Source organism: Micromonospora sp. NPDC047740, assembly GCF_043204735.1.
Taxonomy (GTDB): Bacteria; Actinomycetota; Actinomycetes; order Mycobacteriales; family Micromonosporaceae; genus Micromonospora.
The window spans coordinates 1-45,567 of record NZ_JBIDCT010000034.1 but is presented as its reverse complement, the minus strand read 5'-3'; the positions used below and the strand labels follow the sequence as shown (position 1 = coordinate 45,567).

49 protein-coding genes are annotated in these 45,567 nt (G+C 73.5%); 16 read left to right on the top strand and 33 right to left on the bottom strand.

The genetic code is table 11. The features are described from left to right. Nucleotides 1-137 precede the first annotated feature (137 nt). A complete protein-coding gene (gene dnaE, locus ACGF4F_RS35955; RefSeq protein WP_357446056.1) occupies nucleotides 138-3,671 on the bottom strand; it encodes a DNA polymerase III subunit alpha in 3,534 nt (1,177 codons plus the stop codon). A gap of 184 nt (nucleotides 3,672-3,855) precedes the next feature. On the opposite strand from dnaE, the gene ACGF4F_RS35950 reads away from it, so the two are divergent. Then, complete coding sequence (locus ACGF4F_RS35950) at nucleotides 3,856-4,197, top strand: PadR family transcriptional regulator (RefSeq protein ID WP_073839467.1); 342 nt, start codon at nucleotides 3,856-3,858, stop codon at nucleotides 4,195-4,197. Further along, nucleotides 4,194-5,138 carry a permease prefix domain 1-containing protein gene (locus ACGF4F_RS35945; RefSeq protein WP_393084771.1) on the top strand — a complete coding sequence of 315 codons (945 nt, stop codon included), beginning with the start codon at nucleotides 4,194-4,196 and terminating at the stop codon, nucleotides 5,136-5,138. Before ACGF4F_RS35950 ends, ACGF4F_RS35945 begins: the two co-directional genes overlap by 4 nt. A gap of 52 nt (nucleotides 5,139-5,190) precedes the next feature. Here ACGF4F_RS35945 and ACGF4F_RS35940 read toward each other — a convergent pair whose 3' ends face one another. Next, complete coding sequence (locus ACGF4F_RS35940) at nucleotides 5,191-5,760, bottom strand: GNAT family protein (protein ID WP_357446062.1); 570 nt, start codon at nucleotides 5,758-5,760, stop codon at nucleotides 5,191-5,193. 63 nt (nucleotides 5,761-5,823) lie between these two features. Here ACGF4F_RS35940 and ACGF4F_RS35935 point away from each other — a divergent pair, with 63 nt between their 5' ends. Continuing rightward, nucleotides 5,824-6,822 (top strand): hypothetical protein, encoded by a 999-nt coding sequence (locus tag ACGF4F_RS35935; RefSeq protein WP_357446065.1) that lies wholly within the window; start codon nucleotides 5,824-5,826, stop codon nucleotides 6,820-6,822. Between the two features lie 80 nt (nucleotides 6,823-6,902). Here the strand turns inward: ACGF4F_RS35935 and ACGF4F_RS35930 are convergent, their stop codons facing one another. From ACGF4F_RS35930 to pgsA, 9 genes are all read right to left on the bottom strand, one after another. Beyond that, complete coding sequence (locus tag ACGF4F_RS35930; protein ID WP_357446068.1) at nucleotides 6,903-7,298, bottom strand: PIN domain-containing protein; 396 nt, start codon at nucleotides 7,296-7,298, stop codon at nucleotides 6,903-6,905. Then, the gene (locus ACGF4F_RS35925; protein WP_073839675.1) at nucleotides 7,295-7,507 is read right to left on the bottom strand and encodes a type II toxin-antitoxin system VapB family antitoxin; all 213 of its coding nucleotides are present in this window, start codon (nucleotides 7,505-7,507) and stop codon (nucleotides 7,295-7,297) included. Before ACGF4F_RS35925 ends, ACGF4F_RS35930 begins: the two co-directional genes overlap by 4 nt. Nucleotides 7,508-7,629: 122 nt before the next feature. Further along, entirely contained in the window at nucleotides 7,630-8,379 is a 750-nt protein-coding gene (locus ACGF4F_RS35920) for a YebC/PmpR family DNA-binding transcriptional regulator (RefSeq protein ID WP_073839471.1), read from the bottom strand. A gap of 286 nt (nucleotides 8,380-8,665) precedes the next feature. Next, a complete protein-coding gene (gene pdxT, locus ACGF4F_RS35915) occupies nucleotides 8,666-9,274 on the bottom strand; it encodes a pyridoxal 5'-phosphate synthase glutaminase subunit PdxT (RefSeq protein ID WP_357446072.1) in 609 nt (202 codons plus the stop codon). Between the two features lie 86 nt (nucleotides 9,275-9,360). Continuing rightward, entirely contained in the window at nucleotides 9,361-10,278 is a 918-nt protein-coding gene (gene pdxS, locus ACGF4F_RS35910; RefSeq protein ID WP_357446075.1) for a pyridoxal 5'-phosphate synthase lyase subunit PdxS, read from the bottom strand. A 150-nt stretch (nucleotides 10,279-10,428) separates the two neighbouring features. Continuing rightward, nucleotides 10,429-10,923 carry a hypothetical protein gene (locus ACGF4F_RS35905; RefSeq protein WP_393084765.1) on the bottom strand — a complete coding sequence of 165 codons (495 nt, stop codon included), beginning with the start codon at nucleotides 10,921-10,923 and terminating at the stop codon, nucleotides 10,429-10,431. Between the two features lie 91 nt (nucleotides 10,924-11,014). Continuing rightward, on the bottom strand, nucleotides 11,015-12,175 hold the full coding sequence (locus ACGF4F_RS35900; protein ID WP_357446081.1) for a glycosyltransferase family 4 protein: 1,161 nt from the start codon (nucleotides 12,173-12,175) through the stop codon (nucleotides 11,015-11,017). 14 nt (nucleotides 12,176-12,189) lie between these two features. Beyond that, a complete protein-coding gene (locus ACGF4F_RS35895; RefSeq protein ID WP_357446084.1) occupies nucleotides 12,190-13,131 on the bottom strand; it encodes a phosphatidylinositol mannoside acyltransferase in 942 nt (313 codons plus the stop codon). Beyond that, nucleotides 13,128-13,748, bottom strand: a complete 621-nt coding sequence (gene pgsA / locus ACGF4F_RS35890; protein ID WP_073839476.1) for a phosphatidylinositol phosphate synthase — start codon at nucleotides 13,746-13,748, stop codon at nucleotides 13,128-13,130. Before pgsA ends, ACGF4F_RS35895 begins: the two co-directional genes overlap by 4 nt. A gap of 252 nt (nucleotides 13,749-14,000) precedes the next feature. Here pgsA and ACGF4F_RS35885 point away from each other — a divergent pair, with 252 nt between their 5' ends. Beyond that, on the top strand, nucleotides 14,001-16,163 hold the full coding sequence (locus tag ACGF4F_RS35885) for an elongation factor G-like protein EF-G2 (RefSeq protein ID WP_357446088.1): 2,163 nt from the start codon (nucleotides 14,001-14,003) through the stop codon (nucleotides 16,161-16,163). 190 nt (nucleotides 16,164-16,353) lie between these two features. On the opposite strand, the gene ACGF4F_RS35880 is transcribed toward ACGF4F_RS35885, so the two are convergent. Continuing rightward, entirely contained in the window at nucleotides 16,354-16,986 is a 633-nt protein-coding gene (locus ACGF4F_RS35880; protein ID WP_357446091.1) for a hypothetical protein, read from the bottom strand. Between the two features lie 82 nt (nucleotides 16,987-17,068). Here ACGF4F_RS35880 and ACGF4F_RS35875 point away from each other — a divergent pair, with 82 nt between their 5' ends. Continuing rightward, nucleotides 17,069-17,599 carry a hypothetical protein gene (locus tag ACGF4F_RS35875; protein WP_393084760.1) on the top strand — a complete coding sequence of 177 codons (531 nt, stop codon included), beginning with the start codon at nucleotides 17,069-17,071 and terminating at the stop codon, nucleotides 17,597-17,599. Between the two features lie 75 nt (nucleotides 17,600-17,674). On the opposite strand, the gene ACGF4F_RS35870 is transcribed toward ACGF4F_RS35875, so the two are convergent. The 3 genes from ACGF4F_RS35870 to ACGF4F_RS35860 form a co-directional block, all read right to left on the bottom strand. After that, a complete protein-coding gene (locus ACGF4F_RS35870) occupies nucleotides 17,675-18,232 on the bottom strand; it encodes an HIT domain-containing protein (protein WP_073839480.1) in 558 nt (185 codons plus the stop codon). A 146-nt stretch (nucleotides 18,233-18,378) separates the two neighbouring features. Further along, nucleotides 18,379-20,385 carry a threonine--tRNA ligase gene (thrS, locus tag ACGF4F_RS35865; RefSeq protein WP_357446098.1) on the bottom strand — a complete coding sequence of 669 codons (2,007 nt, stop codon included), beginning with the start codon at nucleotides 20,383-20,385 and terminating at the stop codon, nucleotides 18,379-18,381. Between the two features lie 228 nt (nucleotides 20,386-20,613). After that, a complete protein-coding gene (locus ACGF4F_RS35860; RefSeq protein ID WP_357446101.1) occupies nucleotides 20,614-21,543 on the bottom strand; it encodes an ADP-ribosylglycohydrolase family protein in 930 nt (309 codons plus the stop codon). A gap of 73 nt (nucleotides 21,544-21,616) precedes the next feature. On the opposite strand from ACGF4F_RS35860, the gene ACGF4F_RS35855 reads away from it, so the two are divergent. Then, nucleotides 21,617-22,306 (top strand): response regulator transcription factor, encoded by a 690-nt coding sequence (locus ACGF4F_RS35855; RefSeq protein ID WP_064448739.1) that lies wholly within the window; start codon nucleotides 21,617-21,619, stop codon nucleotides 22,304-22,306. Between the two features lie 29 nt (nucleotides 22,307-22,335). Then, a complete protein-coding gene (locus ACGF4F_RS35850) occupies nucleotides 22,336-23,724 on the top strand; it encodes a HAMP domain-containing sensor histidine kinase (protein WP_357446104.1) in 1,389 nt (462 codons plus the stop codon). Between the two features lie 246 nt (nucleotides 23,725-23,970). Here ACGF4F_RS35850 and ACGF4F_RS35845 read toward each other — a convergent pair whose 3' ends face one another. Both ACGF4F_RS35845 and ACGF4F_RS35840 read right to left on the bottom strand, forming a co-directional pair. After that, complete coding sequence (locus tag ACGF4F_RS35845) at nucleotides 23,971-24,996, bottom strand: adenosine deaminase (RefSeq protein ID WP_357446107.1); 1,026 nt, start codon at nucleotides 24,994-24,996, stop codon at nucleotides 23,971-23,973. Continuing rightward, nucleotides 24,993-25,823, bottom strand: coding sequence for a trans-aconitate 2-methyltransferase (locus ACGF4F_RS35840; protein WP_357446111.1), 831 nt, complete (start codon nucleotides 25,821-25,823; stop codon nucleotides 24,993-24,995). The genes ACGF4F_RS35845 and ACGF4F_RS35840 overlap by 4 nt, the downstream gene beginning before the upstream one ends. A gap of 84 nt (nucleotides 25,824-25,907) precedes the next feature. Here ACGF4F_RS35840 and ACGF4F_RS35835 point away from each other — a divergent pair, with 84 nt between their 5' ends. Further along, the gene (locus ACGF4F_RS35835) at nucleotides 25,908-26,891 is read left to right on the top strand and encodes an aldo/keto reductase (protein WP_357446113.1); all 984 of its coding nucleotides are present in this window, start codon (nucleotides 25,908-25,910) and stop codon (nucleotides 26,889-26,891) included. Nucleotides 26,892-26,982: 91 nt separating this feature from the next. After that, on the top strand, nucleotides 26,983-27,180 hold the full coding sequence (locus tag ACGF4F_RS35830) for a hypothetical protein (RefSeq protein WP_357446116.1): 198 nt from the start codon (nucleotides 26,983-26,985) through the stop codon (nucleotides 27,178-27,180). A gap of 92 nt (nucleotides 27,181-27,272) precedes the next feature. On the opposite strand, the gene ACGF4F_RS35825 is transcribed toward ACGF4F_RS35830, so the two are convergent. The 7 genes from ACGF4F_RS35825 to ACGF4F_RS35795 form a co-directional block, all read right to left on the bottom strand. Next, complete coding sequence (locus ACGF4F_RS35825) at nucleotides 27,273-27,476, bottom strand: cold-shock protein (RefSeq protein WP_011905669.1); 204 nt, start codon at nucleotides 27,474-27,476, stop codon at nucleotides 27,273-27,275. 290 nt (nucleotides 27,477-27,766) lie between these two features. Then, nucleotides 27,767-28,039, bottom strand: a complete 273-nt coding sequence (locus ACGF4F_RS35820; protein WP_073839488.1) for a DUF4235 domain-containing protein — start codon at nucleotides 28,037-28,039, stop codon at nucleotides 27,767-27,769. Next, nucleotides 28,036-28,398, bottom strand: coding sequence for a DUF3618 domain-containing protein (locus ACGF4F_RS35815; RefSeq protein ID WP_357446121.1), 363 nt, complete (start codon nucleotides 28,396-28,398; stop codon nucleotides 28,036-28,038). The genes ACGF4F_RS35820 and ACGF4F_RS35815 overlap by 4 nt, the downstream gene beginning before the upstream one ends. Beyond that, complete coding sequence (locus ACGF4F_RS35810; protein ID WP_357446124.1) at nucleotides 28,395-28,829, bottom strand: phage holin family protein; 435 nt, start codon at nucleotides 28,827-28,829, stop codon at nucleotides 28,395-28,397. The genes ACGF4F_RS35815 and ACGF4F_RS35810 overlap by 4 nt, the downstream gene beginning before the upstream one ends. Before the next feature lie 286 nt (nucleotides 28,830-29,115). Beyond that, nucleotides 29,116-30,309 carry a mechanosensitive ion channel domain-containing protein gene (locus tag ACGF4F_RS35805; protein WP_357446127.1) on the bottom strand — a complete coding sequence of 398 codons (1,194 nt, stop codon included), beginning with the start codon at nucleotides 30,307-30,309 and terminating at the stop codon, nucleotides 29,116-29,118. Nucleotides 30,310-30,383: 74 nt separating this feature from the next. Further along, nucleotides 30,384-31,205 (bottom strand): DUF1206 domain-containing protein, encoded by an 822-nt coding sequence (locus ACGF4F_RS35800; protein WP_357446130.1) that lies wholly within the window; start codon nucleotides 31,203-31,205, stop codon nucleotides 30,384-30,386. 62 nt (nucleotides 31,206-31,267) lie between these two features. Next, nucleotides 31,268-31,633, bottom strand: coding sequence for a hypothetical protein (locus ACGF4F_RS35795; protein WP_357446133.1), 366 nt, complete (start codon nucleotides 31,631-31,633; stop codon nucleotides 31,268-31,270). Nucleotides 31,634-31,708: 75 nt separating this feature from the next. Between ACGF4F_RS35795 and ACGF4F_RS35790 the strand changes: the two genes are divergently transcribed. Beyond that, nucleotides 31,709-32,935: a cysteine desulfurase-like protein gene (locus ACGF4F_RS35790; RefSeq protein ID WP_357446136.1), complete on the top strand. Its 1,227-nt coding sequence runs from the start codon at nucleotides 31,709-31,711 to the stop codon at nucleotides 32,933-32,935. Next, nucleotides 32,932-33,219 carry a GNAT family N-acetyltransferase gene (locus ACGF4F_RS35785; RefSeq protein WP_357446139.1) on the top strand — a complete coding sequence of 96 codons (288 nt, stop codon included), beginning with the start codon at nucleotides 32,932-32,934 and terminating at the stop codon, nucleotides 33,217-33,219. The genes ACGF4F_RS35790 and ACGF4F_RS35785 overlap by 4 nt, the downstream gene beginning before the upstream one ends. Nucleotides 33,220-33,254: 35 nt before the next feature. On the opposite strand, the gene ACGF4F_RS35780 is transcribed toward ACGF4F_RS35785, so the two are convergent. After that, the gene (locus tag ACGF4F_RS35780; protein ID WP_393084748.1) at nucleotides 33,255-34,763 is read right to left on the bottom strand and encodes a glycoside hydrolase family 3 protein; all 1,509 of its coding nucleotides are present in this window, start codon (nucleotides 34,761-34,763) and stop codon (nucleotides 33,255-33,257) included. 131 nt (nucleotides 34,764-34,894) lie between these two features. Between ACGF4F_RS35780 and ACGF4F_RS35775 the strand changes: the two genes are divergently transcribed. Further along, nucleotides 34,895-35,017 carry a hypothetical protein gene (locus ACGF4F_RS35775; protein ID WP_255471749.1) on the top strand — a complete coding sequence of 41 codons (123 nt, stop codon included), beginning with the start codon at nucleotides 34,895-34,897 and terminating at the stop codon, nucleotides 35,015-35,017. A gap of 91 nt (nucleotides 35,018-35,108) precedes the next feature. Further along, the gene (locus ACGF4F_RS35770) at nucleotides 35,109-36,059 is read left to right on the top strand and encodes a TIGR03557 family F420-dependent LLM class oxidoreductase (protein ID WP_357446146.1); all 951 of its coding nucleotides are present in this window, start codon (nucleotides 35,109-35,111) and stop codon (nucleotides 36,057-36,059) included. A 16-nt stretch (nucleotides 36,060-36,075) separates the two neighbouring features. On the opposite strand, the gene ACGF4F_RS35765 is transcribed toward ACGF4F_RS35770, so the two are convergent. After that, the gene (locus ACGF4F_RS35765) at nucleotides 36,076-36,900 is read right to left on the bottom strand and encodes a PH domain-containing protein (protein WP_357446149.1); all 825 of its coding nucleotides are present in this window, start codon (nucleotides 36,898-36,900) and stop codon (nucleotides 36,076-36,078) included. 114 nt (nucleotides 36,901-37,014) lie between these two features. Between ACGF4F_RS35765 and ACGF4F_RS35760 the strand changes: the two genes are divergently transcribed. The 3 genes from ACGF4F_RS35760 (at nucleotide 37,015) to ACGF4F_RS35750 (ending at nucleotide 38,998) form a co-directional block, all read left to right on the top strand. Next, complete coding sequence (locus ACGF4F_RS35760) at nucleotides 37,015-37,206, top strand: hypothetical protein (RefSeq protein WP_357446152.1); 192 nt, start codon at nucleotides 37,015-37,017, stop codon at nucleotides 37,204-37,206. Between the two features lie 75 nt (nucleotides 37,207-37,281). Continuing rightward, nucleotides 37,282-37,785 carry a hypothetical protein gene (locus tag ACGF4F_RS35755; RefSeq protein ID WP_357446155.1) on the top strand — a complete coding sequence of 168 codons (504 nt, stop codon included), beginning with the start codon at nucleotides 37,282-37,284 and terminating at the stop codon, nucleotides 37,783-37,785. Between the two features lie 169 nt (nucleotides 37,786-37,954). After that, on the top strand, nucleotides 37,955-38,998 hold the full coding sequence (locus ACGF4F_RS35750; protein ID WP_393084743.1) for a helix-turn-helix domain-containing protein: 1,044 nt from the start codon (nucleotides 37,955-37,957) through the stop codon (nucleotides 38,996-38,998). Between the two features lie 207 nt (nucleotides 38,999-39,205). Here ACGF4F_RS35750 and ACGF4F_RS35745 read toward each other — a convergent pair whose 3' ends face one another. The 7 genes from ACGF4F_RS35745 to ACGF4F_RS35715 all read right to left on the bottom strand — a co-directional run. Then, complete coding sequence (locus ACGF4F_RS35745) at nucleotides 39,206-40,192, bottom strand: DNA topoisomerase IB (protein ID WP_357446161.1); 987 nt, start codon at nucleotides 40,190-40,192, stop codon at nucleotides 39,206-39,208. Then, a complete protein-coding gene (locus ACGF4F_RS35740) occupies nucleotides 40,176-41,147 on the bottom strand; it encodes a glycosyltransferase family 9 protein (RefSeq protein ID WP_357446164.1) in 972 nt (323 codons plus the stop codon). Before ACGF4F_RS35740 ends, ACGF4F_RS35745 begins: the two co-directional genes overlap by 17 nt. Then, nucleotides 41,144-41,845 carry an SDR family oxidoreductase gene (locus ACGF4F_RS35735; protein ID WP_357446167.1) on the bottom strand — a complete coding sequence of 234 codons (702 nt, stop codon included), beginning with the start codon at nucleotides 41,843-41,845 and terminating at the stop codon, nucleotides 41,144-41,146. Before ACGF4F_RS35735 ends, ACGF4F_RS35740 begins: the two co-directional genes overlap by 4 nt. Continuing rightward, nucleotides 41,842-43,305 carry a PfkB family carbohydrate kinase gene (locus tag ACGF4F_RS35730; RefSeq protein WP_393084739.1) on the bottom strand — a complete coding sequence of 488 codons (1,464 nt, stop codon included), beginning with the start codon at nucleotides 43,303-43,305 and terminating at the stop codon, nucleotides 41,842-41,844. The genes ACGF4F_RS35735 and ACGF4F_RS35730 overlap by 4 nt, the downstream gene beginning before the upstream one ends. 11 nt (nucleotides 43,306-43,316) lie before the next feature. Then, complete coding sequence (locus ACGF4F_RS35725; protein WP_393084736.1) at nucleotides 43,317-44,003, bottom strand: SIS domain-containing protein; 687 nt, start codon at nucleotides 44,001-44,003, stop codon at nucleotides 43,317-43,319. Then, entirely contained in the window at nucleotides 44,003-45,220 is a 1,218-nt protein-coding gene (locus ACGF4F_RS35720) for a glycosyltransferase (protein ID WP_357446176.1), read from the bottom strand. The genes ACGF4F_RS35725 and ACGF4F_RS35720 overlap by 1 nt, the downstream gene beginning before the upstream one ends. Then, nucleotides 45,205-45,567, bottom strand: a 363-nt coding sequence (locus ACGF4F_RS35715) for a glycosyltransferase (RefSeq protein ID WP_393084733.1), incomplete at its 5' end; no start/stop codon positions are given. The genes ACGF4F_RS35720 and ACGF4F_RS35715, both read right to left, overlap by 16 nt.

Here is a 45,567-nt window from a genome sequence, read left to right as displayed (position 1 = left end):
CCGCCTCCCGAGTAGGCGCCCGGTCGGTGCAGGCCAGCAGCCCGGCCGACAGAACCAGGACCGGGACGGCAGCCAACAACTGTCGACGGGACACTCCACGACGATAACGGACAAAAGCTATCGAGCTGCCGGGAACGTCAGCTGACGTTGGCCGGGCCGAGGACGCTCTTCAGGTCGCCCATCAACGCGGTGGTGGCCGCCACCCGGAACGGCCCGAGGCGCAGCGTGGTGATCTTGCCGCCGTTGAGCAGCTTGACGTGCACCTCGGTGTCACCGGGGTGCAGCACCAGCGTCTCCTTGAGCTTCTCCACCAGCGGCGGCGTGCAGCGGTGCACCGGGATGGTCAGCGTGACCGGCTTGTTCGCCGGGTTGCTGCTGATGTCGGGCATGGACATGTCCATCGCCATGATCCGGGGCGTGTCGTCCCGGCGGTCCACCCGCCCCTTGACCACCACGATCGCGTCCTCGGCGATGTACTGGCCGATCACCTCGTAGGTGTTGGGGAAGAACAGCGTCTCGACGCCACCGGCCAGGTCCTCCAGCGTGGCGGAGGCCCAGGCCCGGCCCTGCTTGGTGACCCGGCGCTGCACGCCGGAGAGGATCCCGGCCAGGGTCACCACCGCCCCGTCGGGCACGGTCCCCTCCTCGGAGAGCGCGGCGATGGTGCAGTCGGCCGCCGCGCCGAGCACGTGCTCCAGGCCGAACAGCGGGTGGTCGGAGACGTAGAGGCCGAGCATCTCGCGTTCGAAGGCGAGCTTGTCCCGCTTGTCCCACTCCCCCTCGCCGATGGTCGGCATCACCGTGGTGCTGCTGCCGGCGTCCGCGTCGCCGAAGCCGGCGCCGAAGAGGTCGTACTGGCCGACCGCCTCCTTGCGCTTGACGTCGGCGTACGCGTCGATGGCGTCGGCGTGCACGGCGAGCAGGCCCTTGCGGGGGTGGCCGAGCGAGTCGAACGCCCCGGCCTTGATCAGCGATTCGATGGTCTTCTTGTTGCAGACCACCGCGTCCACCTTCGACAGGAAGTCGTAGAAGTCGGCGTAGGCGTCCTTCTCCTCGCGGCACCGCATGATCGAGGTGACCACGTTCGCGCCGACATTGCGGATGGCGGCCAGGCCGAAGCGGATGTCCTTGCCGACCGGGGTGAACGGCCCGGCCGAGGTGTTCACGTCGGGCGGCAGCACCTGGATGCCCATCCGCCGGCACTCGGACAGGTAGAGCGCCATCTTGTCCTTGTCGTCGCCGACGGAGGTGAGCAGCGCCGCCATGTACTCGGCCGGGTAGTGCGCCTTGAGGTAGGCCGTCCAGTACGACACCAGGCCGTACGCGGCCGAGTGGGCCTTGTTGAAGGCATAGCCGGCGAACGGGACGAGCACGTCCCACACCGCCTGGATCGCCTCGTCGGAGTAGCCGCGCTCGCGGCAGCCGTCCCGGAACGGGATGAACTCCTTGTCGAGGATCTCCTTCTTCTTCTTACCCATCGCCCGGCGCAGCAGGTCGGCCTGGCCGAGGCTGTAGCCGGCGAGGATCTGCGCGGCGCGCTGTACCTGCTCCTGATAGACGATCAGGCCGTAGGTGGGGGCGAGGATCTCCCGCAGCGGCTCCGCCAGCTCCGGGTGGATCGGCGTGATCTCCTGGAGGTTGTTCTTGCGCAGCGCGTAGTTGGTGTGCGAGTCCACGCCCATCGGACCGGGCCGGTAGAGCGCGAGGACGGCGGAGATGTCCTCGAAGTTGTCCGGCTTCATCAGGCGCAGCAGCGAACGCATCGGCCCGCCGTCGAGCTGGAACACGCCCAGGGTGTCACCGCGGGCGAGCAGCTCGTAGGCGGCCTTGTCGTCCAGCGGCAGGGCCAGCAGGTCCAGCTCCTTGCCGTGGTTGAGCTGGATGTTCTTGACCGCATCGTCGATGATCGTGAGGTTGCGCAGGCCGAGGAAGTCCATCTTCAACAGCCCGAGCGACTCGCACGTCGGGTAGTCGAACTGGGTGATGATGGCCCCGTCGGCGTCCCGCCGCATCAGCGGGATGTGCTCGATGATCGGCTCGGCGGACATGATGACGCCGGCGGCGTGCACGCCGGTCTGCCGGATCAGCCCCTCGATGCCCTTCGCGGTCTCGATGACCTTCTTGACGTCCGGGTCGGACTCGTAGAGGCCGCGGATCTCGCCCGCCTCGGCGTAGCGCGGGTGCTTCGGGTCGAAGATGCCCGACAGCGGGATGTCCTTGCCCATCACCGCCGGGGGCATCGCCTTGGTGATCCGGTCGCCCACCGCGTACGGGTAGCCGAGCACCCGGGCCGAGTCCTTGATCGCGGCCTTCGCCTTGATCGTGCCGAAGGTGGCGATCTGCGCGACCTTGTCCTCACCCCACTTGTCGGTGACGTAGCGGATCACCTCACCGCGCCGACGCTCGTCGAAGTCGATGTCGACATCGGGCATCGAGACGCGCTCGGGGTTGAGGAACCGCTCGAAGATCAGGCCGTGCGGGATCGGGTCCAGGTCGGTGATGCCCAGGGCGTACGCGACCAGCGAGCCGGCGGCCGAGCCACGGCCCGGACCGACGGCGATGCCCTGGCTCTTGGCCCACTGGATGAAGTCGGCGACCACGAGGAAGTACGACGGGAAGCCCATCTGCACGATGACGCCCAGTTCGTACTCGGCCTGGGCGACGTGCCCCTCCGGGATGCCGTTCGGGAAGCGGCGCTCCAGCCCCCTGAACGTCTCCTTGCGGAACCAGGACTCCTCGGTCTCCCCCTCGGGGATCGGGAACCGCGGCATCAGGTTGTGGAACTCGAACATCCCGGCCGGGTCGACCTTCTCGGCGACCAGCAGGGTGTTGCGGCAGCCCTGCTGCCACAGCTCGGACGAGTCGACCGCGCGCATCTGGTCGGCGGACTTGACGAAGTAGCCGCCGCCCTCGAAGCGGAACCGGTTGGGGTCGGCGATGTTGCTGCCGGTCTGTACGCAGAGCAGCACGTCGTGCGCCTCGGCCTGCGCCTCGTGGGTGTAGTGCGAGTCGTTGGTGACCACCGGCGGGATGTCGAGCTTGTGGGCGATCTCGACGAGGCCGTCGCGGACCCGGCGCTCGATCTCGAGGCCGTGGTCCATGATCTCCAGGAAGTAGTTCTCCTTGCCGAAGATGTCCTGGTATGCGGCGGCGACCTTGAGCGCCTCGTCGAACTGACCGAGCCGCAGCCGGGTCTGCACCGCGCCGGACGGGCAGCCGGTGGTCGCCATGATGCCCTCGGCATGCTCGGCGATCAACTCCATGTCCATCCGGGGCCACTTGACGTAGTGGCCCTCCATCGAGGCGCGGGAGTTGAGCGTGAAGAGGTTGTGCAGCCCAGTCTTGTTCGCCGCCCACATGGTCATGTGGGTGATCGCGCCGTTACCCGAGACGTCGTCGCTCTTCTGTTCCGGCCGGCCCCACTTGACCCGCTGCTTGTGAAAGCGCGACTCCGGCGCCACGTACGCCTCGACGCCGAGGATGGGCTTGACGCCGGCCGCCGTCGCCTGCTTGTAGAAGTCGTTCGCGCCGTGCATGTTGCCGTGGTCGGTGATCGCCACCGCCGGCATGCCCAGCCGGGCCGCCTCGGCGAAGAGGTCCTTGAGCCGGGCCGCCCCGTCGAGCATCGAGTACTCAGTGTGCACGTGCAGATGCGCGAACGAATCGCCCATGCGTGGCGCCCCCCGGGGTGTGGATCAAGGCTGCGTCGGAGTCGACCGACTCACCCTACCCAGGTCGCCTGACCGGCTCCACCGTCCGCGCCGAGGGTGTTCCGGGTCTCTCATCCGATGCCCGTGTGCCGCACGATGCTGTACGGGGTTGGAATAGTGTGCGGCACACAGTATCGTGTGCCGCATGGTGAGCGACGAGGTCCTCCGGACCCATCTCCAGGAGCTGCGGCGCGGCACGGTCGTGGTGGCGAGCCTGGTCGCCCTGCGCCGGCCCGACTACGGCTACGCGCTGCTGCAACGGCTGGGCGAGCACGGCTTCCCGGTCGACGCCAACACGCTTTATCCCCTGCTCCGGCGACTGGAGGAGCAGGGGCTGCTGACCAGCGAGTGGAACACCGAGGAGAGCCGGCCGCGCAAGTTCTACCGCACCAGCGCCGACGGCGAGGTCGTGCTGGACCGCCTGCTGGACGACCTGACCGCCGTGCAGACCTCCGTCGCCGGCCTGATCGAAGGAGTGGACCGATGAGTTCCCTGACCGACCGGTACGTCACCGCCACCCTGCGTACGGTGCCGGCACCCCGTCGCGCGGAGATCGCCTCCGAGTTGCGGGCGTCCATCGCGGACATGATCGACGGCCGGACCGACGCCGGGCAGGACGCCGACACCGCCGAGCGGGAGGTGCTCACCGAGCTCGGCAACCCCGACCAGCTCGCGGCCCGCTACGCCGACCGGCGGCTGCAGCTCATCGGCCCGCGCTACTACCTGGTCTGGTGGCGGCTGCTGCGGACGCTGCTCACCTACATTCCCGCCATCGCGGGCGTCGCGACCGGCGTGGTGAGGGCGACGGTCGACGGCGAGCCCGGCGCGGCGATCGGCGCCGGGGTGGTCGGCGCGATGCAGACGGCGGTGCAGATCGCATTCTGGCTCACCCTCGTCTTCGCCGTGCTCGAACGCACCAACACGCCGCTGAACCTGCCCGAGTGGAGCGTCGACCAGCTGCCCGAGGCGCCGAACGAGCGGCAGGTGCCGCTCGTCGACACCTGCGCCTCGATCGTGTTCCTGCTGTTCGCCATCGCGTTCTTCCCCTGGCAGCACTTCCAGCCCTGGATCTCGGGTGACGGCTCCCGACTGCCGATGATCGACCCGGCGCTGTGGAGCTTCTGGCTGCCCGTGCTGCTGGCGGTACTGGTCGCCGACATCGGCTTGGAGGTCGCGAAGTACCGATCGGGGCGGTGGACCTGGCCGCTGGTCGCGGTCAAGACGGTGCTCGATCTCGCGTTCGCCGTGCCGCTCACCTGGCTGCTGCTCACCGACCGGCTGCTCAACCCGGAGCTGGTCCAGCGGTTCGAGTGGCTGCGTGAGGGCGGCACGCAGGACCTGGCGCGGGCGACCGTCCTGCTCACCGCCGTCATCGTCGTCCTGGGCTTCATCGACAGCGCCGTCAAGGCGCGGCGGCACGCCGCCTGAAGCGGTCTCGGCCCGGCGCGCACGGGGGCGCCGGGCCGAGCCGTGTTCCCGGTCAGGTGGCGGTCGGGCGGGCCCGCCACTCCCGGCCCAGCATGGCGTAGACCATCTCGTCGGTCCACTCGCCCTTGACGAACTCGTTCTCCCGCAGGTGCGCCTCGCGGCGCATGCCGAGCCGTTCCAGCACCCGCGCCGAGGCGGTGTTCCGGGCGTCGAGCCGGCCGACGATCCGGTGCAGGCCGAGGCCCTCGAAGCCGAGCCGCAGCATCTCCCGGCCCGCCTCGGTGACGTACCCCCGGCCGGTGTGGTCCGGGTGCAGCACGTACCCGATCTCGCCCTGCTGGTGCTCGCCGCTGGTCCAGGTCAGCAGCACGTCGCCGACCAGCTCGCCGGTCGCCGGCAGCACCATCGCCAGGTTCAACACGTCGCCCGGTGCGCGCACCGCGGTGCGCCCCCGCAGGCGCTCGATCGCCGCCGCGGCGGCGGCCTCGTCGTACGGCTCGTGGTAGAGGTAGCGGGTGACCTCCGGCCGGGAGCGGTAGGCGGTCAGGGCGGCGAGGTCGTCGACGGTGAACGCGCGCAGCACGAGCCGGTCGGTGCGCAGCGGCAGGTCGGGGACGAGCATCCGGGAAGGGTACGGGCACGACCGGCGACCGGTCAGCCGAGTTTCGTATCGATAGGAGTGGCCATGCGGATCCGGGGCATCGTCTACGACACGGGCGTCGAACTGCTGCCCGGCCGGCCGTCCCGGCCGGACTTCGACCCCGACCAGGTCCGCGCCGACCTGCGGGTGATCGCCACCGAGCTGCACGCCACCGCGGTACGACTCGTCGGGGAGAACCTGGACCGGCTGCGCCTGGCGGCCGAGGCCGCCGCCGAGGCGGGGCTGGCGGTCTGGCTCTCCCCCGCGCTGCCGGACGCCACGTCGGCCGCCGCCCGCCTCCAACTCGGCAGCTGCGCCGACATCGGGGAGCGGCTGCGCGCCCGGGGCGCCGAGGTGGTGCTGGTGGCCGGCTGGGAGGCGACCCTGTTCCTGCGCGGCATGGTCGCCGGGGCCACCACCACCGACCGGATGGCCACCATGAGCAGCCCGGGCCGGCTGCTGTGGAGCACCGTGCGCCACGGCGCGTTCCCATGGGCGCTCAACCGGCACCTGCGCCGGGCCGCCGCCACGGCGCGGTCCCGATTCCAGGGTCCGGTGGCGTACGCCGCGCTCGGTTTCGAGAGGGTCGACTGGCGGCCCTTCGACCTCGTCGGGGTGGACCACTACCGCAGCGGGGAGTCGCCGGAGGCGTGGGCGGCGGCGATCGGGCGGTGGCGCCGGCCCGGCAAGCCGGTGGTGCTCACCGAGCTGGGCTGTGCCACGTACGCGGGCGCCGCGGCCCGGGGCGCGCTCGCCTGGACGGTGGTCGACCGGGACGCGGATCCGCCCCGGCTGCGCGAGCCGGTGGTCCGGGACGAAGGGGCGCAGGCCGACGAAATCGGCCGGCTGCTGGACGCGGCCGACGCGGCCGGGGTGGCGGGCGCCTTCGTCTTCACCTACGCGTCGTTCAGCTATCCGCACCGGCCCGAGCCGGAGCTCGACCTGGACACCGCCGGCTACGGCCTGGTCGCGGTGCTGCCCGACGGCTCCGTGCGCCGCAAGGCCGCCTTCGACGCGGTGGCCCGCCGGTTCGCCGCCGGCTGACGGCCCGCGGTCGAGGCGGTGGCCGCGTCGGCGCGGTCTCGCGGTCCGTCACGAGCAATCCGATCACCAGCGGCGCAGGGTCAGCTGATCCGCTCCTGGCTCAGTTGCGGCACCAGCCTGGCCGCGGCCTCGAAGTCGGCGTCCTGATGAAGTACGACCAACTTCAGGCGGATGGCGGTGGCGATCACCAGGTGATCCGCGACGGACAGGCCCTGATGAGCGCTCTGGCTGGCGAGTTCCTGCCGCACCGCCCGCACGACCTGCCAGGCATCGTCGGGAACCGGAACCCATGGGTACAGGTCTCGCAGCCCCCGCTCAACCCGGTCGTAGGCCTTGGCGTCGGCGATAGTCAGGGTTTCCACGAGCACCGGGTCACAGATGGCGATCAGGCCACGGGCGGCGAGGTCGGACCAGCTCGAATCGACCTGACGACGGACCATGCGGACCAGAGCGCTCGTGTCGACCAGATACTTCACTGGTCGAGCTCGTTGAGCCGCTCGAAGTGGAAGCCCCCCTCGTCGGCGACCTCCTGAAGGTCGGCCAAGGCCCGCTGCCGGCGCTCGCGGCTGGACTCCACAGCCTGTCGGAGGGCCTCCGTCACCGTCTCCTTCTTGGTGGCGGTGCCGAGCGCAGCGGTCGCTTCCGCCAGAAGATCCTCATCGAGATCCAACAGAGTCTTGGCCATGAAATACACCTCCCGCACGATGATATATCCCGGAGGTACGTATATGCAGACCCGGCGGAGGCCATGATCTCGCGCCGGACGACGACGTCGCCCGGCGCAAACCGCACCCGGTCACCGCCGGCTCAGCCGACTGCCGCCATGACCTCGTCGGAGACGTCGAAGTTCGCGTACACGTTCTGCACGTCGTCGCAGTCCTCGAGGACGTCGATCAACTTGAAGATCTTGCGCGCGCCCTCCTCGTCCAGCGGCACGCTGACGCTGGGCACGAGGGAGGACTCGGCGGACTCGTACTCGATGCCGGCGTCCTGCAGGGCGGAGCGCACCGCGATCAGGTCGCCCGGCTCGGAGACCACCTCGTACGCCTCACCGAGGTCGTTGACCTCCTCGGCGCCGGCGTCCAGGACCGCCATCATCACGTCGTCCTCGGTGGTGCCCGCCTTGGGGACGATCACCACGCCCTTGCGGGAGAACAGATACGACACCGAGCCGGCGTCGGCGAACGAGCCGCCGTTGCGGGTCAGTGCGGTGCGCACCTCGGTGGCGGCGCGGTTGCGGTTGTCGGTGAGGCACTCGATGAGCAGCGCGACGCCGTTCGGGCCGTAGCCCTCGTACATGATCGTCTGGTAGTCGGCGCCGCCGGCCTCCAGGCCGGAGCCGCGCTTGACCGCGCGGTCGATGTTGTCGTTCGGGACCGAGTTCTTCTTCGCCTTCTGGATGGCGTCGTAGAGGGTCGGGTTGCCGGCCGGGTCACCGCCGCCGGTCCGGGCCGCCACCTCGACGTTCTTGATCAGCTTGGCGAACATCTTGCCGCGCTTGGCGTCGATGACGGCCTTCTTGTGCTTGGTGGTCGCCCACTTTGAGTGGCCAGACATCTCATACCTCCGTTTGATGATCCACGCCTGCGTCGACTTCCCGCGCCGAGTCCACGGTCAACCGGAACGGATGGTGCTGGCCGGGCGGCTCCGCGTGGACGGCTGCGGCGAGCGATGGCCCTGCCGAACCGCGGCAATCCTACCGAGACGGCGTCCCCGCATGTCACACCCGGCACCCGTGCCGGGGCGCGGCAGCTGGCCGGCGGGCCGGCCGGCCGTTGCCGGAGGACAGCAACCGCGGGCCGGTGAACCTGCCGGCGAGGGCAGGGAAGGGCTGCTCCCAGGCTCAGGCCGCGGCCCGGACCAGGTCCACGAAGTAGCGGTGCACCCGCAGGTCGCCAGTGAGTTCCGGGTGGAACGAGGTGGCCAGCAGATTGCCCTGCCGGACCGCGACGATCCGGTCGGCCGCCGGACCCTCGGTGACCCGGCCGAGCACCTCGACGCCCGCGCCGACCCGCTCGACCCACGGGGCCCGGATGAAGACGGCGTGGAACGGCTCGCCGTCGACCCCGTCGATCTCCACCGGCGCCTCGAACGAGTCGACCTGCCGGCCGAACGCGTTGCGCCGGACGGTCATCCCGATGCCCTGGAAGCCCCGCTGGTCGGGGCGGCCGTCCAGCACCTCGGCAGCCAGCATGATCATGCCGGCGCAGGACCCGTACACCGGCATGCCGGCGGCGATCCGCTTGTCGATCGGCTCGCGCAGCCCGAAGATGTCGGCGAGCTTGCTGATGGTGGTGGACTCGCCGCCCGGGATGACCAGCCCGTCGACGGCGTCCAGCTCGGCCGGACGGCGCACCGGGCGGGCGTGGGCGCCGGCCCCGGCCAGCGCGGCGAGGTGCTCCCGCACATCGCCCTGCAGGGCGAGCACCCCGATCACGGGTGTGTCGCTCATCGCGTCGTCGCTCCTTCGTCGTCGCGTCGTCGCGGACCGCCGGGCCCGCGGGTGCGGGGGCGGGCCGGCTGGCCCGCCCGCCGGGATCACCAGCCGCGCTCGGCCAGCCGGTGCGGCTGCGGGATCTCGTCGACGTTGATGCCCACCATCGCCTCGCCCAGGCCGCGGGAGACCTTGGCCAGCACGTCCGGGTCGTCGTGGAAGGTGGTGGCCTTCACGATCGCGGCGGCACGCTGGGCCGGGTTGCCCGACTTGAAGATGCCCGAGCCGACGAAGACGCCCTCGGCGCCGAGCTGCATCATCATGGCCGCGTCGGCCGGGGTGGCGATGCCACCCGCGGTGAACAGCACCACCGGCAGCTTGCCGGTCTCGGCGACCTCCTTGACCAGCTCGTACGGCGCCTGGAGTTCCTTGGCGGCGACGAACAGCTCATCGGCCGGCAGCGACTGGAGGCGGCGGATCTCCTTGCGGATCTTGCGCATGTGGGTGGTGGCGTTGGAGACGTCACCGGTGCCGGCCTCGCCCTTCGAACGGATCATGGCCGCGCCCTCGGTGATCCGCCGCAGCGCCTCGCCCAGGTTGGTCGCGCCGCAGACGAACGGGACGGTGAAGGCCCACTTGTCGATGTGGTTCTCGTAGTCGGCCGGGGTCAGCACCTCGGACTCGTCGACGTAGTCCACGCCGAGGGACTGCAGGACCTGTGCCTCGACGAAGTGGCCGATCCGGGCCTTGGCCATGACCGGGATCGAGACGGCGTTGATGATGCCGTCGATCATGTCCGGGTCACTCATCCGGGACACGCCGCCCTGGGCGCGGATGTCGGCGGGCACCCGCTCCAGCGCCATGACGGCGACCGCGCCGGCGTCCTCGGCGATCTTGGCCTGCTCGGGGGTGACCACGTCCATGATCACGCCGCCCTTGAGCATCTCGGCCATGCCCCGCTTGACGCGGGCGGTGCCGACGACGGAGGTGGCGTTGGTGTTCGGGGAGGTGGATTCGGGCACGGGTCATCGCTCCTTGGGCGTGCTCGGGGGGTGGCTGCGAAAAATGCTACGACGGGGTGAACGCCGATCCGACAGCCAATCAGACCCACGGTGGCCTGCTCTGTGGTCGCCGTCACGCCTGGTGGGCGCGGGGTGCGGGGACCGGGACGGTCAGCCCGTGGTGACGTCGGCCCGGGTGGTGACGGTGGGGTCGTCGATGTCGAAGTACTGCGGCCAGTCGTGCCGGCGCCCCATCCGCAACAGGCGTACCAGGGGGCGGCCGCGGGCCGCCCGGGCGTCCCGGACCAGGTCGGTGTGCACCTGCCGGGCCAGGGCCAGCCGCCGGCTGGCCGCGATCACCGCCTCGCCGGCCGGGTCGTCCGGGTCCAGCTCGACCGCGCGCAGCTGCCGGGTGAGGTCGTTCTCGGCGGCCTCCCGCTCCTCGGGTACGGCGTCCAGGGCGATCCGGGCGGCCGCGTACAGCTCCACGCCGTAGCGCCGCTCGGCCAGCACGGCGGCGGCGGCCGCGCGGCGCAGCAGGTGGGCGTCGAGCGCCCGGGTCGCGGACTCCGCGCGGGCCTGCAGCCGCTCGACCCGGCCGGCCGTCCAGATCAGGTACGCCGCGACGAGCCCGACGGCCAGGACCGTGCCCACCACCCACCACATGCCCGGCATCGTAGTGCTGCTCCGTTCCCGTCCGAACCGGCGCGGCCACCGGCCGACGCGCTCGTCACATCGACCCCACCGGCCACCGGGCTCAGCCCAGCCCCACCCACTCCTGGTCCATCACCCGGCCGTCGGTGGCCTCGATCGCCGCTGCGTATACCTCCACAACGCGGCGGGCAACCACGGGCCAGTCGAAGCTCGCCACAACCTGCTCGCCGCAGGCGGTCAGCGCCGCCCGCCGGTCCGCGTCGTCGAGCAGCCCCGCCACGGCGGTGCGCAGCGCCGCCGCGTCGCCGGTCGGGAACAGCTGCCCGGCCCGCCCGCCGTCCAGCACCCGGCGGAAGGCGTCGAGGTCGCTGGCCACCACGGTGGTGCCGGCGGCGAGCGCCTCGGTGAGGATCATCCCGAACGACTCCCCGCCGGTGTTCGGCGCCACGTAGAGGTGCAGACTGCGTAGCATGCGAGGTTTGTCCGCCTCGGAGACCCGGCCGAGGAAGCTGACCCGGTCCCGCAGTTCGGCCGGGAACTGCCCGTAAAGGTCGTCCGGGTCGCCCGGCCCGGCCACCAGCAGGCGCAGCCCGGGCCGGTGCGGGGCGAGCGCGACGAAGGCGTCCCGCAGGATCGGGAAGCCCTTGCGGGGCTCGGTGAACCGGCCCAGGAAACCGAGCGTCCCGCCGGTGCCCGGCCCACACTCCCCCGGCCAGCCGGGCAGCGGCTCGACGCCGGCGAACTTCGCCACCGCCACCCCGTTGGGGATCTCCACCGCGCCGCCGTCCATGTGCTCGACCTGCACCTTGCGGGCCAGGGCGCTGACCGCGATCCGGGCGGTGATCCGCTCCAGCAGGATCTGCAGCACCCCCTGGGCCGCCGAGAGCACCCGGGAGCGGGTCATCGCGGTGTGGAAGGTGGCCACCACCGGGCCGCGCGCGCAGAGCACGGCCAGCATCGACAGGCTGGGGGTCAGCGGCTCGTGCACGTGCAGCACGTCGAAGTCGCCCCGGGTGATCCAGCGCCGCACCCGCGCGGTGGAGACCGGGCCGAACGCGATCCGGGCCACCGAGCCGTTGTACGGCAGCGGCACCGCCCGGCCGGCCGGCACCACGTACGGCGGCAGCGGCGAGTCCTCGTCGGCCGGGGCCAGGACGCTCACCTCGTGCCCCAGCCCGATCAGCGCCTCGGCCAGGTCCATGACGTGGTTCTGCACCCCGCCGGGGACGTCGAAGGAGTACGGGCACACGATGCCGATCCGCATTTGCGCCCGCTCCCTCAGATGGTCCCGGCGCTGGCCGGCGGCGCTGCCGGGGCGCCCGTGCCGCCGTCGGTCGTCGCGCGCTGGTCCAGCCACATCCGCTGCAACATGTGCCAGTCTTCCGGATGCCGGGCGATGCCCGCCGCCAGACCGTCGGCAATCCGTTGGGTCAGCAGGCGGACCCGCTCGTCCAGCGGGCCGCTGTCCGGATCGGGCAGCTCCAACCGGGCCAGGGCTCCGCAGGCGATCTCCGGCTCGTACCACATCGACGTCACGTACAGCGGCGCCCCGGTCCGGATCGCCAGCAGGGCCGGGCCGGCCGGCATGCGGGTCCGGGCGCCGAAGAAGTCCACCTCCACCCCGCGGGCGGAGAGGTCCCGGTCGGCCAGCAGCGGCACCACCGCGCCCGCCCGCACCCGGTCCAGCAGCACGTCGAACGCCGGCCGGTCACCGCCCCGGGTGGGCAGGATCTCCATGCCGAGGCCCTGCCGGAAGGCCAGGAACCGCTCGTAGACGGCCTCCGGCTTGAGCCGCTCGGCCACCGTGGTGATCGGCCAGCCGGTGGCGGCCACCCAGGCGCCCGCGGCGTCCCAGTTGCCGGCGTGCGGCAGCGCGACCACCGCGCCCCGGCCGGACGCCACGTCGGCGCCGAGCATGTCCGCGCCCTCGAGGCGGAACCCGGCGAGGATCTCCTGGCGGCTCAGGGCGGGCAGCCGGAACGCGTCCATCCAGTACCGCGCGTACGACCGCAGACCGGCCCGGACCAGCTCGTCCAGCTCCGCCTCGCGCACCTCCGGGCCGACCACCCGGCGCAGGTTGGCGCGGAGTCGGGCCGTACCCCCGCCGCCCTTGCGGTGCGCGCGGTCGGCGCCCGCCCGGAAGGCGGCGGCGACCACCGGCCGGGGCAGCGCCCGGGCCACCCGCCAGCCGGCGACGAGACCCAGCTCGGTGAGGTTCACTCGTGGCCGACCTGCTGCGCCTGCCGGTACACGTGGACCATGCGCTGCCCGACCGTGAAGATCGAGACCGCAGCGAGCAGCCAGAGCGCGATCGGCAGCGCCGGTGTGACGCCAAGGCCGGTGAGCAGGCCGCCCACCCCGACGATCAGCAGCCGCTCGGTGCGCTCGGCGATGCCCACGTTGGCGGTCATGCCCAGGCCCTCGGCGCGGGCCTTGACGTACGACACCAGCCCCCCGGCGGCCAGGCAGAGCAGCGCCGCCGCCACCCCCGAGTAGTGGTGCTGGGTGGCCAGCCAGTACGCGACCGCGCCGAAGACCGCGCTGTCGGCAATCCGGTCCATGCTCGAGTCGAGGAAGGCGCCGAAGCGGGTGGAGCCGCCGCTCATCCGGGCCATCGTGCCGTCGAGCAGGTCGGTGAGCGCGAAGACCGTGACGATCAGCGCACCGGCGACAAGCTGACCGCGGGCGCCGAAGCCGAGCGCGCCGACGAGCACGCCGAGGGTGCCGGTCACGGTGACCGCGTTGGGGGACACGCCCGCGCGGAGCAGCCCGCGCGCGACCGGCTCCACGACGCGGGTCATGCCCGCCCGGGCCGTCACTTGGAAGATCTTCGCCATGGCGGTCCCACGATAACGGCCGACGGCCGCGCACGACACGGCTGGTCGTCCCGACCCGCCAGGCAGGCTTGTGCCGGGTCGGCATCGGGTGTGAGATCGAGCGAGGGAGGTGAGCCAGCTCACCGTCCCTCCGTCCGAGAACCCGTCGTCCAGGAGACCACCGGAGGATATCGCCGCGGTACCCGCTCGGGCCCGCTTCCCCGTCGCGCGCGGCGGTCGCCACCCACCACCGGCTGAGGGAGGTGCGCCGCGATGGCGCAGAAAAATCAGGAGAAGGGGGTCACCGGCGGCGCGCCGGTGGTGACCGAGCCCGGCAGGGTTCGCAACGTGGTGCTGGTCGGGCACTCGGGAACGGGCAAGACCACACTGGTCGAGGCCCTGCTCGCGGCCAGCGGCACGATCGGCCGGGCCGGCACAGTCACCGACGGCACCACGGTCTGCGACCACGATCCCGCCGCCGTACGCCAGCAGCGCTCGGTGAGCCTCTGCTGCGCCCCGCTGCTCCACCACGACGTCAAGGTCAACCTCCTGGACACCCCCGGGTACGCCGACTTCGTCGGCGAGCTGCGCGCGGGGCTGCGGGCCGCCGACGCCGCGCTGTTCGTGGTCTCCGCCGTCGACGGGATGGACGCCGCCACCGCCGCGCTCTGGGAGGAGTGCGCCGCGGTGGACATGCCCCGCGCCGTCGCGGTCAGCCGGCTGGACCACCCGCGCGCCGACTTCGACGAGGCGGTGGCGCTCTGCCAGCGCGTCTTCGGCGACAACGTGCTCCCCCTCTACCTGCCGATGCTCGGCGACGACGGCGTGTCGGTCGTCGGCCTGATGGGGCTGATCACCCGGCGGGTCTTCGACTACTCGAACGGGTCGCCGGCCACGGTGCGGGAGCCGGATCCGGAGCACCTGCCGGCCATCCAGGAGGCCCGCAACGAGCTGATCGAGGGGATCATCGCGGAGAGCGAGGACGAGACCCTGATGGACCGCTACCTCGGTGGCGAGGAGATCGACACCGAGGTGCTCATCACCGACCTGGAGACGGCGGTGGCCCGGGGGCACTTCTACCCGGTGGTGCCGGTCTGCGCGGAGACCGGGGTCGGCCTGGACGTGCTGCTCGACGGCCTGGTGGCGGCGTTCCCGTCGCCGCTAGAGCACGAACTGCCGGCGGTCACCGGGGTGGACGGCTCGCCGCGGCCGCCACTGGCCTGCGACCCGGACGGCCCGCTGGTCGCCGAGGTGGTCAAGACCACCGTCGACCGGCACGTCGGGCGGGTCTCCCTGGTCCGGGTCTTCTCCGGCACCCTCCGCCCCGACCAGGTGATCCACGTGTCGGGGCACGGCATGGCCGAGCGGGGCCACGCCGACCACGACGCCGACGAGCGGGTCGGCCACCTCTACAGCCCGCTCGGCGCGACGCTGCGCGAGGTGCCCGCCGCAGTCGCCGGGGACCTCTGCGCGATCACCAAGTCGGGCAGCGCGGAGACCGGCGACACCATCTCCGCCAAGGAGGAGCCGCTGCTCATCGCCCCGTGGGAGATGCCCGAGCCGCTGCTGCCGGTGGCGATCGTGGCGAAGAGCCGGGCCGACGAGGACGCCCTGGCCCGCAACCTGGCCCGGCTGGTGGCCGGCGACCCGACCCTGCGGCTGGAGCGCAATCCGGAGACCCACCAGCTGGTGCTCTGGTGCATGGGCGAGGCGCACGCCGACGTGGTGCTCGACCGGCTGCGCGCCGGCGGGGTGGAGCTGGAGACCGAACCGGTCCGGGTGGCGCTGCGCGAGACGTTCACCAGCGCCGCCCGGGGGCACGGGCGGCACGTCAAGCAGTCCGGCGGCCACGGCCAGTACGCCGTCTGCGACATCGAGGTGGAGCCGCTGCCCCGCGGCGGCGGCTTCGAGTTCGTGGACAAGGTGGTCGGCGGCGCGGTCCCGCACAACTACATCCCGTCGGTGGAGAAGGGCGTCCGGGCGCAGATGGAGCGCGGCCTGGTCGCCGGCTGTCCGGTGGTGGACCTGCGGGTGACCCTCTTCGACGGCAAGGCGCACAGCGTCGACTCCTCCGACGCCGCGTTCCAGACCGCCGGCGGCCTGGCCCTGCGTGACGCCGCCGAGAAGGGGCAGCCGACGCTGCTGGAGCCGGTCGACGAGGTGACCATCCGGGTACCCGACTCGTCGGTGGGCGCGGTGATGGGCGACCTCTCCGGCCGGCGCGGCCGGGTGCTGGGCACCGAACCGGACCCGGACGCCGAGGGGCGGACGCTGGTCCGCGCCGAGGTGCCCGCCACCGAGCTGCTCCGGTACGCGGTCGAGCTGCGCTCGATGACCGCCGGCACCGGCACCTTCCGGCGGGAGTTCGCCCGGTACGAGCCGATGCCCGCCCACCTCGCCGAGCAGGTCCGCAAGGAGCACACCGCCCGCTCCTGACCCCCGGGGTCGTCGGCACGCCGTGCGCGCACTTTCGCGGGAAGGGTGGCCTCCACAGCTCGGGAGGCCACCCTTCCCGGGAATCTGCGGCCATCCCGGCGGCGCGGCGAGGTGCGCGGGGTCCGTCAGGGCGGGCGGCGGGCACCGGGGGCGGAAACGCCACCGAGGGGTGCCCGGGCCCGGTGGACGGTCAGCGGGACACGGCGTAGGCCAGCACGAGCGGGGTGGCCTGCCCCGGCCAGGTGCCGGTCAGGCAGGCGTCGGAGGGGGCCTCACCGGGTACCGGCCGCCGGATGACGGCCAGCTCGACCGGGTCGGTCCGGATCAGCGTGGGGTCGCCGTCGACCACCTCCCGGGGCGCGCCGACCACCGGCGGTTCGCCCGCGCCGGCCCGGCCGCCGGTCACGGTCATGTTCGGCGGGCGGACCTCCCGGCGCCCGTCCGCCTCGAAGTACTCCTCCGCCGGCCCGACGCCGGTCAGGACGGCGGCGGCCAGGGCCGGCGGGTAGACCGGGTCGGCGCAGGCGTCGTACACCCAGCGCGGGCCCAGCACGGAGTGCTCGGTGGTGCCGACCAGCCAGGCGTCGGCACCGGGCAGTGGCGCACCCCGGTAGGTGAGCGGCGCCTGCAGGACGGGCCCGTCGCCGACCCGGACGAGCAGGGTCTCGATCCCGACCTCGCCGGCCGGGTCGTCAAAGCGGTAGGTCGCCACCCGGGTGACGTCGGCGCCCGCCGTACCCGCGAACCACGGGCGGCCGGGCAGCCAGGCGGCGAGCAGGTCGAGCTTCGACGGGCGCAGTTCCGCGCGGTGCAGCAATGCCATGCGGGAGATCGTACTGTCGAAGGGCGGCGCGCCGGCAGTTGCCAATCTTGGCGCCGAGGCACTACCGCGGCCTGGAGGAACCATGGGCACGGCGGCGGAACAGCTCCATCGGGCGACGGACGTACCACCGGCGCCCCGCTGGGTGGCACCCACCTTCGCGGTGCTGGCGCTGCTCACCCTGCCCTGGATCGGCTACCTGGCCCTGACGCTGCCCCGGCACGCCGTCATCGTGCATTACCGGGCCGCCTGGGTGGGCTTCGACCTGGGGCTGATGGTGATGCTGGCGTTGACCGCGGTACAGGCGTACCGGGGGCACCGGCAGGTCGCCCTGGCGGCCAGCGCCACCGCGACCATGCTGGTGGTGGACGCCTGGTTCGACGTCATCACCACCCCCGCCGGGCCGGACCTGGCGCTGTCGGTGCTGCTGGCCGCACTGGTCGAGCTGCCGCTGGCCGCGGTCTGCGTCTGGATCGCCCGGCACGGCGACCGGATGGTGGAGCGGCGGCTGCGCCAGCTCACCGTCCGCGCCGCGCTCGCCACCGACCGGGCCGAGGCGGCCGAGCGGACGGCCACCAGTGCGCGTCGCCGGACGCGCCGCGGCCGGACCCGCTGACGGCCGTTACCGACCGACTCCAGCCGCACCGGCACGCCGGCCGGACCCGCGCCCGTCGGCCCGCCGCGCTCCGGATCAGGCGGGCCAGGCCTTGGCGAGCAGGTCGCGGGTGTCGGCGAGCAACTGGGGCAGCACTTTCGTCCGGCCGATGACCGGCATGAAGTTCGCGTCCCCGCCCCACCGCGGCACCACGTGCTGGTGCAGGTGGGCGGCGATACCGGCACCAGCCACCCCGCCCTGGTTCAGGCCCAGGTTGAAGCCGTGCGCGTTGGAGACGTGGCGGACCACCCGCATGGCGTCCTTGGTGAACGCCGCCAGCTCGGCGGTCTCCGGCGCGTCCAACTCGGTGTAGTCGGCCACGTGCCGATAGGGGCAGACCAGCAGGTGCCCCGGGTTGTACGGGTAGAGATTGAGCACCACGAAGACGTGCTCGCCCCGGGCGACCACCAGGCTCTCGTCCGGCGGCAGGCCGGGGGCCAGGCAGAACGGGCAGCCGGCGGGCTTCTCGTAGCCGCCCTCGGGCCGGTCCTCGCCAGAGATGTAGGTCATCCGGTGCGGGGTCCAGAGCCGTTCCAGCCCATCCGCCAGACCATTGTCGGTGCCGTTCTCGAAGTGCCGATCCGCCCCAGTCACAGCGCCGATCCTACGGTCACCGCACCCCGATCAACCCGGGTGCCTGGTCGCCGGTGCCGGGCACCAGACGCGGCGAATGGCGGTGCCCCGGCATCGGGACTCCGCCATTCGCGGCACGTCACGCCCAGCCGCCGCCGGGCCGGCGATCAGCTCTCCGCCGACGGGCCGGAGTTGGTGCGGGAGTTGACCACGTCGAGCACGTGGGTCACCGCCTCGGCCATCGGCACACCGTTGCGCTGCGAGCCGTCCCGGTAGCGGAACGAGACCGTGCCGGCGGCCACGTCGTCGTCACCGGCGATCACCATGAACGGGATCTTCTGCTGCTGGGCGTTGCGGATCTTCTTCTGCATCCGGTCGGTGCCGGAGTCCACCTGGGCGCGGATCCCCTCCGCGCGCAGCGCGGCCACGAAGCCGTGCAGGTAGTCGGTGTGCTCGTCGCGGATCGGGATGCCGATCACCTGCACCGGCGCCAGCCAGGCCGGGAAGGCGCCCGCGTAGTGCTCGGTGAGCACACCGAAGAAGCGCTCGATCGAGCCGAAGAGGGCCCGGTGGATCATCACCGGCCGCTGCCGGCTGCCGTCCGCCGCCTGGTACTCCAGGCCGAACCGCTCCGGCTGGTTGAAGTCGACCTGGATGGTGGACATCTGCCAGGTGCGGCCGATCGCGTCCTTGGCCTGCACCGAGATCTTCGGGCCGTAGAAGGCCGCGCCGCCCGGGTCGGGCACCAGGTCCAGCCCAGAGGCCTCGGCGGCGCTGCGCAGGGCCTCCGTGGCCTCCGCCCAGTCCTCGTCCGAGCCGATGAACTTCGGCGAGTCGTCCCGGGTGGACAGCTCCAGGTAGAAGTCGTCCAGACCGTAGTCGCGCAGCAGGTCGAGCACGAACGTGAGCAGGGTGGTCAGCTCGCCCGGCATCTGCTCGCGAGTGCAGTAGATGTGCGAGTCGTCCTGGGTCAGGCCGCGGACCCGGGTCAGGCCGTGCACCACGCCGGACTTCTCGTACCGGTAGACCGTGCCGAACTCGAAGAGCCGCAGCGGCAGCTCCCGGTACGACCGCCCGCGCGCCCTGAAGATCAGGTTGTGCATCGGGCAGTTCATGGCCTTGAGGTAGTAGTCCGCGCCCTCCAGCTGCATGGGCGGGAACATCGTGTCGGCGTAGTAGGGCAGGTGACCGGAGGTCTCGAAGAGCTGCGCCTTGGTGATGTGCGGGCTGTTGACGAACTCGTACCCGGCCGCCTCGTGCCGGCGACGCGAGTAGTTCTCCAGCTCCCGCCGGATGATGCCGCCCTTCGGGTGGAAGACCGCCAGGCCCGAGCCGATCTCGTCGGGGAAGCTGAACAGGTCCAGGTCCGCGCCGAGCTTGCGGTGGTCGCGCCGGGCGGCCTCCTCCAGCAGCTTCAGGTACGCCTTGAGCTCGTCCCGGGTCGGCCACGCGGTGCCGTACACCCGCTGCAGCTGCGGGTTCTTCTCCGAGCCCCGCCAGTACGCGGCGGCCGAGCGCATCAGCTTGAACGCGCCGATCAGCCGGGTGTTCGGCAGGTGCGGGCCGCGGCACAGGTCCGACCAGCAGACCTTGTCCTCGGCGGCGGCGAGGTTGTCGTAGATGGTCAGCTCGCCGCCGCCCACCTCCATCACCTGCGAGGAGTCGAGCCCCTCCCCCTTGACGTCGATCAGCTCCAGCTTGAACGGCTCGTTGGCCAGCTCGGCCCGGGCCTCGTCCAGGCTGTTGAAGCGGCGCCGGCGGAACCGCTGCCCGGACTTGACGATCTCCTGCATCCGCTTCTCGAGCTTGGCCAGGTCGTCCGGCTGGAACGGCTTGTCGACCTGGAAGTCGTAGTAGAAGCCGTTCTCGATCGGCGGCCCGATGCCGAGCTTGGCCTCCGGGAAGACGTCCTGCACCGCCTGGGCGAGCACGTGCGCGGTCGAGTGGCGCAGCACGTTCAGCCCGTCCGGCGAGTCGAGGCTCACCGGCTCGACGGCGGTCTCCTCCGCCGGCTTCCAGTCCAGGTCACGCAGCACGCCCTGGGGGTCGCGGACCACCACGATCGCCTTCGGGCCCGTGGTGGGCAGCCCGGCCGCCGCCACCGCGTCGGCCGCCGTCGTCCCGGCGGCGACGACGACGGGGTCGGCCACGACGGGGGTACGGGGTGCGGACACGGTGACTCCTGTCGTCGATGGGTTCGAATGTGCCGGTTACCGGCCCCTGCGATGCTATCGGTCGCCCTTTCCGCACCGTCGGCGACGCCGCGCTGTCCCGATCCGTGGCCGGACGAGTTCGGCCCCCGCGTTGAACCTTTCGCCGCCGGGCGCGAAAGTGGGCGAACCCTGCGCGGGCGGATGGGCGCCAGGCGCGGATCTTGTGGCGCACGGTGGGTGCGGGTGAGGTCAGGTGTGGGCGGGGAGCCAGTCGGGCAGGGGTTCGCGGGCGGCGAGCCAGCCGTCCGGCACCCCGCCCGGCGTGCCGATCCCGGTGTACGCGGCGACCACCCCGCCGACGATCGCCGCCGTGGTGTCCACGTCCCCGCCCGCCTCGACGCAGACCCGGATCGCGGTCGGGTAGTCGCCGAGGTGGGTGGCGGCGACCCAGAGGGTGAACGGGACGGTGTCCTGCGCGGTGACCCGGGAGCCGTTGCCGAGCGCGTCGACCACTGCGGCGGCCGACTGGCCGAGCAGCTTGGCGGCCCGGCGTACGCCCCGGTGGACCTCGCCGGCCGGATCCAGGGCGCCGGCCACCGCATTGAGCAGCCGGGCCGGTTCGGGGCGGTCCCCGTCGAGCCGGGCCCGGGCGGCCAGCGAGGCGGCCACCGCCACCGCGACCGCCCCGGCGATCCCCTCCGGGTGGGCGTGCGTCACCTCGGCGGAGGCGCGGGCCTGGTCGGCGGCGCGGCGGATCGAGTCGGCGTACCAGGCGCCGAGCGGGGCGACCCGCATGGCGGCGCCGTTGCCGCAGGAGCCCTGCCCGTCGAACGCGGACGCGGCGGCCACCGGCCAGGGCGTACCGGTGCGGATCAGCCGCAGGATGGTCACCGCGCCCGGACCGTAGCCGCGGTACGGCTCGCAGTGCTCGGCGAAAGCGAGCGCCAGCCCGTCCGGGTCGATCCGCCCGGTACCGCCCAGCGCGGCCACCACGGAACAGGCCATCTCGGTGTCGTCGGTCCAGGACCACGGCGGCGCGGGCAGCCGGCCGGCGGCGAGGTCCGCCGGGTGCCGGCCGGGGACGAAGAACTGGGAGCCGAGGGCGTCGCCGACCGACAGGCCGGCGAGGGCGTCGCGGGCGAGCGCCAGGCGGGTGTCGGGGAAGAGGGTGAACGTCATCGTCGTCCCAGCTTGCCCGGTTCCCAGATGCGCCGCAACGCGATCAACTTGCCACCCCGAGTACGGTGCTGACGTGGCAACCGTCCTCCTGGTCGAAGACGATCACGTCGTACGCGGCGCCATGCTGCGCTCCCTCACCGACCGGGGGCACGCCGTGCACGCCGTCGGCACGGCGCTGGACGCACTGCGCCGGGTCGCCGCCGAGACACCCGACCTGGTCGTGCTCGATCTCGGCCTGCCCGATCTGGACGGCTCGGACGCGCTGCGGATGCTGCGCGGGATCACCGACGTGCCGATCATCATCGCCACCGCGCGGGACGACGAGCAGTCCGTGGTACGCCTGCTGCGGGCGGGCGCCGACGACTACATGGTCAAGCCGTTCACCGGCGCCCACCTGGACGCCCGGATCACCACGGTGCTCCGCCGGGCGGGCCGGGCCAGCCGTACCGTCGCGCCGGCCGTGCACACGGTGGGTGGCCTGCGGGTGGACGTCGGCGAGCGCAGCGCGGTGCTGGACGGGGAGCCGCTGGCCCTGACCCGTAAGGAGTTCGACCTGCTGGCGTATCTCGCCGCGCGTCCCGGCCGGGTAGTGTCCCGGCGCGAACTCTTGGAGGAGGTATGGCGGCAGCCCTCGGTCGGCGAGGACCAGACCATCGACGTTCACCTATACTGGCTGCGCCGCAAAATGGGCGAGTCCGCAGCGAAGCCGCGCTACCTGCGCACCGTGCGGGGGGTCGGCTTCCGGCTGGTGGCGCCGGACTGAGGCCGGCGCTGGCCTGGCTCACGGCCGGCATGTGCAGCCTCGTCGCGCTCGCCTTCCTCATTCCGCTCGGGATCACCCTCGGCGACCAGGCGCGCGACGACAAGTTGGCCGACGCGGCCCGGCGCAGCGCCCTGGTCACGGGCGCGCTCGCGGCCAGCACCGACCCGGAGGTGGTCCGGCGGGCAGTGGCGGCGGCCGGCGACGAGCGCACGCCACGGCCGGTCGTACACGGGATCGGCGCGGACGAGTCCGGCGGCCGGGCCGACGCCACGGCGCTGGACCGGGCCGGCACCGGGCGCCGCTCGGTGGTCACCGACGTGCCCGGCGGCGTGCTGCGGCTGGACCCGGTGGTGCTCGGCGACAAGATGGCCGTGGTGGAGGTCTTCGTCCCCGAGACGGTGCTCGACGAGGGCTCCGTCGAGCGGTGGCTGCTGCTGTTCGCGGTGGCCGTGGCGCTGGTCGGGGCCGCGGTGATCGTGGTCGACCGGGTGGCCGCCCGCGCGGTGGACGCCACCGGCGAACTGGTCAAGGCGGCGCTCGCGGTCGGCGACGGTGACCTCGGGTCACGGGTCGACCCGACCGGCCCGCGGGAGCTGGCCGAGGCCGGGCATGCGTTCAACCGGATGGCGGAGCGCCTGGTCGCGCTCCGCGCCGACGAGCGCGAACTCGTCGCCGACCTGTCCCACCGGCTGCGTACCCCGCTGACCGCGCTGCGACTGGACGCCGAGGCGCTGGAGTCCGACGACACCAGCATCGGCACGTTCAGCGCGGCGGAGCTGGACCGCCGCCGGGGCATCCGGCGGATCCGCCAGGCGATTGCCACGCTGGAGGGCGAGGTCGACCAGCTGATCAAGACGACCCGCAAGGCGGTCAGCCAGGAGACCGGCCCGGCCACCTGCGACGCCAGCGAGGTGGTCCGGGACCGGATGATCTTTTGGGCGGCGCTGGCCGGCGACCAGAACCGCCCGCACCGGGTGGTCGGGGCGCAGCTGCGCATCCCGGTCCCGGTGCCCCGGGCCGAGCTGGCCGCCGCGCTCGACGCGGTGATCGGCAACGTCTTCCGCTACACCCCACAGGGCACCGCCTTCGAGGTGGCGGTCAGCCGGCGGGACGGGTGGGTGGCGCTGCGCATCGACGACGCCGGCCCGGGCATCGCGAACCCCGACCGGGCGCTGCGCCGGGGCGCCAGCGACCAGGGCTCCACCGGGCTGGGGCTGGACATCGCCAAGCGGGTGGCGCTGCAGGCCAACGGGTCGGTCAGCATCGACCGGGCCCGGCTCGGCGGGGCCAGCGTGGTGATGCTGCTCGCCGACCCCGAGGCGACGCCCCGGCCGGTCAACCGGTTCGGCCTGGTGGGGCGGATGGCGCGGGACGCCCGGGAGCAGAAGACCGGCCGCCGCTGGCGGCGCCCGCGCTGACGCGCTGGTTGTGCGCCGGCGCAAGTCTTCCTTAGGACTGGATTAACGGCGGTCGACTTGCCCTCGTGGGCTGCCAGGATCAGAAGGCGAACCCATCAGTTCCGTCGGCCGGGACGCCCCGTCACACCATCCGGCCGGTGGGGCCGTGCGCGCGGCGGGAGTCGGTCCCCCCACATCCGCTCCCGTCGCGCGCCACTCCCCGTCGCGTCGCACCACCCCGGCTTGACCTGACCGCCGCCGGTGCGCTCAGCGCGTCGCGGTCGCCAGGTACGCGTCGATCTCGCCACTGATCCGGGCCTGCTCCGTGGGCTCCAGGAACGCGGCGGTGACCGCGTTACGGGCCAGCGCGGCGAGCCCGTCCCGGCCGAGATTCAGCAGCCGGGCGGCCACCGCGTACTCGTCGTTGAGGGTGGTGCCGAACATGGGCGGGTCGTCGGAGTTGACGGTGACCAGCACCCCGGCCTCGACGAACTGCGGCAGCGGGTGCTCCTCGATGCTCGCCACCGCCCGGGTGCGGACGTTGGAGGTGGGGCACACCTCCAACGGGATCTGCCGCTCGGCGAGGTAGGTGAGCAGTTCCGGGTCGAGCACGGCGGAGACACCGTGGCCGATCCGCTCCGCGCCCAGCTCCCGCAGCGCGTCCCAGACGGTCTCCGGGCCGGTGGTCTCGCCGGCGTGCGGCACCGAGCGCAGCCCGGCCGCCCGGGCCTGGTCGAAGTACGGCTTGAACTGCGGCCGCGGCACCCCGATCTCGGGCCCGCCCAGGCCGAAGCTGATCAACCCGTCCGGACGCTGCTCCAGCGCGATCCGCAGGGTCTCCTCGGCGGCCGGCAGCCCCGCCTCGCCGGGGATGTCGAAGCACCAGCGCAGCGCGATGCCGAAGTCCGCCTCGGCCCGCTTGCGGGCGTCCTCGATCGCCTCGCAGAACGCCGGCGCCGGGATCCCCCGCCGCACGTGCGAGTACGGCGTGACGGTCAGCTCGGCGTACCGGACCTGCTGCCGGGCCAGTTCGCGGGCCACCTCGTGGGTCAGGATCCAGACGTCCTCGGGGTCGCGGATCAGGTCCACGACGCTGAGGTAGACCTCGATGAAGTGGGCGAAGTCGCGGAAGGCGAAGTAGTCGGCGAGCCGCTCCGGGTCGGCCGGGACCGGGCTGCGCCCCTCGTGCCGGGCGGCCAGCTCGGCGACGATCCGGGGCGAGGCAGAGCCGACGTGGTGCACGTGCAGCTCCACCTTGGGCAGTCCGGCGATGAACGTGGGCAGGTCGGTCACAGATTCTCCTCGGCGCGGGCGCCGGTACGGGCGACCACGAAGATCCGGCGGAACGGGAAGTACACCTGACCCTGCCGCACCGGGTACGCCTGCGCGAGCCGTACCCCGAGCTCGGCGCGGAAGTCGGCCCAGCCGGCGGCGTCGAGCGCGGCCCGGACCGGGCGCAGCGCCGTCCCCTCCATCCAGCTCAGCACCGGGTGGTCCGCGCCCGCGGCGGCGGGAAGCAGGTGCACGTAGGTAGTTTCCCAGGCGTCGACCGCGCAGCCCGTACCGGCCAGCAGCGCGGCGTAGTCGACCGGGTCGTCGACGGGCGCCTCGCGCAGCAGCGGGGCGAGCGTGTCCCGCCACCGGTCGTGCCCGGCCAGCTCGCGCAGTGACCGGTGCGACGGGGCGGCGAAGTTGCCGGGCACCTGGACCGCGAGCCACGCGCCGGACGGCAGCTCGGCGACCCATCGGGCGAGCAGCTCCTGGTGGCCGGGCACCCACTGGAGCACCGCGTTACAGACGACCACGTCGACGTCCGGCTCTGGCCGCCAGGAGCGCACGTCCCCGACCGAGAAGGTGACCACTTCGGCCAGGGTGCCGGCCGCAGCCAGGCTACGGACCCGGGTCTGGGCGCGGGCCTGCGCGATCATCTCGGCGGAGGAGTCCAGGCCGGAGATCCGGCTGTCCGGCCAGCGGGCGGCGAGGGTCGTGGTCAAGGTGCCCGGGCCACAGCCGAGGTCGACGACCGCGCGGGGCCGCTCCGCCGGGACCCGGGCCAGCAGGTCGTGGAACGGCCGGGACCGCTCGTCGCCATAGCGCAGGTAGGTGCTGGGATCCCACATGACGGCCTCCAAACCGTACGTACGTCTTGCTAGACCCTACGGCCCGCCGCGAGAACCGGCAAGCCGCTCACTAGGCTCTCCGGCGTGGAACACCGCAGCTTCGACCGGCTCGGCCGGCAGGTGGGCATCGTCGGACTCGGCGCCTGGCAGCTCGGCGCCGACTGGGGTGAGGTCAGCGAGAGCACGGCGATGGCCGTCCTCGCCGCCGCCGTGGACGCCGGGGTCACCTTCCTGGACACCGCCGACGTGTACGGCGACGGCCGCAGCGAGCAGCTGATCGGCCGGTTCCTGCGCGAGCGCCCCGGGCGCGGGCTGACGGTGGCCACCAAGATGGGCCGGCGGGTGCCGCAGACGCCGGAGGCGTACACCCTGGACAACTTCCGGACCTGGACCGACCGGTCCCGGGCCAACCTCGGGATGGACACCCTCGACCTGGTGCAGCTGCACTGCCCGCCCACCGCGGTCTTCGCCGACGACCGGGTCTTCGACGCGCTGGACACGCTGGTCGCAGAGCAGCGCGTCGCCGGGTACGGGGTCAGCGTCGAGACCTGCGACCAGGCGCTCACCGCCATCGCCCGCCCCGGGGTGGCCAGCGTGCAGATCATCCTCAACGCGGTCCGGCACAAGCCCCTGGACCGGGTGCTGCCCGCCGCCGCGGCGGCCGGGGTCGGCATCATCGCCCGGGTGCCGCTGGCCAGCGGCCTGCTCTCCGGGCGGTACGACGAGCACACCACCTTCCCCGCGAACGACCACCGCACCTTCAACCGGCACGGCGAGTCGTTCGACGTCGGCGAGACCTTCTCCGGGGTGGACTACGACCTCGGCCTGGCCGCCGTACGCCGGCTCGCGCCGCTGGTCGGCGCCGACCGGACGATGGCCCAGTTCGCGCTCCGCTGGATCCTCGACCAGCCCGGCGTCACCGTGGTCATCCCCGGCGCACGCAACGCCGAGCAGGCCCGGCGCAACGCCGCCGCGGCCGACCTGCCGCCGCTGACCGAGGGGGAGCTGGCCGCCGTCCGCGAGACCTACGACGAGCTGATCCGGCCGCAGGTGCACGGGCGGTGGTGACCCGGCCCGTGGGCGGCGTCGGCGCGGCGTCGCCGCGGACCGCCGCCGGCGGGCATCCTGGAGTCGGGCGGGCGTCGTCGGAGGGGGAACGATGAAAGGCTGGTTCCGGCTCACCCTGGGGCTGCTGGCCGTCGTGCTGGGTGCGGTCTGGACGCTGCAGGGACTGGGCTACGTGGACGGCAGCATGATGACCGGCGAACGGATCTGGGTGGTCATCGGCCCGATCGTCGTCCTGATCGGACTCGTCGTGCTCTGGTACGGGTTGCGGGCCCGGCGCCGGCGTACCTGAACCCGAGGAACGCGTCCAGAGGCGGAAAGCCCCGCGTCCCGGAAGCGGGAAGCGGGGCTTCGTGCCGGCCGGCGCGGCCGGCAATTCGTCGCTCAGAGGGGGCGGACCTGCTCGGCCTGCGGACCCTTCTGACCCTGGGCGATCTCGAACTCCACCCGCTGGTTCTCCTCCAGCGTGCGGTAGCCGCTGGTCTGGATGGCCGAGAAGTGGACGAACACGTCAGCACCCCCGCCGTCGACGGTGATGAAGCCGAAGCCCTTGTCAGCGTTGAACCACTTCACGGTTCCCTGCGCCATGTGTATCTCCTTCTAAAACTGGCGGCCGAGCACGCCGTGCGGCCGGTTGGCCGTTTTCGAGCAGCGGCGCCTGAGGCGGCCCCCGGTGAAGGAGACTTCTCTCAACCCACGCGTCTCTCAACAGCGTGAGACAGCAAACCACGTACGCAAAAACTCTGCACAGCCTACCCGACGAAATTCTCCGACATGTGACCTGACGGTTGTCAAAGGTCCACTGGCCGGGCTGTGCGAGCCGTGCGAAAGGCCCCCTTCCCGCGCTGGCGAAAAGAGGGCCTGCCGTGCGTAACTGATCAGTCGGGCCAGTGGCCGGTGAGCCGGCGTACGCCGACCGCCCCGCCCCGGGCCACCGCCGAGTGGACGACCGCGAAGATGGCCCCCTGCAACGCCGCGGCGGCCAGGATCTCGCCCCAGCCCCGCTCCTCGTCGGTGGCGCTCGGCGCGTCGCCCTCGCCCGCCGTGATCCGCCAGACCTGCCGGAAGATGGCCCCGGCGACCGTACCGGCGGCCACCCCGAGCAGCACCCCGACGGGCTTGTACGCCACCTTGCCGATCCTGTTGCTCACCTACGCCTCCCGCGCACGATCAGCAGCACCACCACGGTCGCCACCGCGCCGGCCGCGACGGCCGCCCAGGGCGCGACCGCCCTGCCCTTCCCGGACGTCCGGGCCCGGGCGAGCCGGGCCTTCCCGGCCGCCTGCTCCCGGGCGAACCGGGACTTCGCCGTCGCCTGCCCGCGCACCCGGGCCACGGCCTGGGCGGCCTGCTCGCGCATGCGCCCCTTCGCCTGCTCGGCAGACTCCCGCAGCCGGGCCTTCACGTCGGCCCGGGCGGCCAGCAGCTCCATCGTCTCACCGAGTTCCACCCGCGTGCGGCGGATCTCCTCACGGAGCGCCTCCACATCGCCGCGTCCGTTGCCGGTCATCCCCGTCTCCCGTCCTTCACCGCGGCGGCGACGGTGTCGACGTCCGCCCGGACACTGCGGACCGTCGCCTCCGGCACCGGTGGGACAGCACGGCTGACCTGCGTCTTGCCGACCAGGGCGAGAACCCCGGCGAGCAGGAAGAGCGCCACCGCCACGATCAGGGCGGCCAGCCACGCGGGCAGGACCAGCGCGAGCGCCAGGATCACCGTGGCGACCAGCGCCCCCGCGCCGTAGAGGGCCATCACCCCGCCGCCGCCGAACAGGCCGATCCCGATGCCGGCGTGCTTGCCCTTGCGGGTGAGTTCCACCCGGGCCAGCGCCAGTTCGTCCCGGACCAGGCGGGAGACCTGCTCGGTGGCCCGCTGGATGAGCTCCGCGGTGGACGGCTCGCTCCCGTTCCGGGACGTGCTGCGACTCGCGACGTCAGCCATGCTGTCCTCCTTTCATCATCCCCGCGCTGTATGCCCGGAGTCGCCGCCCGTCAATCCTGCGCGGAGAACGGCCGGTCGGCCCGGCCGCACACCACCGGACTCCGGGCCGCCGGGATGGCGAGCCCGAGCCGGGGCGTGCGCCGCGGGTCCCCCGAAACACGCCGGACAAACGCAGCGGGCGGAATGTCTTGCGCGGTGGCGACGCCCCGGTGGCTGCCCCCTGGCACCGAGGTCGCCGCCCGCTGACGCGCGGGAGCCCCGACTCCGGGCTCGGGGGCGGGTCCGGTCAGCGGTGGGCGTCGACGGGCTCCTCCGGGCCGACGAAGACCTCGCTGCGGGCCTCGCCGTCGTCGCTGCCGCCGAAGACCCGCGCGTCGTCGGGCACGTCTTCGGGCAGCCGGGGGGCGGGCCGCCGGGACCGCACCGCCTGCCACGGCAGCGCGCCGGAGACGTCGCCCACCTCGGTACGCAGCCGGGGCAGCGCGGCCGGGCGCTGGTCGCGTACCCAGGCCACCAGGTGCTCGCGGACCAGGCAGCGCAGGTCCCACAGGCTGCCGGCGTCGGCGGCGCTGACCAGGGCCCGCACCTTGACCATGCCGCCGGTGGCATCGGTCACCTGGAGTACGCAGACCCGGCCGTCCCACAGCTCGGTGCTCTCGCAGAGCCGGCGCAGTTCCTCCCGCATCGCCTGGACCGGGATCGCCCAGTCCACGTCGAACTCGGCGGTGCCGAGCACGGCCGCCTCGGTACGGGTCCAGTTCTGGAACGGGGTGCGGGTGAAGTAGGAGGTGGGCAGGATCAACCGCCGGTCGTCCCAGATCTGCACCACCACGTAGCTGAGGGTCAGCTCCTCGATCCGGCCCCACTCCCCCTCGACCACCACCACGTCGTCGAGGCGTACCGCGTCGCTGAAGGCGAGCTGGAGGCCGGCGAAGACGTTGCCCAGCAGGCTCTGGGCGGCCAGCGCGGCGACCGCGGCCGCCACACCGGCGGAGGTCAGCACGCCGGCGCCGATGCCCCGGACCGCGGGGAACGTCATCAGCATGACGCCCACGGTCAGGATGACGATCACCGCGATGGTGAGCCGGCGGAGCATCACCACCTGGGTCCGCACCCGGCGGGCGTGCCGGTTGTTCGGCACGTCCACCCGGAACCGGGCCAGCGCGGTGTCCTCGATCACCACCAGCAGCGAGGCGACCAGCCAGGCCGCGGCGACGATCAGGGCCAGCACCAGGACGTGCAGGACGACCTGACGCCACGGGCTGCCGACCGCGTACAGGGTGCCGAAGCGGACGCCGAGCTGCCCGGCGAACACGGTCGCGGCCACCTGGAACGGGCGGTGCGAGTGCTCGGTGAGCTCGGTCATCAGCACCGAGCGCCGGCCCAGCCGGCGGGCCACCCGGTGCACCACCTCGACCAGCAGCAGAGCGGCCGCCGCCGCGGCGAGCGCGGCGACGGCCGTTCCGACGTAGCTCTGCACGGATCTCTCCCCTCCAGCCGGGCATGCTCGGGCAAAGGGCCCATAATGCCCGACGGCCCCGGTATCGACCAGGATCAGACCCGCCGGTATCGGGACTGGAGGAAGCAGTAGATGCCGAAGGCGGCGATGCCGAGCGCCGCGAGGGTGAGCAGCACCGGCCCGTACGACTGGTCCCGCAGGATACGCAGGGCGGCGTCGAGGCCGCGGGCCTTCGCCGGGTCGTACTTGACCGCGGCCACCATGATCAGCAGGCCGGCGATGGCGAAGACCGCGCCCCGGGCGGCGTACCCGGCCATGCCGAGGCGGCGGGCCAGGGTGTGCGCCCTCGGGGTCAGCTGCCCGATCGTGAGATTGCGCTCGAACTTCTTCTTCAGCCCGTACCCGATCATGCCGACGCCGATGGCGGCGAGCACCAGGCCGGCCAGGCCGACCAGCCACCGGCCGCCGGTGCCGGCCATCAGCTTCGCGGTGAGCGCCTGCTGCTGGTCGGCGGCGTTGGCGCTGGCGTCCTGGAAGACCTTGACGGCGGTCCAGGCCAGCCAGCCGAAGACGACGGTACGGACCACGGACGCGATCCGCTCGAAGAGGCGGTCCCGGCCGCGCAGTCTGCGGTGGCCGATGGTCGCCTCGAACGCCTGCCAGAGCGCCATGGCGAACAGGCCGATCGCGATCGCCACCAGCAGGAACTTGCCGAGCGGCTGGGCACCCAGGGTGCGCAGGGCGCCGTTCTGGTTGCCCTCCTCACCGGAGTGACCGAAGGCGATCTGGAGCGCGAGCCAGGCGAAGAGGAGGTGCAGGATCCCGTAGCCGACGAAGCCGGCCCGGGTCAACAGTTCGAGCCACCGGCTGTTGGCGGCCCGGGCGGCGGTGGCGCCGGCGTTCCGGGTGAGTGACATGGCCGCACAATCTCCCGCCGCCATGATCTCCAAACGTCGGCCACCACCGCCCGTGGCCGCGGTCAGCCGTTGGGGTTACGGGCCACCCGGATGGCGACCTGGTCGGCGGTGACGCTGTCCAGGCTCACCTGGAAGCCGCCGGCCTCGGTGGCCTGCTGGCCGGTGGTGAGCGAGAGCTGCTCCCCGGCCACCTCCACGGTCACCTGGTCACCCTGGACGCCGACCAGCTTGGCCTCGATGCCGAGGATGCTGGCGCTGGCCTCGACGCCCCGGTCGAATGTGACCGTGCAGGCGTCCAGGCCGCAGTCGGTGTCGGCGCCCTCGGAGCTGCAACCGGCCAGCAGCGCGACGCCGAGCGCGAGGCCGGCCAGCAGGCCGCCGGCGCGGCGGACGGGGGTCAGTGCGGGGGAAACGTGTCGGTTCGTCACCGTGCCAAGGGTACGAGACGATCGCCACGCCGCCACCGGCGTGTGATCGTTTCCGGCGGGCGTTAGGGTCCCGCCATGCCGTTCGACATCGCCCGCACCCGGGCCGCCTATCCCGCGCTGACCGAGGGCTTCGCCCACTTCGACGGTGCCGGCGGCACCCAGACCGCCCAGCCGGTGATCGACGCGGTCGCCACCGCGATGCGGGCCGCGACGGGCAACCGGAGCAGCGCATTCGTGCCCGGCCGGCGGTCGCTGGAGCTGGTCGCCGCCGCCCGCTCGGCGGTGGCGGACCTGCTCGGCGCGCAGGCCGAGGGGGTGGTGCTCGGGCCGAGCGCCACGGCGCTGACGTACACCCTGGCCCGGACGCTCGGCGCGGGCTGGCGGCCGGGCGACGAGGTGGTCGTCTCCCGGCTGGACCACGACGCCAACGTCCGGCCGTGGGTGCAGGCGGCCGAGGCCGCCGGGGCGAGGGTGCGCTGGGCCGAGTTCGACCCGGCGACCGGCGAGCTGCCCGCCGGCCAGTACGCCGACCTGGTCGGCGAGCGCACCCGGCTGGTCGCGGTGACCGCCGGCAGCAACGCCATCGGCACGGTGCCCGACGTCGCGGCGATCGCCAAGACCGCGCACGCGGCCGGCGCGCTGGTCTGCGTGGACGGAGTCCACGCGGTGCCGCACGGCCCCACCGACCTGACCTCGCTCGGCGCGGACTTCCTGGTCACCAGCGCCTACAAGTGGTCGGGGCCGCACCTGGCGGCGATGGTCGCCGACCCGGACCGCTGGGCGAGGCTGCGGCCGGCGAAGCTGCTGCCCTCCTCCGACGCGGTTCCGGAGCGGTTCGAGTACGGCACGCCGAGCTTCCCGCTGCTTGCCGGGGTGGCCGCCGCGGTGGACCACCTGGCCACTCTGGACCCCACGGCGACCGGCAGCCGCCGGGACCGGGTCCGGGCCGGGCTGGCCGCCGCCCAGGCCCACGAGGAGGCGGTCTTCGAGCGGCTGCTCACCGGGCTGGCCGCGCGGCCTGCGGTCACCGTGTACGGATCCCCGGCCCGGCGCTGCCCCACGGTGTCGTTCCGGCTGGCCGGGCTGGGCCCGGCGGAGACGGCGGCGGGGCTGGGCGCGGCCGGCGTCTGCCTCTCCGCCGGTGACTACTACGCCTACGAGTACTTCCAGACGATGGGGCTGCGGGACAGCGGTGGCGCGGTCCGGGCCAGCGTCTACCACTACAACACGGCCGAGGAGGTGGACCGGTTGCTGGCCGAACTGGACCGGCTGGCCGACAGCGGGGAGACAATGGCCGGGTGAGCTACCTGGTCGAGGACGACCCCGCCAAGCGTCGGTTCGAGATCCTGGTCGACGACGCGCTGGCCGGGTTCACCGCGTACCTGCCGCGCAACGGCGTGCTGGTCCTGACGTACACCGAGGTGGACGAGCGCTACCGGGGCATGGGCGTGGGCGAGGCGCTGGTCCGGGGCACCCTGGACCAGCTCCGCGAGCGCGGTGACCGAATCGTGCCGCAGTGCGCCTTCGTCGCCAGGTTCATCGAACGCCATGTCGAGTACGCCGACCTGGTGGTCGCCGCGCCGTAGGCCCCGACCGGGTGGCCGGCCCGGCCGCGCCCGGATCAGCGGGTGCCGGCGAGGAGTTCGGCGGCGGCGTACCCGGCCGCCCGGGTGGCGCCGTGGGTGGCCACGTGCACCGCGCCGGTGACCAGCTCGGGGACGCCCAGCTCGACCACCACCGCGTCGGGTCGGGCCGCCAGCGCGCGATCCACCGCCGACCGCATCCAGTCGTGCCGGTGCAGGTCCCGCACCACCAGCACCAGGGGGCGGCCGGCCGCCCCGCCGGCCGGGTCGGCCGGGGTGTCGCCCTCGGCGTAGCGGACGGTGGTGGTGCCGGCGACGAGCGCGGTCAGCGGTGCGGCGATCCCCCACGGGGTCTCCGCGCCGATGGCGAGGTTGCGGGGCGGGGCGAACTCCACCACGTGCGCCGGGCCGGCCAGCGGTAGCACCCCGGCCCCGGCCGCCCCGGTGACCACGCGCACCGCCCGGCGCGCGGCGGCCAGCCCGATCGCCGAGCCGTTGCCGGCGTGGGCCACCGGCGGCCGGTCAGCGCGGGCGGCGACCGTCCAGGCGGCGAGCTGGCCGACCCGCTTCGCCGCCTCGGCCAGGCGTTCCTCGGGCAACTGGCCGGCCACCACGGCGGCGACGATGGCGTCGCGCAGCTCCGCCGCGTCCGCCTCGGCGGCCCGCTCCCCGCCCACGCAGATGGCGTCCGCCCCGGCGGCGAGGGCGCGCACGGCCGCCCCGGCGAAGCCGTAGCGGTCGGAGACCGCCCGCATCTCCACCGCGTCGGTCACCACCACCCCCTGGAAGCCCAGCTCATCGCGGAGCAGCCCGCCGAGGATCCGGGGGCTCAGCGTGGCCGGCAGCTCCGGGTCCAGCGCCGGCACCAGCAGGTGTCCGGTCATCACGGCCTGCGCCCCGGCGGCCACCGCCGCCCGGAACGGGGCCAGTTCGACCGCGTCCAGCCGGGCCCGGTCGCCGTCGATGCGGGGCAGGTCGTGGTGCGAGTCGACGTGGGTGTCGCCGTGACCGGGGAAGTGCTTGGCGCAGGCGGCCACTCCGCCGGCCTGGAGTCCGCGTACCCAGGCGGCGGTGTGCCGGGCCACCAGGGTCGGGTGGGCGCCGAACGAGCGGACCCCGATGACCGGGTTGGCCGGGTTGGAGTTGACGTCGGCGTCCGGGGCGTAGTTGAGGCTGACTCCCAGGGCGGCCAGTTCGGCGCCCAGGTCGCGGGCGACCTCCTCGGTCAGCTTCGGGTCGTCGACCGCGCCGAGGGCGAAGTTGCCGGGTCGCGAGCTGCCCCGGGCGGACTCGATCCGGGTGACGTCCCCCGCCTCCTCGTCGATCGCGACGATCACGTCGGGCCGCTCGGCACGCAGCGCCGCGGTCAGGCGGGCGAGCTGGTAGTGGTCGACGACGTTGCGGGCGAAGAGGACCACCGAGCCGAGCCCCGAGCCGAGCCATCGGCGGATCCAGGCCGGCGGGGTGGTGCCGACGAATCCTGGTTGCAGGACGGCCGCGGCGAGACCCGCCAGGTCTCCGGTCGCTCCCTCGATCCGCGCGCTCACACGTACCCCCGTCTCCCCCACGGCCCGCCGCCTCCGGCGGTGGTGTCATGGTCACATCGCCTCCCGAAATAGTCAACAATCCTTACTGTTAGCGCCTGGCGCACCCCGGCACGCCGTGGGAGAGTGCGGGAATGCACCCCGCGCTGCTCGCCGACGCCACCACCGCCGCGGACATCCCCGGCGTACGCCTGCTCGGCCTGGTGGTGGGCGGCCTGCTCCTGCTGCTCGCCATCCGCGCGATGTTCCGCCGCTGATCGCCGGAGCCGGCGGCGTTCGCGCGCCAGCTTCCCGGGTACGGCTGTCGTCGTCCGTACGGTGCGCCCGGCACCCGGCGAGGGGGATGTGATGAAGATCGGTTACTTCCTGTCCAGCGAGGAGTACGGCCCGGCGGAACTGCTCGCGCAGGCACGCGCCGCCGAGCAGGCCGGCTTCGCGGCGCTGTGGATCTCCGACCACTACCACCCCTGGCTCGACGTGCAGGGCCAGAGCCCCTTCGTCTGGTCCACGATCGGCGCGCTCAGCCAGGTCTGCTCGCTGCCGGTGACCACCGCGGTGACCTGCCCGATCATGCGGATCCACCCGGCGCTGATCGCCCAGGCCGCGGCCACCAGCGCGGTGCTGCACCCAGGCCGGTTCGTGCTCGGCGTCGGCACCGGCGAAGCGCTCAACGAGCACATCCTCGGCGACCCCTGGCCGCAACTCGACCTCCGGTTGGCGATGCTGGAGGAGGCGGTCGAGGTGATGCGCAAGCTGTGGCGCGGCCGGTTCGTCAACCACTACGGCGAGCACTACACGGTGCAGCACGCCCGGATCTACACGTTGCCGGACACTCCCCCGTCGGTCTACCTGTCCGGCTTCGGTCCGAAGTCGATCGACCTGGCCGCCCGGATCGGCGACGGCTACATCAGCACCAAACCCGACGCCGACCTGGTCCGCCGGTTCCGGGACGGCGGCGGCGGCGACAAGCCGTGCCAGGCCGGCTTCAAGGCGGCGTACGCCGAGAGCGAGGACGAGGGCGCCCGGCTCGCGTACGAGAAGTGGCCGAACGAGGCAATGCCCGGCGAGCTGTCCCAGGTGCTCCCCTCGCCGAGGCACTTCGAGCAGGCCGCGCAGTTGGTCAAGCCGGAGATGATGAAGCAGTCGTTCGTCTGCGGCAAGAACCCGGACGCCCATCTGGAGATGATCGACAAGTTCGCCAAGGCCGGCTACGACGAGCTCTACGTGACCAACACCGGCCCGCACTGGCAGGGCCTGCTCGACCTCTACCAGCGCGAGGTGCTGCCTCGGCTGCCCTGAGCCGGGGCGGACACCCTCAGCCCACACTGAGCGCCCGGCACAGCCGGTCGTTGCCGGCCGTCGTGCCGATCGCGGCCCGCTCCTCGGTGTGGTCGACATAGAAGCGCAGCACGTCGGCCAGGAACCACGGGTGCACCGGCAGCCAGCCGAGCCACAGCCGGGGCGCCGCCACCGGGCTCCAGACCAGGCCACGGCCCTCGATCAGTTCGGGGCGGACCACCCGCAGCAGCAGCGAAGCCCCGGACCGCTGCCGCACCGGCGTGCCGGGGGCCAGCGCCTCCCACGGGATCCTCCGCCGGCCGAACTGCTCCCGTATCTCGAGCCCGGCCGGGGTGAGGTCGACCCGCGGGCGATCGCCGAAGACCGCCACCACCAGCAGGACCACCGGCAGCAGCCACAGCGCCGCCAGGAGCAGCGGCGCGGCGGCCAGCAGGTAGCCGAGCGGCCCTGGGGGACCTTCGGGATCGCGGAGCAGGTCGACGGCCCCAGCCAGCGGGACATCGAATACGGGGAGGAGCAGGACCAGCCCGGCGACGAGCCAGCCGAAGGCCGGGGCGGCGGGCACCCGCAGCAGGCCCGGACCCACGGCGACCAGCCTGACCGGCCGCCGCCACGGCCTCCGCAGGCCGGTCAACCCGACCCTGCCGAGGATCACCAGGGCCAGCAGGGACGACGCCATCCCCAGCGCGAGGTCCCACCCGGGCGAGGGCAGACCGACGGCCACCACGATCGACTCCCGCGCGAGCGAGAAGAGCAGTGCTGCCACGACCGCCAGACGGGAGACGCGAGTACCGGGCGGCGGATGGACGAGGGAAATGGCCTGGGTGGTCGGCGCCGACATGCCGGCATGATGACGCACCCGATCAACCCGGCGTCCGCCCCCGAGCCGACGAGCAGGCGGTCAGACACCCGGTCCGGTTTCGCCCGTGATCGACGGGGGTACCTCCGACCACTGATGAAACCGTCCACGCTCAACGAGCGGCACCGCCCCGACGAGCAGGAGCTGCGCGAACTCGCCGCGCTGCTGCGCTCGCAGCCGCGGAGCCGCGCGGAACTGCGCGAGCTGACCGGCCTCGGGCCGCGCAAGCTCGGCCGGTATCTGTCGCTGGAGCAGGTGGGCGAGGTCTGCGGACACTGCGACAACTAACGCTGGACTAGCCTGACCCGGGCACGCCAGGCGTGCCCGTCGACACACGACCACCACGGCGAAAGGGGCTTGATCGTGATCGAGCAGCCGGCGTACACCGGGTTCGGTTTCTCCGACGAGGAGTGGGGGCTGCTGGTCGGGCTGCCGCAGTCCGTCCTGACCGCGGCGAGCGCGGCGGAGTCCGACGGCGCCCGACGCACCATGGCCGAGAACGCCGCCGGGCTGGAGACCATCGCGGCCGGACGCGAATCGGCGAGCCCGCTGGTGGCCGCCGTCGCCGGCGAGGTCGTCGCCCGGGTGGGTGACCCGGAGATCGGCGCGGAGCTGCCGGTGATCGAGCCCGCCGACCCGCGGGCGATGACCGACGACGTGCTCGCCCGGGCCGCGCAGGCGTCGACCCTGCTGGCCGCCAAGGTGGACGAGGGGCAGGCCGGGGCCTACCGGCACTGGCTGGTGGAGATCGCCGAGCAGGTGGTGGGCGCCGCCGCCAGCGGCGGCCTGCTGGGCCTCGGCGGCGACGTGGTCAGCGACTCGGAGCGCCACTTCCGGGACCGGCTGGCGCAGGTGCTGAACGACTGATCGGGGGCGCGACCCCGCGCCCGGCCTGGGACACCGGCCGAGGCCGACGGAGCTATCAGGTGAAGTTATCCTCGTCAATGACGGATATCAGACGCCCCACGACCGCAGACTGTGGCCTCCGTGGGGCGTCGTCATGGATGGAGGGTGACCGAAACACGGGGGTCGTGGCATGGAAATGATGCTCAACCGGATGATTCTCGACACCGAGCGGGTGCCCGCAGCCGATCGCTTCGGGCTGTGGCTGGACATGCTCGCCGACTCGCCCGCGCCCCTGCGGGTACGCACCGAGCACGCCGACGACTTCGTGGCGCGGGCGGACACCATCGACCTGGGCCGGATGCGGCTTGTCCGCTACCGCTACCCGTCGCTGGACTGCGTCCGGAGCCCAAAGCTGATCCAGCGCTCCGACCCGGACTACTACGTGCTCGCGCTGACCCTCGCCGGCACCGGCACGGCGGACCAGGCGGGCCAACGGAGCGAATGCCGCCCCGGCGACTTCACCTTCTACGACTGCTCCCGGCCGCACGAGGTCAGCCACCACGGCGAGCACCACGGGCTCGCGCACCCCAGCTCGATCGTGGCCTTCATCCCGTACGACGCGCTGCCGCTGCCCCGCCGCCGGCTCGCCGCGCTGTTCGCCGGCCGGATGCCCGGCAACGAGGGGATCGGGGCGCTGCTCGCCGACTACCTCATCCGGATCACCGGTCACCCCGAGCAGTACCACGCGGCGGACGCCGAACGGCTGGCCGGCACCGGGCTCGACCTGGTGTCCATGATGCTTGGCCGGCACCTGGTGTCCGAGGACGTGGTGCCCACCGAGGTTCGCCGCCAGGCGCTGCTGGCCCAGGTGCGCGCCCACATCCGCCAGCACCTGGGGGACGCCACGCTGAGCCCGCAGTCGATCGCGGACGCGCACCACATCTCGGTGCGGTCGCTGCACCGGCTCTTCGAGACCGAAGAGACCACGGTGGCGGCGTACATCCGGGACCAGCGGCTGGAGCGGTGCCGGCGCGACCTCGCCGACCCGGCCCTGCGCGACCGGCCGATCCAGCTGATCGCGGGCCGCTGGGGCTTCCGGGACAAGGCCCACTTCAGCCGCGCCTTCCGGGCGGCGCACGAGGAGACTCCCCAGGCGTACCGGGTGCGGCACCTCGAACAGGCACGCATCGTCAACACTCCGGCGTCCGTAATCAACTCGCAGCGGACATACTGATCCCGGGCCGGCAGCCGGGAGACCGGCGCGGCCCACTGGTAACGGGGGGCCGTGGCGAGGCGCCCGCGACAGGTCGTCGCGGGCGGCCGCCCGGTGCCGACGCCTCCGCGACCCTCGCGGACCGGCCAGTACCCCCGCCGGCCGTCGACGGCCACGCCGGATTCCGGCCCCGTCCAATCTCCCCCCAGGACCTCACGACGGGGCCGGTCAGGCCGCCTCCTCCAGCAGCGCCAGCACGGCCTTCTCCACCGCCTGCCGCGGCGTCGCCGGCTCCACCGGGACCACCACCCCGTCGTGGTAGAGGTCCACCACCCGCGGGTCCACGTAGGACGTGCGGGCCACGGTGGGCGTGTTGCCGAGCAGCTCGGCGACCGAGCGCATCACCGCGGCGACCGCCCGCTTCCGGGCCGTCGCGGAGCGCTGGGCGCCGGCCGTCGCCAGCTCGGTGGCGGCCAGCACCGTGGCGTGCCAGGTACGGAAGTCCTTGGCGGTCATCTCCCCGCCGCTGGCGTCCCGCAGGTAGTCGTTGACCTCGTCGCTGCGTACGTCCCGCCAGAGCCGGCCGTCCCAGTAGCCGAACAGCCGTTCCTCGGCCCGCCGCCGGCGCCGCAGGCTGGTCAGCACCCGGCACAGCTCGGCGTCCTCGATCCGGCGTACCTGCTCGATGCCGCCCTTCGCCGGGAACTCGAAGACCACGCAGCCGCCCCGGGACCGGGCGTGCTCGGGGCGCAGGGTGGCGACGCCGAAGGTGGGGTCGTCACCGGTGGCGTACTGGTCGCTGCCGACCCGGAAGGTGCCCATGTCCAGCAGCCGGGCGACGGTGGCGAGGACGCGTTCGCGGCGCAGCCCGCGCAGCGCCAGGTCGTGGTCCACCTGGTCGCGCAGCACCGGTAGCCGGTGCGCCACCTCCAGCACGTGGTCGAACTTGGCCTCGTCCCGCTTCTGCCGCCACTGCGGGTGGTAGAGGTACTGCTTGCGCCCGGCCGCGTCGATGCCGGTGGCCTGGATGTGCCCGTTGGGGTACGGCGAGATCCACACGTCCCGCCAGGCCGGCGGGATGACGAGATCGCGCAGTCGGGCCAGTTCGTCGGGGTCGCGGACCGGCGCGCCCTCCGGGTCGACGAAGAACCAGCCCTTGCCGCGCCGCCGGCGTCCGTACCCCGGCCGGCCCGGATCGCTACGCCGTAATCGCACCGGAGACTCGCATCGCCCGTTCCGCCTCGTCCGCGGCGGCCAGCACCTCGTCCACCTGAATGGCCGCCAGAGTCGGGTGCCTTCCTACCCCGACGCCGGCCCGCCAACCCCGGTCGAGCCCGGGGCGGCGCGTGACGTCGAGCACCCGGTGCCGGGGCCGGTCCGGCGGCGGCCCCCAGTGCGCCGGCGGCACCGGCCCGAAGAGCACCACCGACGCGGTGCCGTACCCGGTAGCCAGGTGGGCCACCCCGGTGTCCCCGCTGACCACCAGCCGGGCGTCGGCAACCAGGGCGGCCAACTCGGCCAGGTCGGTCCGGCCGGCGAGCACCGCGTTCGGCGGCAGCCCGGCGTCCCGGGCGATCCGGGCGGACAGGTCCCGCTCGCCGGTCGAACCGGTGAGCACCACCCGGTGCCCCCGGTCGGCGAGCGTCCGGGCGAGCGCCGCGAACCGCCCTGCCGGCCAGCGCTTCGCCGGGATCTTGCTCCCCGGATGCAGCACGGTGACGCCGGCCGGCATCCCGGCGGCGGTCGGGCGGCGCAGCGCCAGGTCGCCCGGGTCGGCCGGCAGGCCGTACCAGTCCAGCAGCCGGCACCAGCGGCGGACCTCGTGCTCGTCGTCCTCCCACGGCGGGCCGGCACCGTGCCCCGCCTCGGCGTTCGCGAAGGCAAGCAGCCGGCCGGGCCGGGCGGCGGCGAGCATCCGGTGCGACCGCGGGCCCCGGCCGTGCAGGTTGACCGCCACCTCCGGCGGTGGGCCGGGCCAGGCCGGGTGATCCGCCAGCCCGTCGGTGGGCAGCACCCGGTCGATCCCGCCGACCAGGTCGGCCAGCGGCGCCAGCCAGGCCGGCGCGGCCAGCACCAGCTCGCGGTCCGGGAAGCCGGCCCGCAGGCCGCGCAGCGCCGGGACGGCGGTGGCCAGGTCGCCGACGCCGAGCGCCCGGAGCACGAGGATCACGGGTACGAGGATTCCTGCTCGGCGCAGACCACCATCTCCCGTACGGCGCAGCCGACCGGCTGGGAGAGGGCGAACATGATCGCGGCGGCGGTGTCGGCGGGTTCGTTGAGCGCCGCGTCCGGGCCGGGCCGGTACTGCGCGTCCCGCTCGTCGAAGAACGCGGTGCGCATGCCGCCGGGGATGAGCAGGGTGACGCCGACCGCGCCGGCCAGTTCGGCGGCGAGCGCCCGGGTGAAGCCGACCACTCCGAACTTCGCCGCGCAGTAGGCGGTGGCGTCGCTGACCGCCTTCACGCCGAGGGTGGAGGCGACCGTGACGATGTTCCCCCGGGAGGCTTCCAGGTACGGCAGCGCGGCCCGGATCACCGCGGCCGTGGCGAGCAGGTCGACCGTGACGATCCGTTCCCAGGTCTCGCCCGGGATGTCGGCCAGCCGGCCCGGCATGTCCATGCCGGCGGCGGTGACCACGGCGTCCAGCCCGCCGGAACGTTCGGCCAGCTCCCGGGTGGCGGCTTCGGCGGCCCGGGTGTCGGCCAGGTCGCACTCGATCCACGGAACCCCGTCCGCGGGGCGCTGCCGATCCAGCACGAGGGGACGGCCGCCGGCGCGGGCCACCGCGGTGACCACCGCGGCGCCCAGCCCGCTCGCGCCGCCGGTGATCAGGACGGTGGGGCCGGCCCCGGGTGGACTGCTGCTCATGCCGCCTCCTCGCTCCGCTCGACGCCGGCATGAGGCACCAGGGCGGAGCCCCGACCGGCGCGGGCCGCCGCGATCATGTCGCTGGTGGACCGCCCGTCCAGATAGGGCACGACGACCGTGTGCCCGCCCCAGCGGGCCAGGATCTCCGCCTCGGGCAGGGTCTCCGCGCCGCCACCGCTGGCGTAGTCGCCGCCCTTGACCCAGATGTCGGGCCGCAGCCAGGAGAGCGCCGCGTGCGGCGTCGGCTCGTCGAAGATCATCACCGCGTCCACGCAGCCCAGCGCGGCGAGCAGTCGGCTGCGGTCGCCCTGCGGCACGACCGGGCGCTCGGGGCCCTTCAGGCCGGCCACGCTGGCGTCGGAGTTGAGGCAGACGACGAGGCAGTCGCCGAGCTGCCGGGCCGCCTGGAGGGTCGCCACGTGCCCGGCGTGCAGCAGGTCGAAGCAGCCGCCGGTGGCGACCACCGTGCCGCCGGCGGCCCGCACCTCGGCGACCACCGCACCGGCGGCGTCGGCGCCGATCCGGTCCCCGCCGCCGGAGACCACCACCGGTGAGGCGTCCCGGACCGGGGCGGGCAGCGCGGTGCCCACTCCCCCGCCGGCCACGTACGCGGACGCCTCGGCGACCGCCGCCTGCACCGCCTCGGAGACGAGCGCGCCCCCGGCCAGGGCGAGGGCGGCCGTGGCCGCGAACCGGTCCCCCGCCCCGCAGGTGTCCCCCTCCGCGCTGGCCGGCGCGGGGACCACCAGCGGGGTCGAGCCGGCGTGGCAGAGCAGCGCGCCCTCCCCGCCCATGGTCACCGCGACCGCGCCGGCCTGCCAGCGCTGGCGCAGGGCCTGGGCGCTCCGGGACGCGGTGACCAGCCGGGACGCGCCCGGCCGCACCTTCGCCAGCTCGCGGGCCTCCGCCTCGTTCGGGGTGGCCAGGTGCACCCCGGGCACCGCCTCCGGCCCGCGCGGGTGCGGGTCCCACACCATCGGCGCGCGGGTGGCGGCGAGCGCCGCCCGCAGCGCCGGATCCCGGGCGACGCCCCGGCCGTAGTCGCTGACCAGCACCACGGCGGCGTCGGCGAGCAGCCGCAGCACCGCCTCGCTGGGCTCACCGGGCTCGCCGGCCGGCCCGCCGCGGTCGTGTCGCAGCAGCACCCGGCCGCGGGCCCGCAGCCGGATCTTCTCCGGGGTGGACCCGGCCAGCGGCAGCGCGTACAGCTGCACGCCGGCGGCGGCGAGCAGCGTGCCGAGTCGGGCCCCGCCGGCGTCGTCGGCGACCGCGGTGACCAACGCGACCTCGGCGCCCTCGGCGGCGGCGAAGACCGCGGCCAGGCCGGCGCCGCCGGGGCGGTCGACGTACGTGCTCTCGTCGAGCACCGGCACCGGGGAGTCCGGGCAGAGCCGGTTCACCGTGCCCTCGACGTCCCGGTCCAACAGGGTGTCGCCGAGCACCACCACGGGTCCCGTCACGTTCGACCTCCTCATCGGGCCTGCACCTCCCGGCCGGTGTCGTCACCGAGCACCACCTCGACGCCGGTACGCACCGGGCCCGACCCGGCCGCCGTCCGCGCGGCCAGCGCCGCCGGCAGGGCCCGGTCGACGTACTCGCAGAGCACGTGGGTGGCGACCAGGTGCAGCTCCTGCACCACCTGGCCCTCGGGCGAGTCGATGGCGAGGGTTTCGTGGCAGGTGTCGGCGAGTGGGTTGGGTGTGGGGCCGGTGAAGGCCCAGCAGCGCAGTCCGGTCTCGTGTGCGGCGTGGGCGGCGGTGAGCAGGTTGGTGCTGGTGCCGCTGGTGGTCAGGAGCAGGAGGATGTCGTCGGGTCGGCCGTGGGCGCGGACCTGGCGGGCGAAGACCTCGTTGTAGCCGTAGTCGTTGCCGATGGCGGTGAGGGCGGAGGTTTCGGCGTGCAGGGCGATGGCGGACAGGGGTTCGCGGTCGTCGCGGAGTTTGCCGACGAGTTCGGCGGTGAGGTGCTGGGCCTCCGCGGCGCTGCCCCCGTTGCCCGCCACCAGCAGCCGCCCGCCGCCGGCCAGCCGGTGCGCCAACTCCCCGCCCCAGCGGGCTAGCAGCTCCTCCGACTGCCGGAACGGCAGCAACGCGGCGGCCAGGTGCGTCAGGTGGTCCTCCAGCACCGTTGCGCCGACCACGGGTCCGGGCGCCGTCATCAGGCGACCACCCGGGTGGGTCGACGCACGGTGGCCACCTGGCCGTACACCTCCGCCAGCCGCTCGGCGGTGCTCGACCAGGAGTAGCGGGTGCGGGCCCGGTCCAGGGCCGCCGTGGCGTAGGCGAACCGGCGGATCCGGTCACCGAAGAGTCGGCGGATCGCCGCACCGAGGGCCGCCGGGTCCCGGGCGGGCACCAGGTCGCCGGTCCGTCCGGGCACCACCGTGTCGGTCAGCCCGCCGACCGCGGTGCCGATCACCGGTACGCCGCAGGCCATCGCCTCCAGCGGGGTGAGCCCGAACGGCTCGTACCAGGGGGCGGCCACCAGCACGTCCGCCGACCGGTACCAGCGGCCCATCTCCTCCCGGGGCACCGCGCCGATCAGCTTGACCCGGTCGGCGACCCCGCAGGACTCGGCGAGCGCCCGCAGCCGTCGCGCGTACGGGTCGGTCTCCAGCAGCCCCGCCGGCGGTCCGCCCACCACCACGCACTCGGCGTCGGGGACCAGCGCGGTGGCCCGGATGACGTCCTGGAAGCCCTTGCGTTCCACCAGTCGCCCCACGGTGAGGATGCGTGGCCGGTCGCCGTCCCGTTCGGCGATCGGACCGAGCGGGGCGAAGGTGCTCAGGTTCACCCCGGACGGGACGACGGTCATCCGGGACCGGGGCACCCCCAGCCGGACCAGTTCGGCGACCTCGTCCTGGCACTGGGCCACCACCCGGTCGACCGAGCGGCCCAGCTTGCGCTCGTGCTCGATCCGGCCGGGCGGGCTGGTGTCCTGCGCGCCCTGGTGGCGCCGCTTCACGGTGCCGAGCGCGTGGTACGTCTGCACCACGGGCACCCCGGTCCGCCGGCCGGCGGCGAGTGCGGCGAGACCGCTCATCCAGAAGTGCCCGTGGACCACCTCGGGCTGCCAGTCGCCGGCCCGCCACCGCTCGGCCAACCACTCCCCGAACGCGGGCATGTACGGCAGCAGGTCGTCCTTGGCGACCGGCTCGGCCGGGCCGGCGGGCACGTGCACCACCTCGTAGCCGTCCGCGGTGCGGACCGTCACGGGCAGGTCGACGGCGTCGCGCCGGGTGTAGACCCGGACATCGTGGCCGGCGGCCGCGAGCGCGGCGGAGAGCTCCGCGACATGCGTGTTCTGGCCACCGGCGTCCTCCCCGCCGAGGACGGCGAGCGGGCTGGCGTGCTCCGAGATCATCGCGATGCGCATACTTCCTCCTCCAGCAGCCGGTCCCAGTCGGCGAGGAAACGCTCCAGGCCGTAGCGCTGCCGTGCGGCGCTGCGGGCCTCGGTGCCGGCCCGGCGGGCCGCCGCCGGGTCGTCCACGAGGCCCCGGGCCGCCTCCAGCAGCACGTCGACCCGGGTGGAGAGGGCGCCGGCGGACGGCGGCACCGCCTCCACGGCTTCGGTGGTGGCGAGTGCCACCACGGGCATGCCCATGGTCATTGCCTCGATCAGGCTCAGTCCGAGGGATGTCCAGCGGCACAGGTGCAGGTATGCCCGTCGTCGGGCGAGTTCGGTGTGCATGGCGTGTTGTGGTACGTCGTCGTGGCTGGT

What these genes read in the sequence shown, in the direction of transcription:
- ACGF4F_RS35950 (WP_073839467.1), top strand. Translation starts at nt 3,856, where the DNA reads ATGGTGAGCGACGAGGTCCTCCGGACCCATCTCCAGGAGCTGCGGCGC.
- pgsA (WP_073839476.1), bottom strand. Translation starts at nt 13,748, where the DNA reads ATGGCGAAGATCTTCCAAGTGACGGCCCGGGCGGGCATGACCCGCGTC.
- ACGF4F_RS35735 (WP_357446167.1), bottom strand. Translation starts at nt 41,845, where the DNA reads ATGAGCAGCAGTCCACCCGGGGCCGGCCCCACCGTCCTGATCACCGGC.
- ACGF4F_RS35770 (WP_357446146.1), top strand. Translation starts at nt 35,109, where the DNA reads ATGAAGATCGGTTACTTCCTGTCCAGCGAGGAGTACGGCCCGGCGGAA.
- ACGF4F_RS35725 (WP_393084736.1), bottom strand. Translation starts at nt 44,003, where the DNA reads ATGACGGCGCCCGGACCCGTGGTCGGCGCAACGGTGCTGGAGGACCAC.
- ACGF4F_RS35765 (WP_357446149.1), bottom strand. Translation starts at nt 36,900, where the DNA reads ATGTCGGCGCCGACCACCCAGGCCATTTCCCTCGTCCATCCGCCGCCC.
- ACGF4F_RS35840 (WP_357446111.1), bottom strand. Translation starts at nt 25,823, where the DNA reads ATGTGGGATCCCAGCACCTACCTGCGCTATGGCGACGAGCGGTCCCGG.
- ACGF4F_RS35920 (WP_073839471.1), bottom strand. Translation starts at nt 8,379, where the DNA reads ATGTCTGGCCACTCAAAGTGGGCGACCACCAAGCACAAGAAGGCCGTC.
- ACGF4F_RS35860 (WP_357446101.1), bottom strand. Translation starts at nt 21,543, where the DNA reads ATGACGTTCACCCTCTTCCCCGACACCCGCCTGGCGCTCGCCCGCGAC.
- ACGF4F_RS35810 (WP_357446124.1), bottom strand. Translation starts at nt 28,829, where the DNA reads ATGGCTGACGTCGCGAGTCGCAGCACGTCCCGGAACGGGAGCGAGCCG.
- ACGF4F_RS35880 (WP_357446091.1), bottom strand. Translation starts at nt 16,986, where the DNA reads ATGGCATTGCTGCACCGCGCGGAACTGCGCCCGTCGAAGCTCGACCTG.
- ACGF4F_RS35775 (WP_255471749.1), top strand. Translation starts at nt 34,895, where the DNA reads ATGCACCCCGCGCTGCTCGCCGACGCCACCACCGCCGCGGACATCCCC.
- ACGF4F_RS35900 (WP_357446081.1), bottom strand. Translation starts at nt 12,175, where the DNA reads ATGCGGATCGGCATCGTGTGCCCGTACTCCTTCGACGTCCCCGGCGGG.
- ACGF4F_RS35885 (WP_357446088.1), top strand. Translation starts at nt 14,001, where the DNA reads ATGGCGCAGAAAAATCAGGAGAAGGGGGTCACCGGCGGCGCGCCGGTG.
- pdxT (WP_357446072.1), bottom strand. Translation starts at nt 9,274, where the DNA reads ATGAGCGACACACCCGTGATCGGGGTGCTCGCCCTGCAGGGCGATGTG.
- ACGF4F_RS35760 (WP_357446152.1), top strand. Translation starts at nt 37,015, where the DNA reads ATGAAACCGTCCACGCTCAACGAGCGGCACCGCCCCGACGAGCAGGAG.
- ACGF4F_RS35875 (WP_393084760.1), top strand. Translation starts at nt 17,069, where the DNA reads ATGGGCACGGCGGCGGAACAGCTCCATCGGGCGACGGACGTACCACCG.
- ACGF4F_RS35750 (WP_393084743.1), top strand. Translation starts at nt 37,955, where the DNA reads ATGGAAATGATGCTCAACCGGATGATTCTCGACACCGAGCGGGTGCCC.
- ACGF4F_RS35925 (WP_073839675.1), bottom strand. Translation starts at nt 7,507, where the DNA reads ATGGCCAAGACTCTGTTGGATCTCGATGAGGATCTTCTGGCGGAAGCG.
- ACGF4F_RS35800 (WP_357446130.1), bottom strand. Translation starts at nt 31,205, where the DNA reads ATGTCACTCACCCGGAACGCCGGCGCCACCGCCGCCCGGGCCGCCAAC.
- ACGF4F_RS35850 (WP_357446104.1), top strand. Translation starts at nt 22,336, where the DNA reads ATGTGCAGCCTCGTCGCGCTCGCCTTCCTCATTCCGCTCGGGATCACC.
- ACGF4F_RS35935 (WP_357446065.1), top strand. Translation starts at nt 5,824, where the DNA reads ATGCGGATCCGGGGCATCGTCTACGACACGGGCGTCGAACTGCTGCCC.
- ACGF4F_RS35905 (WP_393084765.1), bottom strand. Translation starts at nt 10,923, where the DNA reads ATGTGGTGGGTGGTGGGCACGGTCCTGGCCGTCGGGCTCGTCGCGGCG.
- ACGF4F_RS35825 (WP_011905669.1), bottom strand. Translation starts at nt 27,476, where the DNA reads ATGGCGCAGGGAACCGTGAAGTGGTTCAACGCTGACAAGGGCTTCGGC.
- dnaE (WP_357446056.1), bottom strand. Translation starts at nt 3,671, where the DNA reads ATGGGCGATTCGTTCGCGCATCTGCACGTGCACACTGAGTACTCGATG.
- ACGF4F_RS35720 (WP_357446176.1), bottom strand. Translation starts at nt 45,220, where the DNA reads ATGCGCATCGCGATGATCTCGGAGCACGCCAGCCCGCTCGCCGTCCTC.
- ACGF4F_RS35790 (WP_357446136.1), top strand. Translation starts at nt 31,709, where the DNA reads ATGCCGTTCGACATCGCCCGCACCCGGGCCGCCTATCCCGCGCTGACC.
- ACGF4F_RS35940 (WP_357446062.1), bottom strand. Translation starts at nt 5,760, where the DNA reads ATGCTCGTCCCCGACCTGCCGCTGCGCACCGACCGGCTCGTGCTGCGC.
- ACGF4F_RS35830 (WP_357446116.1), top strand. Translation starts at nt 26,983, where the DNA reads ATGAAAGGCTGGTTCCGGCTCACCCTGGGGCTGCTGGCCGTCGTGCTG.
- ACGF4F_RS35815 (WP_357446121.1), bottom strand. Translation starts at nt 28,398, where the DNA reads ATGACCGGCAACGGACGCGGCGATGTGGAGGCGCTCCGTGAGGAGATC.
- ACGF4F_RS35945 (WP_393084771.1), top strand. Translation starts at nt 4,194, where the DNA reads ATGAGTTCCCTGACCGACCGGTACGTCACCGCCACCCTGCGTACGGTG.